The organism is Nonomuraea sp. NPDC050153 (assembly GCF_044460125.1).
In the GTDB taxonomy this organism is placed as follows: Bacteria; Actinomycetota; Actinomycetes; order Streptosporangiales; family Streptosporangiaceae; genus Nonomuraea.
The window spans coordinates 112,737-170,407 of sequence record NZ_JBITJQ010000015.1; the positions used below are offsets into that span (position 1 = coordinate 112,737).

The 57,671-nt window shown below is 70.4% G+C and carries 46 protein-coding genes (1 of these 46 only partly in view); 26 read left to right on the forward strand and 20 right to left on the reverse strand.

The features are described from left to right. Positions 1-288, reverse strand: partial view of a GlxA family transcriptional regulator gene (locus tag ACIBQ1_RS32475; protein ID WP_397283101.1) — the 5' portion only. Its footprint begins 660 nt before the window's first position; the window shows 288 of its 948 coding nt (coding positions 1-288); it begins with the start codon at positions 286-288; the stop codon falls past the left edge of the window. A gap of 71 nt (positions 289-359) precedes the next feature. On the opposite strand from ACIBQ1_RS32475, the gene ACIBQ1_RS32480 reads away from it, so the two are divergent. Next, positions 360-1,625 carry an MFS transporter gene (locus ACIBQ1_RS32480; RefSeq protein WP_397283102.1) on the forward strand — a complete coding sequence of 422 codons (1,266 nt, stop codon included), beginning with the start codon at positions 360-362 and terminating at the stop codon, positions 1,623-1,625. Beyond that, a complete protein-coding gene (locus ACIBQ1_RS32485; protein WP_397283103.1) occupies positions 1,622-2,293 on the forward strand; it encodes a peptidyl-tRNA hydrolase in 672 nt (223 codons plus the stop codon). Before ACIBQ1_RS32480 ends, ACIBQ1_RS32485 begins: the two co-directional genes overlap by 4 nt. A 26-nt stretch (positions 2,294-2,319) precedes the next feature. Here ACIBQ1_RS32485 and ACIBQ1_RS32490 read toward each other — a convergent pair whose 3' ends face one another. Further along, complete coding sequence (locus tag ACIBQ1_RS32490) at positions 2,320-3,288, reverse strand: DUF3616 domain-containing protein (protein WP_397283104.1); 969 nt, start codon at positions 3,286-3,288, stop codon at positions 2,320-2,322. 162 nt (positions 3,289-3,450) lie between these two features. Between ACIBQ1_RS32490 and ACIBQ1_RS32495 the strand changes: the two genes are divergently transcribed. The 6 genes from ACIBQ1_RS32495 to ACIBQ1_RS32520 all read left to right on the forward strand — a co-directional run bounded on the left by ACIBQ1_RS32495 (position 3,451) and on the right by ACIBQ1_RS32520 (position 10,356). Beyond that, on the forward strand, positions 3,451-4,260 hold the full coding sequence (locus ACIBQ1_RS32495) for a hypothetical protein (protein ID WP_397283105.1): 810 nt from the start codon (positions 3,451-3,453) through the stop codon (positions 4,258-4,260). Positions 4,261-4,296: 36 nt separating this feature from the next. Further along, complete coding sequence (gene ftsH, locus ACIBQ1_RS32500; RefSeq protein ID WP_397283106.1) at positions 4,297-6,219, forward strand: ATP-dependent zinc metalloprotease FtsH; 1,923 nt, start codon at positions 4,297-4,299, stop codon at positions 6,217-6,219. An 88-nt stretch (positions 6,220-6,307) separates the two neighbouring features. Continuing rightward, the gene (locus ACIBQ1_RS32505) at positions 6,308-6,991 is read left to right on the forward strand and encodes a DUF937 domain-containing protein (protein WP_397283107.1); all 684 of its coding nucleotides are present in this window, start codon (positions 6,308-6,310) and stop codon (positions 6,989-6,991) included. Between the two features lie 86 nt (positions 6,992-7,077). Then, a complete protein-coding gene (locus ACIBQ1_RS32510; protein WP_397283108.1) occupies positions 7,078-7,659 on the forward strand; it encodes a Maf family protein in 582 nt (193 codons plus the stop codon). 10 nt (positions 7,660-7,669) lie between these two features. Next, the gene (locus tag ACIBQ1_RS32515) at positions 7,670-8,404 is read left to right on the forward strand and encodes an EI24 domain-containing protein (RefSeq protein WP_397283109.1); all 735 of its coding nucleotides are present in this window, start codon (positions 7,670-7,672) and stop codon (positions 8,402-8,404) included. Positions 8,405-9,045: 641 nt separating this feature from the next. Then, entirely contained in the window at positions 9,046-10,356 is a 1,311-nt protein-coding gene (locus ACIBQ1_RS32520) for a DUF4192 domain-containing protein (protein WP_397283110.1), read from the forward strand. Between the two features lie 874 nt (positions 10,357-11,230). Here ACIBQ1_RS32520 and ACIBQ1_RS32525 read toward each other — a convergent pair. Then, entirely contained in the window at positions 11,231-11,578 is a 348-nt protein-coding gene (locus ACIBQ1_RS32525) for a hypothetical protein (RefSeq protein WP_397283111.1), read from the reverse strand. A gap of 180 nt (positions 11,579-11,758) precedes the next feature. Here ACIBQ1_RS32525 and ACIBQ1_RS32530 point away from each other — a divergent pair, with 180 nt between their 5' ends. After that, a complete protein-coding gene (locus ACIBQ1_RS32530; RefSeq protein ID WP_397283112.1) occupies positions 11,759-12,307 on the forward strand; it encodes a DUF1707 and DUF4870 domain-containing protein in 549 nt (182 codons plus the stop codon). A gap of 270 nt (positions 12,308-12,577) precedes the next feature. Here ACIBQ1_RS32530 and ACIBQ1_RS32535 read toward each other — a convergent pair whose 3' ends face one another. From ACIBQ1_RS32535 to ACIBQ1_RS32545, 3 genes are all read right to left on the reverse strand, one after another. Continuing rightward, positions 12,578-13,312: a septal ring lytic transglycosylase RlpA family protein gene (locus ACIBQ1_RS32535; protein WP_397283113.1), complete on the reverse strand. Its 735-nt coding sequence runs from the start codon at positions 13,310-13,312 to the stop codon at positions 12,578-12,580. 457 nt (positions 13,313-13,769) lie between these two features. Next, positions 13,770-15,293 (reverse strand): ATP-dependent DNA ligase, encoded by a 1,524-nt coding sequence (locus tag ACIBQ1_RS32540; protein ID WP_397283114.1) that lies wholly within the window; start codon positions 15,291-15,293, stop codon positions 13,770-13,772. Positions 15,294-15,900: 607 nt separating this feature from the next. Next, positions 15,901-16,275 (reverse strand): FKBP-type peptidyl-prolyl cis-trans isomerase, encoded by a 375-nt coding sequence (locus ACIBQ1_RS32545; RefSeq protein WP_394498864.1) that lies wholly within the window; start codon positions 16,273-16,275, stop codon positions 15,901-15,903. A gap of 72 nt (positions 16,276-16,347) precedes the next feature. Between ACIBQ1_RS32545 and ACIBQ1_RS32550 the strand changes: the two genes are divergently transcribed. Next, the gene (locus ACIBQ1_RS32550; protein WP_397283115.1) at positions 16,348-17,103 is read left to right on the forward strand and encodes an SDR family NAD(P)-dependent oxidoreductase; all 756 of its coding nucleotides are present in this window, start codon (positions 16,348-16,350) and stop codon (positions 17,101-17,103) included. Between the two features lie 40 nt (positions 17,104-17,143). Here ACIBQ1_RS32550 and ACIBQ1_RS32555 read toward each other — a convergent pair whose 3' ends face one another. After that, positions 17,144-18,583 carry a GuaB1 family IMP dehydrogenase-related protein gene (locus ACIBQ1_RS32555; RefSeq protein ID WP_397283116.1) on the reverse strand — a complete coding sequence of 480 codons (1,440 nt, stop codon included), beginning with the start codon at positions 18,581-18,583 and terminating at the stop codon, positions 17,144-17,146. 97 nt (positions 18,584-18,680) lie between these two features. Here ACIBQ1_RS32555 and ACIBQ1_RS32560 point away from each other — a divergent pair, with 97 nt between their 5' ends. After that, positions 18,681-19,133, forward strand: a complete 453-nt coding sequence (locus tag ACIBQ1_RS32560) for a GyrI-like domain-containing protein (RefSeq protein ID WP_397283117.1) — start codon at positions 18,681-18,683, stop codon at positions 19,131-19,133. Here the strand turns inward: ACIBQ1_RS32560 and ACIBQ1_RS32565 are convergent. After that, a complete protein-coding gene (locus ACIBQ1_RS32565; protein WP_397283118.1) occupies positions 19,130-19,648 on the reverse strand; it encodes a TetR/AcrR family transcriptional regulator in 519 nt (172 codons plus the stop codon). The genes ACIBQ1_RS32560 and ACIBQ1_RS32565 overlap by 4 nt on opposite strands. A 78-nt stretch (positions 19,649-19,726) precedes the next feature. Between ACIBQ1_RS32565 and ACIBQ1_RS32570 the strand changes: the two genes are divergently transcribed. After that, the gene (locus tag ACIBQ1_RS32570; RefSeq protein WP_397283119.1) at positions 19,727-20,956 is read left to right on the forward strand and encodes an FAD-dependent monooxygenase; all 1,230 of its coding nucleotides are present in this window, start codon (positions 19,727-19,729) and stop codon (positions 20,954-20,956) included. On the opposite strand, the gene ACIBQ1_RS32575 is transcribed toward ACIBQ1_RS32570, so the two are convergent. Next, positions 20,911-22,032, reverse strand: coding sequence for a CaiB/BaiF CoA transferase family protein (locus tag ACIBQ1_RS32575; RefSeq protein ID WP_397283120.1), 1,122 nt, complete (start codon positions 22,030-22,032; stop codon positions 20,911-20,913). The two genes, ACIBQ1_RS32570 and ACIBQ1_RS32575, sit on opposite strands and share 46 nt — an antisense overlap. Before the next feature lie 119 nt (positions 22,033-22,151). Between ACIBQ1_RS32575 and ACIBQ1_RS32580 the strand changes: the two genes are divergently transcribed. From ACIBQ1_RS32580 to ACIBQ1_RS32600, 5 genes are all read left to right on the forward strand, one after another. Beyond that, positions 22,152-23,693: a serine/threonine-protein kinase gene (locus tag ACIBQ1_RS32580; protein ID WP_397283121.1), complete on the forward strand. Its 1,542-nt coding sequence runs from the start codon at positions 22,152-22,154 to the stop codon at positions 23,691-23,693. Then, positions 23,690-24,673, forward strand: a complete 984-nt coding sequence (locus ACIBQ1_RS32585; protein ID WP_397283122.1) for an NAD(P)-dependent oxidoreductase — start codon at positions 23,690-23,692, stop codon at positions 24,671-24,673. Before ACIBQ1_RS32580 ends, ACIBQ1_RS32585 begins: the two co-directional genes overlap by 4 nt. Positions 24,674-24,803: 130 nt before the next feature. Beyond that, positions 24,804-26,153, forward strand: a complete 1,350-nt coding sequence (locus ACIBQ1_RS32590; protein WP_397283123.1) for an FAD-binding oxidoreductase — start codon at positions 24,804-24,806, stop codon at positions 26,151-26,153. Positions 26,154-26,156: 3 nt separating this feature from the next. Further along, positions 26,157-27,416, forward strand: coding sequence for a class I SAM-dependent methyltransferase (locus ACIBQ1_RS32595; RefSeq protein ID WP_397283124.1), 1,260 nt, complete (start codon positions 26,157-26,159; stop codon positions 27,414-27,416). Between the two features lie 559 nt (positions 27,417-27,975). Next, positions 27,976-29,958 (forward strand): hypothetical protein, encoded by a 1,983-nt coding sequence (locus ACIBQ1_RS32600; RefSeq protein WP_397283125.1) that lies wholly within the window; start codon positions 27,976-27,978, stop codon positions 29,956-29,958. A gap of 363 nt (positions 29,959-30,321) precedes the next feature. On the opposite strand, the gene ACIBQ1_RS32605 is transcribed toward ACIBQ1_RS32600, so the two are convergent. The 5 genes from ACIBQ1_RS32605 to ACIBQ1_RS32625 form a co-directional block, all read right to left on the reverse strand. After that, a complete protein-coding gene (locus ACIBQ1_RS32605; protein WP_397283126.1) occupies positions 30,322-31,272 on the reverse strand; it encodes a phosphotransferase in 951 nt (316 codons plus the stop codon). Positions 31,273-31,298: 26 nt separating this feature from the next. Then, positions 31,299-31,946, reverse strand: coding sequence for an HAD family hydrolase (locus ACIBQ1_RS32610; protein ID WP_397283127.1), 648 nt, complete (start codon positions 31,944-31,946; stop codon positions 31,299-31,301). Beyond that, on the reverse strand, positions 31,943-32,389 hold the full coding sequence (locus ACIBQ1_RS32615; RefSeq protein WP_397283128.1) for a MarR family winged helix-turn-helix transcriptional regulator: 447 nt from the start codon (positions 32,387-32,389) through the stop codon (positions 31,943-31,945). The genes ACIBQ1_RS32610 and ACIBQ1_RS32615 overlap by 4 nt, the downstream gene beginning before the upstream one ends. A gap of 97 nt (positions 32,390-32,486) precedes the next feature. Next, complete coding sequence (locus ACIBQ1_RS32620) at positions 32,487-33,035, reverse strand: AAA family ATPase (protein WP_397283129.1); 549 nt, start codon at positions 33,033-33,035, stop codon at positions 32,487-32,489. A 63-nt stretch (positions 33,036-33,098) separates the two neighbouring features. Continuing rightward, a complete protein-coding gene (locus ACIBQ1_RS32625; RefSeq protein ID WP_397283130.1) occupies positions 33,099-34,634 on the reverse strand; it encodes a long-chain fatty acid--CoA ligase in 1,536 nt (511 codons plus the stop codon). A gap of 141 nt (positions 34,635-34,775) precedes the next feature. On the opposite strand from ACIBQ1_RS32625, the gene ACIBQ1_RS32630 reads away from it, so the two are divergent. The 3 genes from ACIBQ1_RS32630 to ACIBQ1_RS32640 all read left to right on the forward strand — a co-directional run bounded on the left by ACIBQ1_RS32630 (position 34,776) and on the right by ACIBQ1_RS32640 (position 38,607). After that, positions 34,776-36,320, forward strand: a complete 1,545-nt coding sequence (locus ACIBQ1_RS32630; protein WP_397283131.1) for a GMC family oxidoreductase — start codon at positions 34,776-34,778, stop codon at positions 36,318-36,320. 44 nt (positions 36,321-36,364) lie between these two features. After that, the gene (locus ACIBQ1_RS32635) at positions 36,365-37,618 is read left to right on the forward strand and encodes a cytochrome P450 (RefSeq protein WP_397283132.1); all 1,254 of its coding nucleotides are present in this window, start codon (positions 36,365-36,367) and stop codon (positions 37,616-37,618) included. A gap of 107 nt (positions 37,619-37,725) precedes the next feature. Beyond that, on the forward strand, positions 37,726-38,607 hold the full coding sequence (locus ACIBQ1_RS32640; RefSeq protein ID WP_397283133.1) for an alpha/beta fold hydrolase: 882 nt from the start codon (positions 37,726-37,728) through the stop codon (positions 38,605-38,607). Here the strand turns inward: ACIBQ1_RS32640 and ACIBQ1_RS32645 are convergent. Beyond that, positions 38,597-39,637 carry a methyltransferase domain-containing protein gene (locus ACIBQ1_RS32645; protein ID WP_397283134.1) on the reverse strand — a complete coding sequence of 347 codons (1,041 nt, stop codon included), beginning with the start codon at positions 39,635-39,637 and terminating at the stop codon, positions 38,597-38,599. The genes ACIBQ1_RS32640 and ACIBQ1_RS32645 overlap by 11 nt on opposite strands. A gap of 206 nt (positions 39,638-39,843) precedes the next feature. On the opposite strand from ACIBQ1_RS32645, the gene ACIBQ1_RS32650 reads away from it, so the two are divergent. Beyond that, the gene (locus tag ACIBQ1_RS32650; protein ID WP_397283135.1) at positions 39,844-41,085 is read left to right on the forward strand and encodes a cytochrome P450; all 1,242 of its coding nucleotides are present in this window, start codon (positions 39,844-39,846) and stop codon (positions 41,083-41,085) included. Here the strand turns inward: ACIBQ1_RS32650 and ACIBQ1_RS32655 are convergent, their stop codons facing one another. Continuing rightward, positions 41,086-43,056: a hypothetical protein gene (locus ACIBQ1_RS32655; RefSeq protein ID WP_397283136.1), complete on the reverse strand. Its 1,971-nt coding sequence runs from the start codon at positions 43,054-43,056 to the stop codon at positions 41,086-41,088. Positions 43,057-43,618: 562 nt separating this feature from the next. On the opposite strand from ACIBQ1_RS32655, the gene leuS reads away from it, so the two are divergent. Then, positions 43,619-46,069, forward strand: a complete 2,451-nt coding sequence (gene leuS, locus ACIBQ1_RS32660; protein WP_397283137.1) for a leucine--tRNA ligase — start codon at positions 43,619-43,621, stop codon at positions 46,067-46,069. A gap of 6 nt (positions 46,070-46,075) precedes the next feature. On the opposite strand, the gene ACIBQ1_RS32665 is transcribed toward leuS, so the two are convergent. Continuing rightward, positions 46,076-47,044, reverse strand: a complete 969-nt coding sequence (locus ACIBQ1_RS32665) for a TIGR03557 family F420-dependent LLM class oxidoreductase (protein ID WP_397283138.1) — start codon at positions 47,042-47,044, stop codon at positions 46,076-46,078. A 29-nt stretch (positions 47,045-47,073) separates the two neighbouring features. Beyond that, positions 47,074-47,496, reverse strand: coding sequence for a hypothetical protein (locus ACIBQ1_RS32670; RefSeq protein WP_397283139.1), 423 nt, complete (start codon positions 47,494-47,496; stop codon positions 47,074-47,076). A 121-nt stretch (positions 47,497-47,617) separates the two neighbouring features. Here ACIBQ1_RS32670 and ACIBQ1_RS32675 point away from each other — a divergent pair, with 121 nt between their 5' ends. Further along, the gene (locus tag ACIBQ1_RS32675; RefSeq protein ID WP_397283140.1) at positions 47,618-50,776 is read left to right on the forward strand and encodes a PDZ domain-containing protein; all 3,159 of its coding nucleotides are present in this window, start codon (positions 47,618-47,620) and stop codon (positions 50,774-50,776) included. Positions 50,777-51,130: 354 nt separating this feature from the next. Here ACIBQ1_RS32675 and ACIBQ1_RS32680 read toward each other — a convergent pair whose 3' ends face one another. Next, entirely contained in the window at positions 51,131-52,240 is a 1,110-nt protein-coding gene (locus tag ACIBQ1_RS32680; protein ID WP_397283141.1) for a MalY/PatB family protein, read from the reverse strand. Positions 52,241-52,305: 65 nt separating this feature from the next. Here ACIBQ1_RS32680 and ACIBQ1_RS32685 point away from each other — a divergent pair, with 65 nt between their 5' ends. From ACIBQ1_RS32685 to ACIBQ1_RS32695, 3 genes are all read left to right on the forward strand, one after another. Next, entirely contained in the window at positions 52,306-53,151 is an 846-nt protein-coding gene (locus ACIBQ1_RS32685; protein ID WP_397283142.1) for an aminoglycoside adenylyltransferase domain-containing protein, read from the forward strand. A 145-nt stretch (positions 53,152-53,296) separates the two neighbouring features. After that, the gene (locus tag ACIBQ1_RS32690) at positions 53,297-54,637 is read left to right on the forward strand and encodes a glycoside hydrolase family 43 protein (protein WP_397283143.1); all 1,341 of its coding nucleotides are present in this window, start codon (positions 53,297-53,299) and stop codon (positions 54,635-54,637) included. Between the two features lie 23 nt (positions 54,638-54,660). Then, a complete protein-coding gene (locus ACIBQ1_RS32695) occupies positions 54,661-56,100 on the forward strand; it encodes a family 43 glycosylhydrolase (RefSeq protein ID WP_397283144.1) in 1,440 nt (479 codons plus the stop codon). Between the two features lie 519 nt (positions 56,101-56,619). Here ACIBQ1_RS32695 and lexA read toward each other — a convergent pair. After that, entirely contained in the window at positions 56,620-57,327 is a 708-nt protein-coding gene (gene lexA, locus ACIBQ1_RS32700; protein WP_397283145.1) for a transcriptional repressor LexA, read from the reverse strand. Between the last annotated feature and the right edge of the window lie 344 nt (positions 57,328-57,671).

The window sequence follows — 57,671 nt, forward strand, 5'->3', positions numbered from 1 at the left end:
GAGCGCCTTGGCCAGCGTCTCCGAGATCGTGCCGTCCAGCAGCGCCCGGCCCGCGTGGATGCCGGGCACCACGACCGTGTCGGCGGTGTCGAGCACGTCGAGGTCGTGGTCGGGCTGCACGCTGTAGCCCGCCGAGCAGCGGACCGGCATGCGGCCCTCCGAGCAGGTCACCACCTCGTACAACTTCTCGCCGTCCGCCGTCTCCGCCGTCCCGAACACCTGGCCGGGCACGCCGAGGTCGATGGTGGCGAAATGGTTGAGCACGACGACCGCCACGCGATGTGTCATGGCCGGATTCTTTCACATATTGACCATCCGGCCACTCGTGACCTTGTAATGGGATAAAGCAGGATTGGCGCATGACGTTGAGCACCACCGCCCCCACGCGCCGCCGTGTGCACCGGGCCTGGTTCGTGGCGGCCGTCGCCTTCGTGGCGATCCTGGGCGCTGCCGGGTTCCGGGCCACTCCCGGCGTGCTGATCACCCCTCTGCACGAGGAGTTCGGCTGGTCGGCCGGCACGATCTCCCTGGCCGTCTCCGTCAACCTGGTGCTCTACGGCCTGACCGCCCCCTTCGCCGCCGCCCTGATGGACCGCTTCGGCATGCGCCGCGTGGTCTCCCTCGCGCTGCTGCTGATCGCCGCGGGCAGCGGGTCGACCGTGCTGATGACCGCGAGCTGGCAGCTCCTGCTGTTCTGGGGCGTGCTCGTGGGGCTCGGGACGGGCTCGATGGCGCTGGTGTTCGCCGCGACCGTGGTGGACCGCTGGTTCGTCCGGCACCGCGGGCTGGTCACGGGCGTGCTCACCGCGGCGGGCGCCACCGGGCAGCTGATCTTCCTGCCCGTGCTCGCCCAGCTCGCCGAGGGACCGGGGTGGCGCTTCGCCTCCCTGACCGTGGCCGGGGCGGCGCTGGCGGTGGCGCCGTTCGTGTGGTGGCTGCTGCGCGACCACCCCGCCGACGTGGGAACGACTGCCCTCGGCGCGGAGCCGGGCGCGGTCCGCGCCGCGCCGAGCAAGGTGAACGCGGCGGTCAGGGCGGTCACCGTGCTCGCCTCGGCGGCCAGGACTAGGCCGTTCTGGCTGCTCGCCGGCGGTTTCGCCATCTGCGGCGCCAGCACGAACGGCCTGGTCGGCACCCACTTCATCCCCGCCGCGCACGACCACGGCATGGCCGAGCCCGTGGCGGCCGGCCTGCTGGCGGTCATCGGGATCTTCGACATCGCGGGCACGGTCGCGTCCGGCTGGCTCAGCGACCGGATCGACCCCAAGGTGCTGCTCGGCGTCTACTACGCGCTGCGCGGGCTCTCCCTGATGGTGCTGCCGAGCCTGTTCGCGGCCACGACCGAGCCCAGCATGCTGATCTTCATCGTGTTCTACGGGCTCGACTGGGTGGCGACCGTGCCGCCCACGGTGGCGCTGTGCCGGCGGATCTACGGGGCCGACGGCGCCGTGGTGTTCGGGTGGGTGTTCGGCTCGCACCAGGTGGGCGCCGCGTTCGCCGCGGTCGGCGCCGGGCTCACCCGCGACCACCTGGGGACTTACGACCTCGCCTGGTACGGCGCCGGCGCTCTGTGCCTCCTGGCGGCGGGCATGTCCCTGGCGATCAGGCATTCTAGAGAGCGATGAATTCTGAGCTGTATGTCCTGCCGCTGGTCGTCAGGATCGAGCGGGCCACTCCCCCCGAACGCACCGACGCCCTGGAAGCGGCCGCGACGGCCGTGCTGAGCCTGCTGGACGACCCCGGCGAGTGGGCCGCCGAGCTGCACTCCTGGCAGTCCACCGGCAAGATCCGCAAAGTGGTCCGCCGGGCCAGGGGCGCCGAGTGGCGGCGGGCGGTCGTGCTGCCGGGCCGCACCGTCGAGCACCGCACGGCCGAGGTGCGCGTACATCCGCCGGTGCCGCTCGACGGCTGGCCGCGTGACCTCGCGCGGCTGCAGGTGGGCGGCACCGAGCTGAGCGACACCGCCGATCCGCCGCCCGCCGAGCCACCGGTCCTGTGGGCCAACCCGGGGCTGGCCATGTCCGCGGGCAAGGCCATGGCGCAGGCCGGGCACGCCGCCCAGCTCGCCTGGTGGGCCAGCGACGCGGCCGAGCGGGAGGCCTGGCGCGCCCGCGGCCTCGCGGTGTCCGTGCGTACTGCGGCCTCCCAGGGTGACTTTGACGCCATGGCCGCGACCGGGCTGCCCGTGGTGCGCGACGCCGGGTTCACGGAGATCGAGCCGGGCTCATGCACGTTCGTGGCCGACGCGCCCTGGTTGTGCCGCGAACCGCGTTCAGCGGTTCGCGGTGGGTAGCGGAGCGTGCGCCTGCGGACGCGCCGCTAGATCGTGAAGACGTCCGCCAGCACGCCGCCCGCCGAGGTGATCCGCGCGGGCGACGGGCTGTCGTAGACGACCATGAGCCTGCCGTCGCCCAGCAACGCCAGCCCTTCGGGGTGGTCGCACCGCACGCCGTAGGGCAGCTCGATCACCGTCTCCAGCTCGTCCTGCGGGACGACCCCGCGCCTGGCGCCGGGCCGCCAGCGCACGACCCGTACGGGACCGTCGAGATCCATGGTCGGGCCGGCCAGGATCAGCAGCGAGTCGCCGTCCGGGCAGAGGTCCCGCACGCCCAGCCCGCCCAGGTCCAGGAAGTGCTTCCTGTACGGCTCCCGCAGCCGCAGCCGTGACCTGCCCGCGTCCTCCAGTCGCAGCTCCAGCAGCACCGCCCAGCCCCGCAGCACGGGGCCGCGCAGCCCGATGTAGATCTGCTCGGGCAGGACGGCGATGCCCTCGATGTCGAGCCCGTTGTCCTTGCCCGGCAGCTCCAGGAACGGCGCCAGATGCCGGTCGTCGCGCAGGTGCGCGGTCAGGTTGTCCTTGCCGGCGAGGATCGTTCCGGGTCCGGGGGTCTCGTCGTGGAGCGGCAGCCGGGTCAGGATGAACCGGTTCTCCTCCCGGACCACCGTGGCCAGCCGCTCGGCGGCCTTCTCCGGGTCCTTCGACTTGATCTTCTTGCGCTTGAGGCTGTGCGAGCCGACCAGCCAGAGGTAGCCGTTCGCGCGGGCCAGGCCCTCGATGTCGGCCTCGTCCTCGGGGCCCGCGGGCAGCTCGACGTAGTCGGCCAGCGTGAACGTGCGCTGGCCGCCGAAATGGTCGCCCATCCACGTCAGGTGTTCGAAGGTCGCGGTCTCGTCGCCGGCCACCCAGAGGCCCGCGGAGCCCTGGCGGATCGCTGAGAGGTTCGTGTGCGTTTGGGACGCTTGCGAGGCGTGGTCGAATCGCAGCTCAACCTGTTCCACGTTGCCCATGATTGCACTTCGGTAGCTTCCAAGGCGCAATGGCCGGATATGTCGTACGCTCCGCTCGTGCTCGATGGGGAAGAAGAGATCAAGGGTTCCCAAGTGAGGACCGCGGCGAGGCCCGGAGTCCCTCCTTCTCCGCCCAAACGCTCCCGTATCGGAGATATCCGGATGCGGGTGGTGTACCGGGGGCTCGCCGTGATCGGCGCAGTCGTGGTCGCGGCCGTGGCGCTGGTCGCGGTGCTCCCGTCAGGGCCGGACGAGGTCGCGGCGGGGCCGGTAACCGCGCCGCCGGCCGCACCGTCCTCGTCCGGCCCCGCACCTTCCTCGGAGGCGTCCCCTCCTTCCGCTGAGCCCCCTTCCACGGCGCCTTCTGCCGCGGCGCCCTCGTCCGCGGCTCCCACGGCTCCCACGGCGACTGCCTCGCCCGGCTCGTCGCTCGCGCCCGGCTACACGGCCATGCAGGCCCTGTACGCCGACCCGCGCGTCCCCAAGCTGACGGGCCGGATCAAGCGGATGTCCCTGGCCGCCCCGTCCAGGAAGGTCGTCAAGGACGCCCGCACCGGGCTGGCCGTGCCGAACCTGTCCCGGCCGTGGAAGTCGCACGGCGCGGCGCCGTTCACCACCAAGCAGGTGCTCCCCGGCACGCGCGCCGGCCGGCGCGGGATGTTCGTCACGTGCCCGCTCCCGATCATGCGGCAGAAGTCCCCGCGTGACACGGCACTGCTCGCGGCCCGCTGGACGCTCAACCACCACCCCGAGGGCGCCAGGATCACCTGGCTCGCCTCACAACCCGTCAAGCGCGGCTGGATGCTCGTATACAGCGTGAAATACGGAAAGCATCAGTCCCGGGCGGCCGTCGTCGTGATGGACGGGGGAATGAGTAAGCCGGGGCTGGCGTTCGTCACAGTGCCTGACTCGCAGCGCAAGCAGTGGCGAGACATCGGCCGCGTGGTCGCCGGGGTGCGTGTTCTAGGCTAAAAGGATCATGTATGCGGCGATGTGGGGAGTGACGCCGTGGAACGCTCGGGACAGCCGCAGGCGCCGAAGAACGGCAAGGGCAAGCCGCCCTGGCGTTCGGAGGGCCTGCCGGGCACACCCGGAGGCCGGCCCAAGATCAACTGGTGGCGATTCGTCGTCACCTTGCTCGTGGTGTACGCGGGCTTCTTCGTGGTGTCGTCGTTCGTCGACAGCGGATCCGTCGAGACGATCTCGTACACCGAGTTCACCAAGCAGGTGAACACCAAGAACGTCAAGGACATCTACGCCCAGGGCCTGTCGGTCGAGGGCGACCTGCGCGCGGCGGCGAAGAACCCCGAGAGCAACGAGTCCTACACGAAGTTCGCGACCGAGATCCCGGCCTTCGCCAACACCGACCAGCTCGACCAGCAGCTGGCCACCGGCCAGGTCGAGATCACCTCCAAGCCGATCACCCGTGGCTTCTTCTCCAACCTGCTGCTCTCGCTGCTGCCCGTGCTGCTGCTGGCCGGACTGTGGATCTGGGTCATGCGCCGCGGCGCCAGCATGATGGGCGGGGGCCTGGGCGGGCTCGGCAGGTCCAAGGCCGCCAAGCCGGTCGAGGCCGGGCAGGTGCGGGTCACGTTCGACGACGTCGCGGGCATCGACGAGGTCGAGAACGAGCTCGTCGAGATCGTCGACTACCTCAAGGACCCCGGGAAATACCGCAGGCTCGGCGCGAAGCTGCCCAAGGGCGTGCTGCTCGCCGGCCCTCCCGGCACCGGCAAGACGCTGCTGGCCAGGGCGGTCGCGGGCGAGGCCAAGGTGCCGTTCTTCTCGGCCAGCGCCTCCGAGTTCATCGAGATGATCGTGGGCGTGGGCGCCTCGCGGGTGCGTGACCTGTTCGAGGAGGCGCGGAAGGTGGCGCCGTCGATCGTGTTCATCGACGAGATCGACGCCATCGGCCGGGCCCGCGGCGGGGCCGGCGGCCTTGGCGGCCACGACGAGCGCGAGCAGACGCTGAACCAGATCCTCACCGAGATGGACGGCTTCTCGGGCGCCGAGGGCGTGATCGTCATCGGGGCCACGAACCGTCCCGAGGTCCTCGACCCGGCGCTCCTGCGTCCCGGGCGCTTCGACCGTACCGTCCAGGTGGGGCTGCCGGACGCGGCGGGCCGCACCGCCATCCTGGCGGTGCACTCGCGGGGCGTGCCGTTGGACGGCGAGGTCAGCCTCGACCAGCTCGCCAAGACCACCCCCGGCATGACCGGCGCCGACCTCGCGAACCTGGTCAACGAGGCCGCCCTGCTCGCCGCCAAGCGCGGCAGGGAGAAGGTCACGATGTCCGACTTCGCCGACGCGCTGGAGAAGCTGCAGCTCGGCGCGGCCCGCAGCATCGTGATGCCGGAGGAGGAGCGCACCAGGACCGCCTTCCACGAGGCCGGTCACGCGCTGCTCGGCATGCTCCAGCCGGGCGCCGACCCGGTCAGGAAGATCTCGATCATCCCGCGCGGGCGGGCGCTCGGGGTCACGCTGTCCACCCCCGACACCGACCGGTACGCCTACGACGAGCAGTATCTGCGCGGGCGCATCACCGGCGCGCTCGGCGGCATGGCGGCCGAGCAGGTCGTGTACGGGGTCATCACCACGGGCGCCGAGAACGACCTGGAACAGGTCACCATGATCGCCCGGGGCATGGTCGGGCGCTGGGGAATGTCGGAGAAGGTCGGCCCGCTGACCATCCTGCCCAACGACGGCCAGCAGCCGCAGGCCTCGCCCGCGACGCTCGCCACCGTCGACGAGGAGGCGCGGCGGATCGTGGACGAGTGCTACGAACGCGCGATCCAGATCCTCGGCGAGAACCGCGACAAGCTCGACGCCATCGTGGAGGCCCTCCTCGAACACGAGACGCTCGACGAGGCCGGCGCGTACGCGGCGGCGGGCCTGGCCTCATCGGCCGCGCCGAGCCCCGTGAGCGCTTAGGCAGGTTTTTCCGAGAATTAGCGCAAATCGGGCATTGCTCCGGTCCCGGTCGGGGCAGCTCTCCCGGAACAACGATCGGGGGACTGTCGTGACGCTGACTGACGAGCTTCTCGCCGAGCTCGGAGACTCAGGGCTGGAACAGATCGCCGGGATGCTCGGCACGGACACGACCACGGCCTGCGACGTGGTCCAGGCCGTGGCGGGCGTCATCGTCGGGGGCATGGCCCGCAACGCCCGGCACCCCGACGGCGCCGACGCCCTGCGGGCGGCCCTGGATGACCACGCGGACACCGACCCGTTCACCGGCGACGTGGCCTCGCTGACCCGCGACGGGCACAGCATCCTGGGCCACGTCCTGGGCGGCCAGGGAACGGAGCAGGCCGCGGACGGGCTGTCGCGGTTCGCCGGGGTCGACTCCCGATTCATCATGAGGCTGCTGCCCCTGATCGCACCCATGATCATGTCCCTGCTCGCCGACCGGGCCGCGAGCCGCGACATGAACGCCGGAGCCATGGCCGACGACCTGGACCGGGAGCACGCGGCCCGTCCGGGCGAGCTGGGCGAGCTGCTCGATGGCCTGCTGGACGCCGTCCTCGGCGGCGGAGTGCCGGCGCAGGGCGGGCCGTACGAGTCCCGGTCATCCTTCGACACCGGCGCGATGGGCCGCCGCGGCGCCCCGGACGGCCACGAGGAGAGGGACCCACGCATCGGCGGGCACGAGGAAGGGAACCCTCGCGAGGTCGCCCCCGGGACCTCGAACCCCGACTGGTGAAAGACGCCGGTGAAAGACGCCGGTGAAAGACGCCGGTGAAAGACGCTGGTGAAGGACTCGGCGCAGCTGCCCGGTAGGCTTATGCGGTGATCGTTCTGGCCTCAGCCTCCCCCGCTCGCCTCGCCCTCCTCCGCAGCGCCGGCCTCGACCCCAAGGTGATCGTCAGCGGCGTCGACGAGGAGTCGTTCTCCGCGCACACTCCGGCGGCCCTCAGCCTGGTGCTCGCCAAGGCCAAGGCGGAGGCGGTCGCGAGCGGGCTCGACGAGGGGCTGGTCATCGGCTGCGACTCGATCCTGGAGCTGGACGGCCGCCCGTACGGCAAGCCCGCCACGGCGGAGGAGGCCACCGAGCGGTGGCGGCTCATGCGCGGTCGCACGGCGCGCCTGGTGACGGGCCACTGCGTGATCGACGTGGCCGCAGGCAAGCAGGCGGCGGAGGTCGCCACCACCGTGGTCCGCTTCGGCCAGCCGTCCGACGAGGAGATCGCCGCGTACGTCGCCACGGGGGAGCCGCTCAGCGTGGCGGGGGCGTTCAGCATCGACGGGCGCGGCGGGTGGTTCGTCGAGGGCATCGAAGGCGACCACGGCAACGTGATCGGCATCTCGTTGCCGCTGCTTCGTGACCTGTTCGCGGAGCTGGGGTACGCGGTGACGTCGTTCTGGCGCTAGCCTGCCGGGCATGCGATCACTGCGCGACTTCACGTCCGGCGTCGGCTTCTTCTTCCAGGGGTTGGGGTGGGTCGCCAGGCACGGTCGGTGGTGGTTGTTCGGGCTGATCCCGGCGCTGATCGCATTCGCTGTGTACGTCGTGGCGCTGGTCTTCCTCGGCTCGAACGCCGGTGAGCTGGCCGCGTTCCTGACGCCGTTCGCGGACTCGTGGGGCTGGCGGGACCTGTTCCGGACGCTGGTGGGGATCCTCCTGTTCCTCGGTGGGCTGGCGCTGGCCGTACTGACCTTCACCGCGCTCACCCTGGCGATCGGGGAGCCGTTCTACGAGCGCCTGTCGGCGGAGGTGGACCCGCTCCCCGGGGCCGAGGAACAACCGTGGTGGCGCACCCTGCCGCGCTCGATCAGGGACAGCCTGATCACGCTGCTCTACGTGCTCCTCTTCACGATTCCGCTGTTCTTCCTGGGCTTCGTACCGGTGATCGGCCAGACGGTGATCCCGGTGCTCGGGGCACTCGTCTCAGGCTTCTTCCTGACGGTGGAGCTCACCACCCTGGCGCTGGAGCGGCGGGGGATAGCCCGAAAGCAACGCTTCGCGCTGCTGCGCGCGAACATGGGGAGTGCACTGGGGTTCGGGGTGGTGGGATTCCTGCTGTTCCTGGTGCCGTTCGTCGCGGTCATCGCCATGCCCGCCGCCGTAGCCGGCGCCGCCCTCCTGGCCCGCACCCGCCTAACCCCCACCCCATAACCCCTCACCCTCAACCGGCCTACACCCTCAACCGGCCTACACCCTCAACCGGCCTACACCCTCAACCGGCCTACACCCTCAACCGGCCTACACCCTCAACCGGCCACCGGCACGCTCGACCGGCCTGCGCCTTCGGCCCGCGTGCACCCTCAACCGGCCTGCGTCCTCGGCCCACCTGCACCCCTAACCGACCCTCACCCTCGGCCCCACCCCCTCATCCTCGGCTCAGGCCACTCCCTCCCCCTCACCCCATCCACCCCCGGCCCCACCCACTTCGGCGGACATTCGTCCCGGGCCCGGTCACCTCGGCCCGGTCACCTCGGCCCGGTCACCTCGGCCCGGTCACCCCAGCTCAGCCACCTTGAACTCCGGCACCTTCGTGGGCGAGGCATCGCCTGGGCCGGGCACTTCGGGATCGGACCTCAGGAAGACCCTCCCGCTACGGACTCGCGGGCTGGCCCAATCACCCATCGAGCACTGACGCCAGCCATCACCCAGTCATCAGCACCACCGCCACCCAAAGAGCCCCAGCCGATACCCGTCGGCAGTTATCCACAACCCCGGCCTTGGACGCCCCCGCCATCCCCAGAACCGCATTCGGGCTCAATTCCACAGCCGTCGCCCAGGCACCCTTGGGCCCCATGACGACCGACCACTCCACCCCCGCGCCCACCCCTACCTCCAACCCCACTCCCGCTTCCACCGCCGCGCACCCCCGCTCCACCACCGCCGTTCCCTCGCCCCAGCCACCTTTGCCCGCGTCAATCTCCTCCCCTTCGCTCTCCTCCTCATCCAGCTTCACGTCGCCGGACCCGGACCCGGACCCCGACTCGGACCCCGATCCGGGCCCGGACCCGGACCCCGACCTGGGCCTGGAGCCGGGCCTGGACCCGGAGCCCTGTCTCACCCTCACCAGTCCCACCGACATCCTGGCCGCCGTGCCATACCTCGTCGGCTTCCACCCGAAGGCCAGCCTCATCGTGATCGGCCTCGACCGTCGCCAGGCCAAGGTGGTGGCCAGATGGGGCCTCCCCTTCCCTCTGGGCACCCTCGCCTCCTTGGAGCCCGTCTTCGACCGAGAAGGCGTGACAGAGATCGTCATCGTCGGCTACGGCCCGGGGGAGCTGGTGACACCGGCAGTCGACGAGGCCAGACTCCTCGCCGCCAAGGCCGAGCTCCACATAGGCGAAGCGCTACGAACACACGAGGGCCGTTACTGGTCCTACATCTGCGACCTCGCGACGTGCTGCCCCGCCGAAGGCACTCCGTACGACCTGACCACCAGCCAGATCGCCGCCGAGGCGACCGTACGCGGTCTGGTGGCCCTCCCCGATCGCGAATCCCTGGAACGTACCATCGCCCCCATCACAGGGCCGGTACGCATGGCCATGCGCAGGGCCACCGCGGACGCGATCACAGAATTCCGGGCCGACCTGACGGCCACCACAAACCTCGACACCTTCGCGACGCAGTTCATCGCCGAAAGCGTGGGCAGGGTCCGATCAGCTCTCCAAACCCACGAGGAAGGCGGCCGCCTGGACGACGCGGAGGCGGCGAAACTTGGCCTGGCACTGTCGCTCACCAGAGTCCGCGACGAGGCCTGGACCCTCATGCAACATTCCCACGTACTCCTCTGGAAAGACCTGACCCGCAGACTGGAGCGCCGCTTCGTCCCACCGGCCGCATCCCTCCTGGCGATGGCCTCCTGGCGCGAGGGAAACAACGTCCAGGCCACCATCGCCCTGGAACGCGCCCTGACCATCGACCCCAGCTACTCGATGGCCAACCTCCTCATGCACGCCCTCCAAAACCTCCTGTCTCCCACGATCCTCCGAGACCGCCTCCCCACCCCAGCCGAACTCGACGCAGCCATGGGCCCACCCCACCCCTCCTGGCTCCTCCCCCTGGTGAACCTCCTGGATGAAGACGACCCCCATTCCCAGCCCGAATAGCGCCCACCCGCCCACCACCACCCACAAGAGCCCTGCCAACTGCACCAAGCGAGACCACCTCGCAGCGACGCAGCGCGAGCGGCGTGATCCGTACAGGGCCGGATCGAAGATGCTCCTCAGGTTGCGTGCTCTTGGACGGCGAGCGAACCGCTCCACTCCGTGATGCGGCGGAGCAAGGTCCCGGCGGTGAAAGCCGATCGGCGCTGAGGACGCTCGCGTGGAAGGCCCGCGGCATGCCGTCAACGTCGTAGGCGTCGAGGACTGACCGTTCCTGCAGTGTCGGACACCAACTCCGCGAACCGCCGCGCGTCACCGAGGCGAACCGCTTTCGAACCAGCTGGGACAAGCAGCAGCGGCAGCCCGCGAAGGCCGCCGCGGAGAGGAGATGGGGGACCTGCCCCGGCCGGGCATCGGCCAGGTACTGCCTATGGGCTTGGTCGAGCACGGTCCGGTTGACGACGTCCTGGCCGTCGTTGACTTCAATCGAGGGACTGGACAGCATGAGGTCGGTTTGTGGAGAAATGGTCATCGCCCCAGCGGGCAGGGCCCCAGCGGGCAGGCCCCAGCGGGCAGGCCCCAGCGGGCAGGCCCCAGCGGGCAGGCCCCAGCGGGCAGGCCCCAGCGGGCAGGGCATCGCCAGCGTGCTTGAGCATGAGCAGCGCCGACAACATCAGTGTGGCGCTAGCGGTCAGGGGGTCCGCTGACGGGTGACCGACGGCAGTGTGCCGATCGCCGGTCAGGGGTCTGCTGGCGGGGGCCGCTGGCGGGGTGCCGATCGCGGGTCAGAGGTTCGCTGAAGGGGACCGCTGGCACTGAGCCGATGGCCAGTTAGCGGTCCGCTGACGGGTGACCCGCCAGCGGGCGGTTGCTGGGGTCAGCTGCCGGTGCCCTCTTCGCGGCGGCGGCGCTCGTTGTAGGCGCGCATGCGTGGGGGATATCCGGTCAGCTGAACGTCATAAACCGGGAGGGCAAGATCGCGGGCAACCCTGTGGATCACGGCAGGCGAGCCGACCCTGCGCCTGGTCCATTCGCCGTCGTCGGCGACCGCCACAGCGGTCGTGTCGGTGGCGAAAGTCTCTGGCTCGACGTAAAACTCCACGCCACGCCGCGAACGGGCAAAGGCGATAAGCGCTTCGATGTCGGCGTCAGTCGCCTCGCGGTCAAACTTCGCGATCTTGGGGCCGCGCAATCGACGAATGCCGTAGCGGTCTCGCCATCTCATGAATCCTTTTTATACCGTCTGGAGCCTTCGTGCGTCGGGGATGATCTCGGGGACACATCGGGGATTCTCCCGATGGCACCGGGGGTTCGGGAGACGCAGTATGAGAGGTGACTGCCCGATTCTCAAAGGAGAGGCATGGCGATTATGGCTGGGGTACCGCAAACCTCCAGGCCGGGACAGGTGCCGCCAGCTCATCTGCGCGTCACCCACCAGGACCGTGAGCACGTGGTCGAGCACGTCAAGGCTGCCTACGCGGAGGGCCGCTTCGACAAGCTCGAGTTCGACGACCGGTTGGAGCGCGCGATGACGGCGCGCACGCACGGTGATCTGATGCCCATCATGACCGAGCTGTACGGCGCCCAAGCCGTACCCCAACTCGCTCCGCTTCCGCCTCCGGTCCGCCCCGAGCGGGTGCCGGAGAGCAACGAACGTCTCGCCGCCGCCGTCGGCCACCTGCTGATGGTCGTCGGCATCCCGATCGCCGGCCCGCTGATCCTGCTGCTCACCGGTGCCAAGACCTCGCCTTACATCCGCAGGCAGGCGCTGGAGGCACTCAACTTCCAGATCACGGTGGTGGGGGCCACGGTCCTCTTGCCGTTCACGGTCATCGGCGTCGTGCTGCTCCCGGTCATCTGGGTCGCCGCCGTCGTCCTCTCCATCGTCGGTGGCATCACGTCCCTGACGGAGGGTAATTTCCGCTACCCGCTGACGCTACGTCTGGTGAAGTGACCCACTGGTGAAGTGACTCCACCAGCGATCGGCCGGGACCCGCACCGGCCGGGCCCGGTTCAGCCCAGCGCAGGGCCGCATCTGGTTCAGGCCCAGCGCAGGGCCGCACCTGGTCCAGCTGCGGCGGAGTGGTGGCCGGGTTTGGGGTTCGACGGGGGCGGTAGGGCTGTATCTGGTCCAGGCCCAGCGCAGGGCCGCACCTGGTCCAGCTGCGGCGGAGTGGCCGCCGGGTTCGGGGTTCAACGGGGCGGGGTTGCCAGGTTGGGGGCGTCAGCGGGATAGGACTTCGTACTTGACGCGCATGACGCCGGCGCTGGTGTTGCCGATGGCGGCGAAGGCGGCTTCGGAGAGGTCGAGGCAGCGGCCGCCCACGTACGGGCCGCGGTCGTTGATGCGGACCGTGACCGATTCGCCGTTGTCGGGGTTGGTGACGCGGACCTTGCTGCCCAGGGGGAGGGTCTTGTGGGCGGCGGTCATGGCCGAGGGGTCGAAGCGTTCGCCGCTGGCCGTCATCTGGGGTTCGCCGTAGTACGAGGCGCCGCAGGTTCCGGAGGAGAGTACGCGGGTCTTCGGCTTGTGGGCCGGAGACTTGGTGGTCTTCGAAGGCGTGGGCGACGCGGGTTCGGCGGTCGCGGAGCCGGCGGCCGGGCGCTCGGTGGCCGCGGGCTGGGTGGTCGGCTTCGAGGAGGCTGCCGTGGGGGAGCCGGTGGTGTTCGGCTGGGCGGTCGCCGAATGCTTGGTGGGCTTCGGCCGGGCCGCCGCGGGCTTGGGGAGCGGCGAGGGCGACTGGGGGGTCGCCTGGCGGGCGGCTTCGTTCAGGGGCTTGGCCTGGAGCGGGGTGGGGGAGCCCGAGGGGTGGTTGGGGGAGTCGGCGGTGTCCATGGCGGCCCAGGCGGCGGTGGAGGCGGCGGCCACGACGGCGGCGCCGGCCGCAATGGTGATCCAGCGCTTGCCTGCGGTGAGCTTGCGGTCCTGGGGGGTTGGCTTGCGGGAGTGCTGGCCCAAGGTAAACCACAGTCCTAGCTAGGGGATAGGGCAGGGAAAGGCCGGGCCGGAGGGGGCGGCGGGCGTACGGCGGCCGATCCGCTAGGCGGGAAGGGGGCTCCCGCGCAGTGAGGACGAACATATGCGACAAAGCACGAGTAAAGACAACTTAATGCGACAACCAGTGACATATCTCACTTAAGCCACAAGATTGCCAAGAACGCCCAGCGTACGCCGTGGATCTTTGGCGTTCCGGGAATCATGAAAAAGCGGTCTTGATCGGCAAATGGCGTGTCTTGCGTGGTCAGCAGGGCCAAACGCGGGGACGATCAATCCGTCGGTCGTATGTGGTGTTCTTCTTCAGAGCACCGCCTGCGGGGGCACGGGCCGGCGAAGCAGGAAGCCGAGGAAGTGCCCCCGCCTGAACGGCGTGGCACAGGCCAGAATCTCCGGCCTTCACTTCGAGCCGGGGAGCGCGTCAAAGCATGAGCGAGCGCACGGTGTCGACCGTGTCGGCGTCTTCGACGCGCTTGTCCGGGCGGTAGCGCAGCACGCGGGCGAAACGCAGGGCCATGCCGCCGGGATAGCGAGGGGAACGCTGGACCCCGTCGAAGGCGATCTCCACCACCAGCTCCGGCCGCAACGTGACCGTCCAGTCGTCGGTGGGCCCCTCGGCCAGCTCGAGGAAGCGCTCGGTCTGCCAGGCCAGCAGCTCGTCCGTCAGGCCCTTGAACGTCTTGCCGAGCATCACGAACCCACCCGAAGGGTCACGCGCGCCGAGATGGAGGTTGGAGAGCTTGCCCTCGCGCCGCCCATGGCCCCACTCGGCGGCCAGGACGACCAGGTCGAGCGTGTGACGTGGCTTGACCTTGATCCATCCGGCGCCCCGGCGACCGGCCGCGTAGGGGGAGGCCAGGGACTTGACCACCAGGCCCTCGTGGCCCGCCTTGACCACGTCCGTGAAGAACTTCTCCGCCTCTCCGACGTCCCCCGTCACCAGCCGCGGCGTCAGCAGCCCCTGGGGAACCGCGCGGGCGAGGGCCTCCTGGCGTTGTGAATAGGGCAGGTCGAGCAGGTCGGCGCCGTCCACCCGCAGGGCGTCGAAGAAGAACACGCTCAGCGGTGTCTGCTCGCGCAGCTGGGCGACGTTGGTCTTGCTGGTCGCGCGGCTCGCCGTCACCTGGAACGGGTGCGGCCGCCCGTCCGGACGCAGCGCGATCACCTCGCCGTCCAGCACGAGATCGTCGTACGGCATGTCGAGCACGGCCTCGACCAGCTCGGGAACCTGCGGCGTGATGTCGTCGAGCGTACGCGTGAAGACCCTGACCTCCGAGCCCGAGCGGTGGGCCTGCACCCGCATGCCGTCGAGCTTCCACTCCAGCGACGCTGGGGTGCCGGCCTTCTCCAACGCGGCGGCCACGTTGGGCGCGCTGCCCGCCAGCATGGGCGAGACCGCCTGCCCCACCTGCAGCCGGAACGCGCGCAGCGCCTCGACCCCGCCGCTCAGCGCGGCCGCCCCGACCGCGGGAAGCCAGCCGCGCAGCGTGAGCGCGCGCCGCACGTCGGCCGACGGCGCACCCGACGCCTTGGCCACCGCCTCGATCATGACGCCGTCGAGCGCGCCCTGTCGCAGCTCACCGAACAGCAGCCGGCGCATGAACTGCTGCTCCTGGCTCGTCAGCCCCGCGAACAGGTCGGCCACCAGCGCCTTGCGCGCGGCCTGCGAGCCCGGGCCGGAAACCGCCTTGATCCTGGTCAGCAGCTCGTCGACCGCGGTCAGCGTGGCCGTGGCGGCCAGCTTGGGCTGGGGGATGTCCTCCAACGTGCGCCAGCCCACGCCCACCTGCCGCTGGGGCAACTCGCCCGAGAGGTATGAGATCGCGATCTCCGCCTCCTCCGGGCCGACCCGGCCCAGCAGCTCCGCCAGATGGCCCACTTTGCCGAGCCGAGCGGACGTGCGCGCCACCGCCTCGGAAACCCGGACCACGTCGATCAGAAGCACACGCCTATGTTGCCTTACGGCGCCGACATTTCCCCACCCGATATCGGCCAAGTGTCTGCCTTGTTCCCGGCACGGCTCTGAGTCCGGTTGTTCCCTTTTGGGATTTGTCGCCGCTGGGCGCCGCTCATTTCGGGAGGGCCTCTCTCGTTTCAGGAGGCCCCTCTCGTTTCGGGAGGGCGGCGTGATGCCGCGCAACCGCCCCGATCGCGCAGCGAGCGGGCCGGGCGGCGAGCGGGTTGGGCGGGGGCGGCCGTTGTGCCGGGGCGGGCTGTCGCACGAGGCCGGAGTGGGGCGCCACGTCGGGGTGGGCGCTCCTCGGGCGTGAGGGCGTCGCGGTGGCGTGGGCGCTCGTCAGGGCCGGGGCATCGTGTCGGGGAGAATGCTCGTCCGGGCCGGGGCGTCGTGCCGGGGAGGATGCTCATCCGGGCGGGGCGTCGCGTTGGGGTGGGCGCTCGTTCGGGCAGGGCGTCGTAGCGTCCGGGGTTTGGCAGGCGTCGCGTTGGGGTTGAGGGTCCAGAGGGCGGGGCGTCGAGCCCTGGTGGGGAAAGCAGCGGTCCCCAGGGGCGGGCCGCCCGGTGTGGGTGGCCCGCCCCGGGTGGAGAGGGTGTTAGCTGACGCCGAGCAGGTCGACGACGAAGATGAGCGTCTCGTTCGGCTTGATGCGCGCGCCGGCCCCCCGGCTGCCGTAACCGAGATGCGGCGGGATGACCAGCTTGCGCCGGCCGCCGACCTTCATGCCCGCGACCCCCTGGTCCCAGCCCGCGATGACGCGCCCCCCGCCGAGCGGGAACTCGAACGCGTCGCCGCGGTTCCACGACGCGTCGAACTCCTCGCCGGTCGAGAAGGCCACGCCCACGTAGTGGACGCGTACGTTGTGGCCGGGCTTGGCCTCCGGGCCGTCGCCCACGGTCAGGTCGACGATCTCCAGGTCGGCGGGCGGGTTGCCCTCGGGAAAGTCGATCTCGGGCTTTTCGAGTGCCACGAAGTGCTCCTGTTGATGATTGCTGACAATGAGACCCGACGACTCTATGCGGTCGGGATATCGTCATCGTTCATGACCGCCCTTTCTCCGGATGCGATCTTGCTCACCGGGCGCGTCGCCGTGGTCACCGGGGCGGCCAGGGGCATCGGGCTGGCGATCGCCGAGACGTTCGCCGCGTTCGGCGCTCACGTCGCCGTGTGCGACCGCGACAAGCCGCAGGCTGAGCTGGCGATGACGCTCGACGTACGCGATCACGTGGCGGTGGAGATCTTCGCCCAGGCCATCCGCGATCGGTGGGGCCGGGTGGACGTGCTGGTCAACAACGCGGGCGGCACCTTCCACGCGTCGTTCGCCGACACCTCGCCGCGCGGCGAGCAGATCCTCGTCGAGGAGAACTTCTCGCAGGTCACCGGCATGATCAGGCGGCTGCTGCCGCTGATGCCGCCGGGCGCGTCGATCATCAACATGACCTCGAGCGAGGCTCACCAGGCGGCTCCGGGGTTCGCGGTATACGCGGCGATGAAGGCCGCCGTGGAGAGCCTGACGAAGACGCTCGCCCTGGAGCTGGCCCCCCGGGGCATCCGGGTGAACGCGATCGCGCCCGACGCGCTGCGGACCGAGGGCGAGTCGGGCGTGCGCGAGCGCATGCTGGCCCGACCCCTGCCCTACGACCCGGTACGCGTCCCGCCGCTCGGCCGGCTGGGCGGCCCGGAGGAGGCCGCGGGCGCGGCCGTGTTCCTGGCCAGCGACCTGGCCAGGTTCGTCACGGGGACGACGCTGCACGTGGACGGCGGCATCCACGCCGGCGGCGGCTGGCGTCGTACATGAGCCTCACAGGACCATAGGCGTCACAAGACCCAAACGCACGTCACCAGCTCTGGTGCAGCGGCATCCCCTCGGCGTACCCGGACGAGCTCTGGATCCCGATCACCGCCTGCTCGTGGAACTCCTCCAGGTTCGACGCCCCCGCGTACGTGCACGCCGACCGCAGCCCCGCCACGATGCCGTCGATCTGGTCCTCCACGCTGGGCCGCTTGGGGTCCAGGTACATGCGGGAGGTCGAGATGCCCTCCTCGAACAGCGCCTTCCTGGCCCGCTCGAACGCCGAGTCGTCGGCCGTCCGCAGCCGTACGGCCCGCGCGGAGGCCATCCCGAAGTTCTCCTTGTACTTGCGCCCGTTCGCATCGGTGTGGGTGTCGCCGGGCGACTCGTACGTCCCCGCGAACCATGAGCCGATCATCACGTTCGACGCCCCAGCGGCCAGCGCCAGCGCCACGTCGCGCGGATGGCGTACCCCGCCGTCCGCCCACACGTGCCGCCCCAGCCGCCGGGCCTCCGCCGAGCACTCCAGCACGGCGGAGAACTGCGGCCGCCCCACCCCGGTCATCATCCGGGTCGTGCACATGGCCCCGGGCCCGACCCCGACCTTGAGGATGTCGGCCCCGGCGTCCACCAGGTCGCGCACGCCCTCCGCCGTCACCACATTGCCCGCCGCGACGGGCACGCCGGGGTCGAGGGCCTTGACGGCGCGCAGGGCCGAGAGCATCTTCTCCTGGTGGCCGTGCGCGGTGTCCACGACCAGGCAGTCGATCCCGGCGTCGAGCAGTTCCTTGGCCTTGGCGGCCACGTCGCCGTTCACGCCGACGGCGGCCGCGATGCGCAGCCGTCCCTGCGCGTCGACCGCGGGCTGGTAGAGGGTGGCGCGCAGCGCGCCCAGACGGGTGAGGATGCCGACCAGCCGCCCGTCGGGGTCCACGATGGGGGCCAGCCGGTGCCGGCCGCCGTGCAGCCGTTCGAAGGCCGTCCGCGCGTCCAGCCCGGCGGGCAGCGTCAGCAGCTCGCTCGACATGACCTGCGAGAGCTGGGTGTACATGTCGATGCCCTGGCAGTCGGCGTCGGTCAGGACCCCGACCGGCCGGTTTTCCCAGTCGACCACGATGATCGCGCCGTGCGCCCGCTTGGGCAGCAGCCGCAGCGCTTCGCCGACGGTGTCGTGGGGGGTGAGCGTGAGCGGGGTGTCGTGGACGAGGTCGCGCTTCTTGACCCAGTCGACGACGTCGGTCACGACGTCCAGCGGAATGTCCTGCGGGATCACGGCGATGCCGCCCCGCCGTGCCACGGTCTCGGCCATGCGACGGCCGGCGACCGCGGTCATGTTCGCCACGACGACGGGAATGGTGGTGCCCGTGCCGTCGTTCGTTGAAAGGTCGACTGCGAGCCGTGAGCCGACCGCGGATCGCGACGGGACCATGAACACGTCGCTATAGGTCAGGTCGTAATGAGGCTCGAGGTCGTTGAGAAACTTCACGTTCATTCATCTTATGCGGTGACTGTCCAACGAGGGGTTTCCCCGTTGGGCGGGGGCTTATGATCGGCCGGGACACTTTTGGGGGAGGGAGGGCCCTGTGGAAGTCACCGAACGGGGCGAATTGATCGTGGTGGGATTCGCGGTACGCACCACGAATGCCGACGAGATGGATCCGTCGCGGGCGAAGCTGCCCGTGCTGTGGCAGCGGGCCGGCGCTCCCGGGGCCTTCGCGCACATTCCGGGGCGGGTCGACGAGAACCTGTACGCGGTGCTGACCGACTACGAGAGCGACCACCACGGCGCCTACACGCAGATCGTCGGCACCGGCGTGCGCATCGTGCCCCGGCTGCCGGAGGGCATGGTGGCCGTGCGCGTGCCGGCCGGCCAGTCGCTGCGGCTGGGGGTCCGCGGCCCGATGCCGCAGGCCCTCGTCGACGCGTGGCAGCAGGTCTGGAAGCACACCGAGTCGGGGGGTACGCCGTCCCGCGCGTTCACCACTGACCTCGAGGTCCACCACCCGGACGGCGTGGACCTCTATCTGGCCGTCTAGAGACCGAGCGCGGCGGCCGCCGCCTCGACGGCCGCCGGCTTGACCTCCTCGATCGGCAGGTTCGCGTACTCCACCGAGCAGTCGGACATGCCGCCCAGCGCCACCGTCGCCCGGATGTGCTGCGCCTGTGTGAGCTCCGGGCCCAGCAGCAGCGCGATGATCTGCCGCCGCCAGGCGAACATGCGGGTGCCCAGGTCGAGGAAGCCCAGCACGGACAGCTCCCGCACCATCATCGTGGTCACGTCGCGGTGCCGCCAGATCAGCTCGAAGTAGTCGTCGAGCAACTGCCGGGGGTCGCCGGGCCGCCGCGTCGCGACGAACCGTTCGATGTCCTCCACCATCGGCTGGACGATGCTGCGTACGAGGTCGTCGCGCGAGGCGAAGTGGTAGTAGAGCGCGGGCTTGGTGATGCCCAGCCGGTCTGAGATCTGCCGCAGGCTGGTGTTCTGAACGCCCTGCGAGACGAACAGCTCGCGGGCGACCTCCTGAATGCGTGTCCTGGTGTCACTGGGCATGGCTGAAGAATATCCCTTACCTATCGTTAAGTAAGGTGCTAGCCTTGTCCTTACCATCCGTTAAGTAAGGAGGCGGCCATGCGAGTCCTCATCTCCGGAGCGAGCGTCGCGGGCCCGGCCCTGGCGTACTGGCTCACCAGGTACGGCTTCACCGTCACCGTCGTCGAACGGGCCCCGGCGCTCAGGAAGACCGGCGGCCACGCGGTCGACCTGTTCAGGCCGGCGATGGACATCGTCGAGAAGATGGGCGTGCTGGAGCAGGTCACGGCGAAGAAGACCGGCATCGAGCGGCTCACGATGTACCGGGAGGGTGCGCCGCGGCCCATCGAGCTGGAGCTGCGCCGCGTGCTGAGCGCGGTCTCCGACCGGCACGTCGAGATCATGCGCGACGACCTGAGCGAGATCTTCTACGACGCCACCCGGCACGACGTCGAGTACGTGTTCGGCGACTCCATCGCCTCGATCTCCGACGACTGCGAGGTCACCTTCGACAGCGGCAGAACAGACAGGTTCGACCTGGTCGTCGGCGCCGACGGCCTGCACTCGAACGTCCGCCGCCTGGTCTTCGGCCCCGAGTCGGACTTCACCACGTGGATCGGCGCGTACCTGGCCGTCGTCTCGGTGCCCGACCACGTCGGGCTCGACGGCCACACGAAGGTCATCGCGGGGGTGGGCCGGATGGCCGGGGTCGGCGCCGTGCACGCGGACGACGCGCGGGCGGTGTTCCTGTTCAGGACGCCGCGGCAGCTCGACTACCACCACCGCGACGTCCCCCGGCAGAAGCAGCTGCTGCGCGAGCACTTCGAGGGGATGGGGTGGGAGGTGCCGCGGCTGATGGAGGAGCTGGACCGCACGCCCGCCTTCTACTTCGACTCGATCACGCAGCTCCGCCTGGACACCTGGTCACGCGGCCGGGTGACGCTCGTGGGCGACGCCGGCTACTGCCCCGGCCCCGCTGTCGGCGGGAGCACGAGCCTGGCGGTCGTCGGGGCGTACGTCCTGGCGGGCGAGCTCGCGATCTACGGCGGGGACCACACGCGGGCCTTCCCCGCCTACGAGGCCGAGATAGGTGACTACGTGCGCCGCAGCCGCGCGTTCGCCGTCAACGCGGCCAAGAGAATCGTCCCCGGCAGCCGGTTCGACCTCTGGGCGCTGGCCGCGATCGTGCGGCTGATCAACCATCTGCCGGTCGCGCTCACCACGGCGGCCGCCAAGATCAGCAGCAGAGGCGTGCGGCTGCACGACTCGATCGCGCTGAAGGACTACGCGAGCACCCCCTGGCCGCGGAGCTTGTCCGCCTCCTCCTGAGACAGCCCCCACTCCGACAGGTCGGTGAGGCGGGTCGCGGGGGAGAGGTCCGGCCGGGGCGCGCCGAGCAGGCGCGGCGCGGGCACCGGCTGGGTGACGCCGCCGATTTCGACGAAGGAGCCCCGGGCGGCGTTGTGCGGGTGGCGGGGGGCCTCGGCCATGGACAGCACCGGCGAGACGCACGCGTCCGAGCCCTCGAACAGCGTCTCCCACTCGGCCCGCGTGCGTTTCCTGAACTCCTCGGCCAGGCGGGCCTTCAACGCGGGCCACTGCGCCCGGTCGTTCCTGTCGGGCAGGTCGGTCAGCCCCATCAGGCTCACCATCGCCTCCCAGAACTGCGGCTCCAGCGAGCCCACGGCCAGGAACCCGCCGTCGGCCGTCTCGTACGTGTCGTACTGCGGGGCGCCGGTGTCGAGCAGGTTGGTGCCGCGCGGCCCCCAGAAGCCGCTCTGCGCGGCCTGGTAGAACATCGAGAACAGGATCGCCGCCCCGTCCACCATGGCCGCGTCGACCACCCGCCCCTTGCCGGTGCGTTCCCGCTCGAACAGGGCGAGCAGCACCCCGTACGCCAGCATCAGCCCGCCGCCGGCGAAGTCGCCGAGGATGTTGATCGGCGGGGTCGGCCGCTCGCCCTCGCGGCCCAGCATTGACAGGATGCCGGAGATCGCGATGTAGTCGATGTCGTGGCCGGCCGTGGGCGCCAGCGGCCCGTCCTGGCCCCAGCCGGTCATCCGGCCGTAGACCAGCCGTTCGTTGACCGCGTGGAGGTCGTCGGGGCCGATGCCGAGCCGTTCGGCCACCCCGGGGCGGAACACCTCGATCACGACGTCGGCGTGCCGAGCCAACTCCTTGAACGCGGCCACGCCCTCCGGGGACTTCAGGTCCAGCCCGATCGTATGCTTGCCGCGATCCATCACATCGCCGCGCGGCCGGTCGGAGACCGCCTTGACCCGGTCCACGCGCAGCACCTCGGCGCCGTGGTCGGCCAGCATCATCCCGGCGAACGGCCCAGGTGCGAGCCCTGCCAGCTCCAGTACGCGTACCCCGGCGAGCGGGCCGCTGCGAACGTCAGGCATCTCCCCAGTAGAACAACATTCGGTGATCTATCGCAAGCCGCCTTCGCGACCTTCCGGCGAAGAGGTGGGAGGTATGGGAAACTTGCCCACTGTGTTCGGGTGGTCAACAGGGGTAGGACATGGTTTCGGATAGCAACCGGCTCATCGCGGGACGCTACCAGTTAGTACGCGAACTGGGCCGCGGGGGCATGGGCGTCGTCTGGGAAGGGCAGGACACCCTGCTCAACCGGCAGGTCGCCATAAAGGAGGTGCTGCTGCCCGCCGGGCTGTCGCCGGGCGAGCAGGAGCGCCAGCTTTTAAGGACCGCCCGCGAGGCCCGCACCGCGGCCAAGCTGAGCCACCCGTCCGTCGTCGCGATCTACGACGTCGTCGAGGAGGGCGGTCGTCCGTGGATCGTGATGGAGCTGCTGCGTCACCCCACGGTGGAGGAGGTCGTGCTCACCTCCGGCGCGCTCCCGGTGCGGGAGGCGGCCGAGCTGGGCCGGCAGGTGCTGTCGGCGCTGCGCAGTGCCCACGAGGTGGGCATCCTGCACCGCGACGTCAAGCCGAGCAACATCCTGATGGCCGAGGACGGCCGGGCGGTGCTCATGGACTTCGGCATCGCCACCGCCGAGGGAGACCCGTCGCTCACCAAGACCGGCATGGTCACGGGCTCGCCGAGCTTCCTCGCTCCCGAGCGGGTCCGCGCCGAGCACGCGGGACCGCCCTCCGACCTGTGGTCGCTCGGCGCCACCCTGTACGCGTGCATGGTGGGCCGCTCGCCGTTCGAGCGGGGCGACCCCATGTCGACGCTCAACGCGCTGCTCAGCGAGGAGCCCGACTACCGCCGGATCCCGCCGATCATGCACCCGATCCTGCGCGGGCTGCTGCAGAAGGAGCCGGAGCAGCGGGTCGACGCCGCGGAGGCCGAGCGGCTGCTCCAGGCCATCCTCACGGCCAGGCCCGCGAGCGCCGACCGGGACGTTCCGGAGCGGAAACCGGGCGGCGGCCGGGGCCGCGCCCTGCTCGCGGCGGCCGCGGCGGCGGTCGTGCTGATCGCGGGCGGCACGGTGGCGTACTTCAGGCTCGCGCCCCCGGCGGAGGGCGCCCCGCGGCACACCGCCCAGCCCGCCGCCGCGACCAGCCCGCTCACGCCGACGGCCACGAACACGGCGGAGCCGAGCACGACTCCCACCCCGACGTCCAGCGTGACCAGGGCCGTCCCGATCGTGCGCGCGTGGAAGTCGCGTGACGGCGGTTGGTCGATCATGCGGCCCACCGGCTGGCGCGGCGCGCTCAAGGAGGCCTACACCGAGTGGACGCGCCGGGACCGGACCGCGCATCTCGGGGTCGAGGCCGTCTACTCCTCCGTCGACCCGAACCAGATCCTGCGCGACGAGCAGGAGACCCTCGCCCAGAACGCCCAGAACGTCGTCACCCGCGGCCGCAGGATGGTCGTGCACCAGGGCACGAAGGCCGCGGAGTGGGAGTTCTCCTGGACCGCGGGCACCGGGGGCGACGCCCCGTGGGTCACGCCGGGCACCCGGTACCACGAGGTACGTCGGGTCGTCGCGATCGGCGACACCGCGTACGTCCTGTCCTGGACGGTCGCCGAGGCCCAGTGGATGCGTAACAGGGGACTGATGCGACAGGTGATCAGCAGCTTTACTGTGGGGGCATGACCCCCTGGAACCTGCTCGCCCTGCCCCCGCTCCCCGAAGAGCTCTTGCGCCACCTGCTCGCCCCGCTGGGCGGGCAGGTGGACGTACGCGTGCCGGCCGCCCGTGACCGGGACGCGCTGCTGGCCGCGCTGGCAGAGGCGGAGATCGTGCTCGGCGACTGGACGGGCACGCTCGCGATGGACGCCGAGGCGGTCAAGGCCGCTCCCCTGCTGGCGTTCGTGCAGCAGCCGTCCGTGGGCGTGGACGGACACGACCTCGACGCCCTGGCGGCGGCCGGGGTGCCGCTGGCCAACACGCCGGGCGTCAGCGCGGTGGCGGTCTCCGAGTGGTGCCTGGCCGCCACGCTCTCGCTGTCGCGCAAGCTGGGCGCCGCCGACGCCGCCGTACGCGCGGGTGAGTGGCCCCAGCAGGGCCTGCAGCCCTACGAGCTGCGCGGGCGCCGCGTCGGCATCGTCGGCTACGGGCCGATCGGCGCCACGTGCGCGGAGATGTTCCAAGCTCTCGGCTGCCACGTCTCCTACTGGACCCGCACGCCCCGCCAGGACCCCGGCTTCGCGGACCTGCCGGAGCTGATCGCCTCCAGCGACGTGCTCGTCGTGGTCATCGCGCTGTCCGACGAGACCCGCGGCCTCGTCGACCCCGGCCGCATGAAGCAGGGGGCCCTGCTCGTGAACGCGGCGCGGGGCGGTGTCGTGGACCAGCAGGCGCTCGTCACGGCCCTGCGCGAGGGCCACCTGGGCGGCGCGGCGCTCGACGTCTTCGACGTGGAGCCGCTGCCGGCCGACGACCCGCTGAGGGACCTGCCGAACGTCCTGCTGTCGCCGCACGTCGCGGGCGTCACCCCGGAGGCCACGGGTCGCCTGCTCACGGCCACCCTGGACAACCTCGCCGCCGCCGTCGAGGGGCGCGAGGTGGACAACGTGGTCAATGGCGTAACTCCCACGATCCGCAGGAAGTTTACGCAATCGCCTACCACTTAGGCATTTCACCTGTCACTATGAACAGTTTTCGTGTCTTTAACGACCCCGGTCTGTTCGAGGTCGCTCACGGGAGATACCTTCTTACGGACGATCTCTACCAGCTCAAGGGGGTGCATCCGTGGAGACGAAGATGTCGACACACCAACGGGCAGTAGAGCAGATCCGGCAGTCGTACGCCGAGATCCCGGGCGGCGCCGCCCCGCGCCTGGCCAAGTCCACGTCCAACCTCTTCAGGTTCCGCGACGGCGGCAGGACGGCCAAGCTCTCGGCGAGAGATCTCGACGAGGTCATCAGCGTCGACCCCGAGACCATGACGGCCGAGGTCCAGGGCATGACGACGTACGAGCACCTGGTGGACGCGACGTTGCCGTACGGGCTCATGCCGTACGTGGTGCCGCAGCTCAAGACGATCACGCTGGGCGGGGCCGTGACCGGGCTCGGCATCGAGTCCACGAGCTTCCGGGACGGCCTGCCGCACGAGTCGGTGGAGGAGCTCGAGATCCTCACCGGTGACGGGCGCGTCGTCGTGGCGCGCGACGACAACGAGCATCGGGAGCTCTTCCGCTCGTTCCCCAACTCCTACGGAACGCTCGGCTACGCGCTGCGCATCCGGATCAAGCTCCGCAAGGTCCAGCCGTACGTGCATCTCACGCACGTCAAGTTCACGGACGCGGCCAAGTGCATGCTGGCCCTGCAGGAGATCTGCGACAGCATGGTGCACGACGGGGAGAACGTCGACTTCGTGGACGGCGTCTTCTTCACCCCGGGGGAGATGTACATCACGGTCGGCCGGTTCGCCGAGCGTGCGCCTTACGTCTCGGACTACACCGGGATGCGCATCTACTACCAGTCGATCAGGCAGCGCAACCGCGACTGGCTGACCATCCGCGACTACCTGTGGCGCTGGGACACCGACTGGTTCTGGTGCTCGCGGGCGTTCGGCGTGCAGCAGCCCGTCGTCCGCTCCCTCATGCCGCGCCGCTGGATGCGCTCCGACGTCTACCGCCGCCTCGTGGCGCTGGACCGGAAGTACGGCGTCACCGCCCGCATCGACAGGTGGCGTGACCAGCCCGTGCAGGAGTCCGTGATCCAGGACGTCGAGGCTCCGGTCGAGCGGGGGGCGGAGTTCCTGGAGTTCTTCCACGACAAGGTGGGCATGACACCGGTGTGGATGTGTCCGCTGCGGGCGAGCTCGCGCTGGCCGCTCTACCCTCTGGAGCCGGGCAGGCTCTACGTGAACTTCGGATTCTGGGGCATGGTGCCGTTGCCGCGGGGGCAGTTCGACGGCTACTACAACAGGCTGATCGAGCGCGAAGTGCATGAGCTCGACGGCCACAAGTCGCTCTACTCGACCTCGTTCTACGCTCGCGAGCAGTTCTGGCAGCTGTACAACGGCGACGCCTACTGGCCCGTCAAGCGGGAATACGACCCGAACGGTCGTCTGCTTGACCTCTACGAAAAATGTGTAGCGGGAAGGTGAGCTGTGGCGCTGGCAACCATCTTTGAAAAGATCGTCGGCTCGGAAGCGAACGTCGCGTTCCAGGCGTACGACGGCAGCAAGGCGGGACCGGACGGGTCCGACCTGAGCATCGAGGTCAAATCCCCCATCGCGGTCGCCTACCTGGCGCAGGCACCCGGCGAGCTGGGCCTGGCCAGGGCGTACATCTCCGGCCACATCGACGTGCACGGCGACATGTACACGTTGCTCGACCGCATGTGGAACATCACCACCAACGACCTGACCACTCAGGAGAAGGTCGCCGCCGTGCGCGCCCTGGGCGTCAAGCCGCTGCTCATGCGGGTGCCGCCGCCCCCGCAGGAGATGCGCCAGAGCACCCTGGCCAAACTCGGCTCCCGCCACGCCAAGCAGCGCGACGCCGAGGCCATCCACCACCACTACGACGTCTCCAACCGCTTCTACGAGTGGGTCCTGGGGCCGTCCATGGCATACACGTGCGCCGTCTACCCCTCGGAGGACGCGACGCTCGAAGAGGCCCAGTACACCAAGTTCGACCTGGTGGCCCGCAAGCTCGGCCTCAAGCCGGGCATGCGCCTGCTGGACGTCGGCTGCGGCTGGGGCGGGATGGTCATGCACGCCGCCAAGCACTACGGCGTCAAGGCCCTCGGCGTGACGCTGAGCCGCCAGCAGGCCGAGTGGGCCCAGAAGGCCATCGCGGACGCGGGCCTGCAGGACCTGGCGGAGGTCCGCTACATGGACTACCGCGACGTCCAGGAGTCGGACTTCGACGCGGTCAGCTCGATCGGCCTCACCGAGCACATCGGCAAGACCAACGTCCCGTCGTACTTCGAGTTCCTGTACGGCAAGCTCAGGTCGGGCGGCCGGATCCTCAACCACTGCATCACGCGGCCGACCGGCAAGGAGAAGACGTTCAACAAGGGCGGCTTCATCAACCGGTACGTCTTCCCCGACGGTGAGCTGGAGTCGGTCGGCTGGCTGGTCAGGCAGATGGAGGACATCGGCTTCGAGATCCGCCACGAGGAGAACCTGCGCGAGCACTACGCCAAGACGCTGCGCCACTGGTGCGACAACCTCGACTCCAACTGGACGGACGCGGTCGAGGAGGTCGGCATGGGCACGGCCCGGGTGTGGGCCCTGTACATGGCGGGCTGCATCGTGGGCTTCGAGCGCAACAAGGTCCAGCTCCACCAGGTGCTGGGCGTCAAGCTCGACACGGAGGGCCGCTCCGAACTCCCCCTCCGGCCTTCCCTCGACTGGCCCTGAAACACGGTCTTCACCTTGGGGGGCGCCGCGCGCCGTACGAGCGCTCAGCCGGCGCCTCCCAAGGAGGCTCCGCCGAGGACGGCCGTCGCCACCTTGACGGGCCGGGAAACGGCGCGGCGGGAAACGGAGCGCACCGGCCTCAAGGTCGCGCAGGAGTCGGTCATCCCCACCGGTGCAGACCGTCGCCTATCGCCGATAGCTCCCCGAGGCCACGGGTGTGTCTTTTTCCCCCGTGGTGGAGGATCTTCTTCCCGAGTAGGAAGATCCTCCACCGCAAGGCATGGCGCGGGGGGAAGCTCTCCGCGCGGGCGCGGTCCCGACGGACGCCCTCTCCATGCTGGAGTCCTTCTCGGACCCTAAGGCGGCGCGACCGAAAGGCGAAAGCGCCTCGCGGCTCGAATGATTGACATGGGGATGTCATTCCTCCTCCGGAGGGGAGGATCTTTCCTCTGAGTGGGAAGATCCTCCACCGCCGGATGTCACGATCGCGCGGTTGCGAAGCCGGTGGTGACCTTGGACCATCTCCTTACCGACGCGTGCGACGTTCCGGGAGCGCCCTGTGATCACCGAGGATCTTTTCGAACCGGAACTCGCCCTCTGGGAGGCGTTTCCCGCAGCGCGCCATGTAGACCTTCCCGGTTCTCCCGTCCGGGCCGCGGTCATCGCGCGGCTGCTGCTCGGCGCCCGGGAGCCCCTTCCCGGGCAGACGCCCGGGCTGCGCCTGTCCGGAGCTCGGATCACCGGCCGGCTGGATCTGTCGTACGCCGAGGTACAACACCCTCTGATCCTGACCGGATGCGAGTTCGAGGAGGCGCCGGTGTTCACCGGGGCTCGCACCGGCCTGGTCGATCTCGCGGCCTCCCGGTTGCCCGGGTTACAGGCCGGCGACGCCGTGATCGGCGGGGGCCTGGGCCTGGAAGGGTGTCTGGTGGATGGCCCGGTTCGGCTCGGCGGAGCGCACGTGTCCGGCACGGTGGATCTCAGCGGTGCGGAGATCCGCGCTGATCTGGCCATCCACGCCGACGGCCTGATCGTCGAGCGGGATCTCCTGTGCGCGAACGCCGTCATCGACGGGGAGCTACGCATCGCGGGCGCCAGGATCGGCGGGACGATGACGCTCGACGGCGCGCGGGTCGGGCGGTCAGGCGGCTACGGCCTCATCGCCGAGGGGGCCGTCATCGACGGCGGGTTGTCGTGTGGTCGCGGCTTCCGCTCGTACGGCGAGCTGAGCGTGCAGGATGCCCGGGTGGGACGCCGATGCGGGTTCGGCGGAGCTCGGCTGTCCAACCCCGACGGCATCGCCCTGAACGCGGAAAGGCTGACCGTCGAGGGTGGGCTGCTCATCAATGGGGGTTTCACCGCCGAGGGTGAAGTGCTCTTGCGGGGAGTCCGCGTGGCCGGGGCGCTCTCGTTCGCTCATGCGACCCTCGTCAACCCGGGAGGACGTGCGCTGAACGCGCCGCTGATGGAGATCGGCGGCGGGCTGCGAGCCACGCCGGGCTTCGTGGCGACCGGAGAGGTCTTCCTCGACTCGACGCAGGTCCGCGGATCGGTCAACCTCGACGGCGGGACACTGTCCAACCCGGCTGCGGCGGCGCTGTCACTGCGGCGGCTGGGGGTCACCGGCAGGCTCAGTTGCAGCGAGGGCTTCACCGCCGATGGGGAGATCGTGCTCATCGACGCCAAGGTGGAAGGCAGCCTGGAGTTTCACGGTGCTGCTCTCAGCAATCCCGGAGGGCGGGTGCTGGCCCTGTGGGAGGTGACCGTGGGCGGTGGCATCGACTGCTGCGAAGGCTTCACGGCCCGGGGAGCCCTCTCGATCAGGAATTCGCGGATCGCCGCCACGCTGTGCTTCGAGGAGACCACCATCGACGGCGACCTGCACGTACGTGGCGTCGAAGCGGCTTCGCTGAAGATCGGGCCGGAGACCGTGCTTCTCGGCGGCGTCGACCTTCGCCACACCCGGGTCGGCGTGCTCGATGACGTTCCCGGCCGGTGGCCGGCTCAACTCCTGATGAATGGCTTCACCTACGACAGCCTTGAGACTCCCCTGCCGGTCCAGGAGCGGCTCGACTGGCTGGCCAAGGAGGACTACCAGCCCCAGCCGTACGAGCAGTTGGCCATGGTCTACCGCAGGCATGGTCTCGACGAGGCCGCCCGGGACGTGCTGCTGGCCAAACAGCGTCGCCGCCGCACGGGGCAACGGCTTGGGGCGCGGCTCTGGGGCTACCTGCAGGACTGGACGGTCGGGTACGGCTACCGCCCGTCGCGTGCCGCGCTCTGGCTCGCAGCCCTTCTCCTCATCGGCACGGTCGTCTTCGCCGTCGACCACCCGCCGGCCTTCAAACCGGGCGAGGCGCCCCCCTTCAACGCCTTCCTCTACACCCTGGACCTGCTCCTCCCGATCATCAGCTTCGGCCAGGAGAGCGCCTTCGGCCCGCGCGGTTCACAACAGTGGCTCGCGGCCTTGATGATCGCCGCGGGGTGGATCCTTGCCACGACCATCCTGGCGGGCCTCACCCGGGCACTCTCCCGCCAATAGCCCCGGAGGTCACGCGAGCGCGTGGAACGGCGGCGCACCGTCCCCTGTGGTGGGGAGCGGTGCGCGTCTACTGTGACAGTTGCCGGTCCTTGGCGTGTTTCCCGCGGCTGGTGTGGGTTTCGTCTTCAGTGGAGTCCTCTTGGGGCTCTGGTAGCTCGTCCTTGGGACTATGGGGCTTGGCGTGCCTGCCCACGCGATCTCCTTTGGCGAACGTGATTGCTAAGGGTGACCATATGACTACAGTATGCATGTAAGCAAGAGTAAGATTCACGAATCGAGAGGGCAGGGCCGAGCACGAGGTCCCGGCCGGACGCGAGCAGTCGCGGGATGCCTTCGCGTCGTGCGTGCCGGATCGGCCGGACGTCAGACCAGGTTGTCGAACGGGGACGCCAGGGTTTCGAGGGTGCCCGTGAGGGCTTCCCAGCTCTCTTCGGCGTCCGGCGTGTGCCCGTGCGGCGAGCGGAACCACTCCACGAACTCGGCCACGTCGTCCAGAGCCCACCGCAGCCGGTAGAGCTCCAGCGCCGCCGGGTCGGGCGTGCGGCCCGTGGCGTCGGCGTAGCGGGCCAGGTCGTCGGCGTCCCGGGCGACCAGCCACAGGTCGCGTTCGGGCACGGCCAGCCCCACCGTGTCCCAGTCGACCAGCAGCCACCGCTCGCCCGAACGCAGCAGGTTGCCCGGGTGCGGCTCGCCGTGCGTCACCACGGGCTCGCCGGGGGCGGCGGCCATCCGGTCGAACTCCGCGAGCCTGCGGCGCAGCACTCCGGCGTGGTCGGCGATCAGCTCCCTGGCGGGCTCCGAGTACGGGCCGCCCAGCCAGGGCAGGCGCCCGTCCTGGAACGCCTGCTCCAGCCCGGCCCGGCCCGAGAGCTCCAGGGGACGCGGGGGAGTGGACAGGGGCGGCGGCGTGGCGTGGAGGGTGGCGAGCAGTTCGATGATCGCGGCGCGGTCCTCGGCCGGCTGCTCCTCGCCGAACTCGCCGGCGCGGCCGTTCGTGAAGGGGAAGACGCTCATCGCCCACCGGTGGCGGTCGAGCCGCAGGAGCGTCGCGCCGTCGGTCGTGCGCAGCGGCGCCACCACGAAGTCGAGCCCCGCCTCCGACCGCAGCGCCGCGGCCGTGTCCATGGCCGGCCGAAGCCCGTCGAAGCCGCGCCGGCGTACGTCCGCGACCGTGATGAACCAGCGCCCGTCCGCGACCCAGTGGTAGTCGCCGAAGCCGACCGGCGCGTAGTCCAGCGTGCGTGCCTCGATGCCCCACGCGCCGAGCGCGGGCGGCAGCAGCCCTTCGTCGAACGAATCCGGCCTGTCCTGCATCCGGCCACGCTATCGATCAGGACGGTTCACTTCAGCCGGATTAACAGCTCGATGGCGGACAGCACGTCGGTCACCGTGTGATCGGCCGCGACCCCGCCGGAGACTCCACGGTCGATCCAGATCGTCCGCAATCCCGCCCGGCGGCCGCCCGCGACGTCCTTTTCCGGGTCGTCGCCGATGACCCAGCCGCCCGGCCCCAGCGACGCGCCGCACCTGCGGGCCGCGATCTCGAACAGCCGGACGTCGGGCTTCCGCACGCCCTCCGCGTCGGAGATCGCCCAGCCGTCCACGCGGGCCGCGAGCCCCGTACGCTCGATCTTGCCGGTCTGGTTGTCGGCCATCCCGTTCGTCGCGATGCCCACCGCCCAACCGGCCGCCCGCAGCCGATCGAGCCCGTCGAGCACCTCGGCCGGGCACGAGACCAGGTGCGGCAGCCGGGCCCGGTAGGCCGCCCACAGCGCGTCGACCGGCTCGCCCAGCCCGAAGCGCTCGCGGGCCAGCCCGAAGAACACGTTCATGGGCAGGGACCCGTCCGCGTCCGTCGCCACCATCCACGCCACCGCCTCCTCGCAGAGCCCCCGCTCGGCGGCGAACTCCGCGGCCCACAGCTTGAAGGCGGCCAGCCGGTCGATGAGCGTGTTGTCCAGGTCGAACAGGGCCAGGGGGCGCGTCACGCGTTCCTCGCCGCGACGAGCTCGTCGGTGGCCGAGCGGTACGCCGCCGCCGCCCGCTCGAAATAGTCGAACAACGTGGCCCGCTCCGCCTCCGGATACCCCTGGATCAACTCGGCCAGCCGCGCCCGGGTGCCCGCCAGGACCTCGTCGAGCCGTTCCGGCCGGCCTGTCGGCTCGACCATCACCTTGCGCCGGTCCGCGGGGTCGGGCGCGCGGCGTGCGTACCCGCCCTGCTCCAGGCGGTCGATGAGGCGCGTCGTGGCGCCGGTGGTCAGCCCCGTCTGGGCGGCCAGCTCGCCGGAGGTGAGCGGCCCGGTGAGGTCGAGCAGGTTGAGCGCGTAGTAGTCGGTGGCGTTGAGCCCGGCGGCCTCGGCGGCGGCCAGGCTGTTGAGCACGATCGCGCTCAGGTAGCGCCGGAAGACGGTGCTCGGGTCGGTTGACAAGCCCAACTCCTCTTCTTTGACTTAATATCTACATAAGAGCAGAGACTTATCTAGTGCAAATAATACCAGAGGGAGCGGAAATGATCACAAGTGTCGTTCAGGTACGTCCCGGCCAGCCGGCCGCGCGGATGAGGAACGCGGCCCGCTCCTCGACCGGCGCCCGGGGCAGCGTGACCACCGAGTAGCCGTAGTCCGCGTAGGCCCGCACGACCGCCTCGTACGTCCGCTCGGCCTCCCCGAGGCTCTGCCTGCGCTCGCTGTCGTGCTCGTAGATCTCCGGCCACGGCGGCGCGGCGAACACCCGCCGGTGGTAGCGGTAGGTCCGAGCCGCGTTGTGCAGGTGTCCCGGCACCGTACGCCCCAGCATGCGCAGATAGCCGATCGTGTCCACCAGCCCCCGATCGAAGACCACGGGCCCCGCGCCCGAGGCGGCGTGATAGGACCGCAGGTCCCACGACAGCATCAGCTCGGCGAACAGCCCCGGGTCCAGCCACGGCAGCGCCGGCCCCGAGATCGCCACCTGGTCACGGATGATCGCCCGCCCGGCCTCCGGCTGCGCCCGGAACCCCAGTGAGGAGAGGTGCCCGGCCAGGGTGCTCTTCCCCGCGCCCGGCCCTCCGGTGATGACGACGTAACTGTCCGCCACGTGACCTCCGAAAGAGAAAGGCGCGGGCAAGGTGCCCGCGCCTGAGGGAAGGGAGCCGACCGGTTACCGGAGCTCGCGCTTGAGGATCTTGCCCGTGGCCGTCATCGGCAGGGAGTCACGGAACTCGACGATCCGGGGGTACTTGTAGGCCGCCATGTTGTCCTTGGCCCAGGCGATCAGCTCGTCCTCGGTGATCGTCACGCCCGGCGTGGGGATGACGTACGCCTTGATCTCCTCGCCGTGGGACTCGTGCGCGACCCCCACCACGGCGGCCAGTGACACGGCCTCGTGGGTCATCAGGACCTCTTCGAGCTCCCGCGGATAGACGTTGAAGCCGCCACGGATGATCATGTCCTTGGCCCGGTCGACGATGGAATAGTACCCGTCCGCGTCACGGGTCGCGATGTCGCCCGTGCGGAACCAGCCGTCCTGCATCACCTCGGCCGTCGCCTCCGGGCGGCCGTAGTAGCCCTTCATGATGTTGTGGCCGCGGACGGCGATCTCGCCGGGGCCCTCGCCCTCGACGGTCTTCCAGTCGCCGTCGACCAGCTTCATCTCCACGCCCCAGATCGGCGTGCCGATGGTGCCGGGCTTGGTGGGGCGGCCGAGCTGGTTGAAGCTGGCCACCGGCGAGGTCTCCGACAGGCCGTACCCCTCCAGGATGCCGACGCCGACGGTCCGCTCGAAGTCCTTGAGCACCTCGACCGGCGAGGACGCGCCGCCCGCGACGGCGACGCGCAGGGCGCGGGGCACCTCCGCGCCCTCCGCGTGGATCTTGGTGAGCATGCCCCAGTACATCGTCGGCACCCCGGCGAAGAACGTGACGCCCTCCTTGGCCATGAGCGCGAGCGCCTCGCCCGGGTCGAAGCGCGGCAGCAGCACGACGGTGGCGCCGCGCAGGAAGCCGGTGTTCATGACGACCGTCTGGCCGAAGGAGTGGAACAGCGGCAGGACCGCCAGGTAGGTGTCGCCCTCGTCGGAGCGGGGGAACATCTTGTCGCTGACCATGGCGTTCATGAGCATGTTCTGGTGGCTCAGCTCGGCGCCCTTGGGCTGGCCCGTGGTGCCCGAGGTGTAGAGGATCACCGCGGTGTCGTCGGGCGCCGTCTGCACGGTCGCGAACTCGCCCGCCATGCCGCCCAGCGCCGCCCAGATCGACTCGCCGTACTCGGACTCGGTCGCGAGCGGGGTCGCGGGCAGCACGAAGAAGTGCTCGCAGTCCTCCGCGGCCTCGAAGCCCGCCTTGCCGCGCTCGCCCAGCGGCAGCTCGGGCGTGCCCTCGAAGCAGAAGAAGGCCTTGGCGTCGCTGTCGCCGAGGTGGTAGGTGATCTCCCGCGACTGCAGCAGCACGTTGAGCGGCACCACCGTGGCGCCGGTCTTCAGGATGCCGTAATAGACGAACGGGAAGTACGGCAGGTTGGGGCACGCCAGCGCGACCTTGTCTCCCTTGCCGACGCCGCGTGCGACCAGGAGGTTCGCGACCTGGTTGGCGATGGTGTCGATCATGGAGTACGGCAGTCGCATGTCGCCGAAGACGATGGCGGTGCCGTCGGGGGTGTTCCTGGCGCTGTCCTCCAGGACGATCGACAGGTTGAGCATGGCGCCTTCCTCCTCTGAGCCGGGGCTTGGGCGCCATCCTCGCAGGAGGTCATACCGACTAGTAGGTAACCGAGGTCACAACTCCGTATGGACGTGCCGCCCGGCCTGGAGTAAGCAAGTAACAAGTTACTTGGAGGAGCCATGGAGTACGACTACGTGATCGTCGGGGCGGGATCCGCCGGGTGTGTGCTGGCCAACAGGCTCTCGGCCGATCCGGGCGTGTCGGTCGCGCTGGTCGAGGCGGGCGGTCAGGACGACAAGCTGGAGATCCGCATGCCCGCCGGCTTCGCCAAGCTGTTCAAGACCGACTACGACTGGAACTACACCACGGCCAAGCAGAGCGAGATGTCCGGCCGCGAGCTCTACTGGCCGAGAGGCCGCGTGATCGGCGGCTCGTCCTCGCTCAACGCCCAGATGTGGGTACGCGGCTGCGGGCAGGACTACGACCAGTGGGGCATCCCCGGCTGGTCGTACAGCGAGGTCCTGCCGTACTTCACCAGGGCCGAGCACCGCGTCGGCAGCAACGAGGGCGGCGTCTACGGCACTTCCGGGCCCGTCTACATCTCCGAGCTGCGCAGCCCCAACGTCACCACCGCCGCCTTCCTCAAGGCGTGCGAGGAGCTCGGCCTCACCCGGCTCGGCGAGCTGAACGGCCGCTCCAACGAGGGCTACTGCCCCACCCCCGTCACCCAGAACCGGGGCCGCAGGTGGAGCTCGGCCGACGCCTACCTGCGCCCGGCCAAGGCCCGGCCCAACCTCCATGTGATCACCGGGGCGACGGTGGACCGGGTGGTGTTCGAGGGCAGGCGCGCGATCGGCATCGAGCACAGCGGGGGCGCCCAGATCAAGGCCAAAAGCGAGGTCATCCTGTCCGCGGGCGCGATCGGCTCCCCGTACCTGCTGATGCGCTCCGGCGTGGGCGCGCCCGACGAGCTGCGCGACGCCGGGGTCACGGTCGTGCACGAGCTGCCCGAGGTCGGCAAGAACCTCCAGGACCACCTCTCGTCCGGCGTGTTCGTCGAGTGCAAGCAGCCGGTGACGCTGACCAAGGCCGAGTCGATCAGCAACCTGCTGCGTTACATCGTGCTGCGCTCCGGCATGCTCACCACGAACGTGGGTGAGGCGGTCGCGTTCATCAGGACCTCGGCCGAGGAGCCCGCGCCCGACATCGAGCTGATCTTCGCGCCTGTGCCGTTCGTCGACCACGGCCTCGCCCCGCCGACCGGCCACGGACTCACCGTCGGGGTCGTGCTGCTGCAGCCGGAGAGCCGCGGCAGGGTCGGGCTCAACGGCCGGGACGTGGTCATCGACCCCGGCTACCTGAGCGCGGAGGCCGACGTCAAGCGCCTGGTCGCGGGGCTGAAGACGGCCAAACAGGTCTTCGCCACGGCGGCGATGAAGCCCTGGGCGGGCGGGCCGATGGCGCCGTACTGGGCGCCGGAGAGCGATGAGGAGCTCGCGCGGTGGGTGCGCGAGCGCGGCGAGACGCTCTACCACCCGGTCGGCACCTGCCGCATGGGCACGGACGACGCCTCCGTGGTCGACCCCTCCCTGCGCGTACGGGGCGTCGAAGGGCTCAGGGTCGTCGACGTGTCCGTGATGCCGACGTTGAACCGCGGTCACACGCATGCCCCGGCTATCATGATCGGCGAAAAGGCAGCAGATTTAATCGGTAAGCACCAGTAAGTGCCCCTTGACGTAAGTGGGCACTTGCAGAAGGCTTGTGTGATATGACACTGTCCGCCGACATGGACCTGTCGCAGATCCCGTTCTGGGGGCTGCCGCAGTCCGAGCGCAACGAGGCCTTCCGCAGGCTGAGACAGATGGACCGCCCGGTCTTCATGCGTGAGCAGATCGTGCCGTTCATCGGCGGCGGTCCCGGCTTCTACGCCCTCGTACGCCACGCCGACGTGATCGAGGCCAGCAGGAACGCGGCCGTGTTCAGCAGCGAGCCGTGCTCCAACAGCATCCCCGACATGCCGCGCTGGCTGAGCGTGTACTTCGGCTCGATGATCAACATGGACGACCCGAGGCACGCGCAGTTACGGCGGGTCGTGTCCAGGGCGTTCACGCCGCGCATCCTGGCGAAGATGGAAGAGGACCTGGCCAGGGCCGCCGCCGAGATCGTGGACGAGGCGATCGAGCAGGGGCCGGGCGACTTCGTCGCGCAGGTGGCCGCCAAGCTCCCCGTACGCGTCATCTGCGACATGATGGGGATCCCGGCCGAATTCCATGACTTGGTGCTGCAGCAGACCAACGTCATCCTGGGCAACGCCGACCCCGAGTACACCGGCGTCGGCATCGACCTCAACCGCCGCAACGTCGCCAAGGGCCTGGCCAAGCTGCTGCGCGCCGGCTACTCCCTCAACCGGCTGGCCGCCCGCCTGGGCGACGAGCGGCGCAAGCGCCCCACGGGCGACCTGGTCAGCCTGCTGGTCAACGGCGAGGAACGGCTCAGCCCGCAGCAGCTGGGGTCGTTCTTCATCCTGCTGGTGGTGGCGGGCAGCGAGACCACCCGCAACGCCATCGCGCACGGCCTCAAGCTGTTCACCGACCACCCGGAGCAGCGCGCGATCCTGCTGAACAACTTCGACGGCCACATCGTCACCGCGTGCGATGAGATCATCCGGTATGCCACGCCGGTGATCCAGTTCCGCCGCACGCTGACGCGGGACCACGAGATGAACGGCGTCCAGTACCGGAAGGGCGACAAGGTGCTGCTCTTCTACAACTCCGCCAACCGCGACGAAGCCGTCTTCCCGGACCCCGACGCCTTCGACATCACCCGCGACCCCAACCCGCACGTCGGCTTCGGCGGGCCCGGGCCGCACTACTGCCTGGGCGCGCACCTGGCGCGCAGGGAGATGACCGTGATGTTCCGCGAGCTGTTCACCCGCGTGCCGCACATCCAGGCCGTGGGGGAGCCCGACCACCTGCTGTCCAACTTCATCAACGGCATCAAGCACATGAGCTACACCTTCTGACCGGCGCGCGCGGGCACCCGCCCCCGGCGCATGAGTTCTCCTCTGTGACGCAGGCCCCTTCGAGTAGTGGTACTCCTGAGGCGGGCCGAATGCTAGGTTTCGCAGTCATGGAGATCAGGACTGTCCACGCCAATGGGGTGGAGTTCGCGTATCTGTCGTTGGGGGAGGGGCCGCTGGCGCTGTGCCTGCACGGCTTTCCCGACTCCGCGCACACCTGGCGGCACCTGATGCCCGCGCTGGCCCAGCGCGGCTACCGCGCGGTCGCGCCGTTCATGCGGGGCTACGCGCCCACCGAGGTGCCCGCCGACGGCGCGTACGAGGACGCGGCGCTGGTGGCCGACGTCCGCGCGCTGCACGAGGAGCTCGGGGGTGACCAGGACTCGGTCGTCATCGGGCACGACTGGGGCGCATTCCCCGTTTACCACCTGGCAGGACGCTTCCGGCGGGCCGTCACGCTCGCGGTGCCGCCGCCCGGCTCGCTCGGCGCCGGATTCCTGGAGTACGACCAGCTCAAGCGGTCCTTCTACATCTTCCTCTTCCAGACGGCCCTGGGCGAGGCGGCCGCCGCGAGCCCCGGCTTCTTCGAGAACCTCTGGCACGACTGGTCGCCCGGCTACGACGCCCGCGAGGACCTGGAGTTCGTACGGCGCAGCATCGGCGCGCCCGCCAACCTGAGCGCGGCCCTCGGCTACTACCGGGCCATGCTCGGCACCACGCCGCCCTCCGGCCGCTACCCGGCCCTGGAGGGCGGGATCACCGGCCCCGTCCTGTACCTGCACGGCGCCCAGGACGGATGCCTGGGCCCCGGGCTGGCCAAGAACGCGGCGAGTCACCTGCCCCCGGGGTCGCGGGCCGAGCAGGTGGCGGGCGCCGGGCACTTCCTGCACCTGGAGCGCCCGGCCGAGGTCAACCGGCTCATCCTCGACTGGCTCGGCTCGCCGTCATCGGCCGAGATGACCCAGGTCCGCCCGCGGGGGTTCACCTCCTGACGCGGCCCGCCTCCTTCCTGAGGACCGCGATCACCGGATGCCGCCCCGAGAGGCTGACCCGGACCGCCTCCTCCAGCGCGAACCCGTGCGGGATCCCGTCGTGCACCAGCGCCACGACGAGCCCGTCGCCGGCCAGCACCCGCCGGACCTCCCGCCACAGCGGGCCGAGGTCCCGCGCGAGCAGCCCGCGGGGCGGCACCTGACGCCCCCAGGGCGGGTTCACCAGCACCCGGTCCACGCTCCCGCCGGCGACCGGGATCCGCCCGCCGTCCGCCACGCCCCACCGGAACGCCGCCCCGCCGTCGGCCCCGGCCCGAGCGTTGGCGCTCGCCGCGCGGAGCGCGGCCGGGTCGTGGTCGAAGCCCAGCAGCCGCGCCCCCGGGGCCGACGCCTGGGCCTCGATCAGCGTCGTTCCCGCGCCGCAGCACGGGTCGAGCACCGTCCCCACGCTCCCGAGACGGGCCAGGGCCGCCATGGCGGCGGCCACCGGCGGGTGCAGCGTGCCCCGGATCGAGGCCGTCTTGTACGCCCGCCGATGCAGCGGCCGGTCCGCCGCCCGCAGCGCGATGAGCGCCCGCTCGCCCTCGATCGTGACCCGCCACGCCATCGCGTCCCGCGGCGGCCGCGCCCCGTCCCTCCTGGAGTGGTACGGCAGCCGCAGCCGCCGGGCCAGCTCGGCCCCGACCGCGTCCTCGATCTCGAACCGGGTGTAGTTGCGGCGCCCGACGAACGACGCCGACACCTCCACCCCGTTGCCGGAGTCCACCAGGCTCCGCACGTCCACCGCACGCGCCGCCAGGGCCAGCCTGCGCAGCGCGGAGCGGCCGTGGCCGATCCCGTCCACCACGGCGGCGGCGAGCAGCACGTCGTCCGCGGTCCGCAGGCCCAGCAGGTCGGCCCCCGCCGAGGCCTCGAACCACACCTCGCGATGGCGCACCCCGCGCACCACGCCCAGCCGGGAACGTCGAATCTCCGTGGCCACCAGGGGCTCGATGCCATGCACCGCCCTGGCCACGGCAAAGGTATGCACGTGTCCTTCTCCCACGTCGCGACCCGGGACGGCGCTCGCTCAGCCGTCCCGCATCGCCGGCGGTGGGGTCGTCCGCGACCCGCCAGCGGATCGCTACCGGAGGTGGAAGAAGAACGTCATGCGCGCCACCCTAGGGCCCGCCCGCCGTCAGAGGCCACAGGTTTTCTTCATTGACGTAAGTGGTTGCTTTCACAAAAGATGGGCATATGAGCGTCCTTGACTTCGACCTGTCGGAGCGCGACTTCTGGGCCAGGCCCATGAGCGAGCGCGAGGAGGCGTTCGAGCGGCTGCGCTCGCTGGAGACCCCCGCCTTCTTCCAGGAGATGGAGGTGGACTTCGCGCCCCCGGGCCCCGGCTACCACGCGCTGGTCAAGCACGCCGACATTCTCGAAGCCAGCCGCAACCCCGAGGTCTTCTGCTCGGGCGACGGCGGCGCGACGAACATCCCCGACATGCCCGCCGAGTTCGGCGAGTACTTCGGCTCGATGATCAACATGGACGACCCGCGCCACGCCAGGCTGCGCAGGATCGTGTCGCGAGCGTTCACACCCAAGATGATCAAGCAGTTCGAGTCGGACGTGGAGGCGGCGGCCGTCGCCATCGTGGACGACCTGCTGGAGAAGGGGCCGGGCTGCGACTTCGTCACCGAGGTCGCCGCGCGCCTGCCACTGAAGATCATCTGCGACATGATGGGCATCCCCGAGCGGGACTACCGGTTCGTCTTCGAGCGCTCGAACGTCATCCTCGGCGGCTTCGACCCCGAATACGGCGGAGCCGACCTCGACCAGCTCGCCGAGCGCGTGCTCAACGCCGGCATGGAGCTCCAGCAGCTCGTTCAGGACCTCGCCGCCCACCGCACCGACCACCCCACGGACGACCTGACCTCGTCCCTGGTCAACGCCAACATCGACGGCGAGCGGCTCACGCTGCAGGAGCTGGGCTCGTTCTTCATCCTGCTGGTGGTGGCAGGCAACGAGACCACCAGGAACGCCATCTCGTACGGCCTGCGCCTGCTCACCAACAACCCCGGGCAGCGCGCGCTCTGGCTGGAGGACGTCGACGGGCACGCGCCCGGCGCCGTGGAGGAGATCGTCCGGCTGGCCTCCCCGGTGAACTTCATGCGCCGCAAGGTCACCCGGGACCACGAGATGAACGGGCACCTCTACCGCAAGGGCGAGAAGGCGGTCCTGTTCTACTGGTCGGCGAACAGGGACGAGAGCGTGTTCGCCGACCCGCTCCGCTTCGACATCACCCGGCAGCCCAACCCGCACGTCGGCTTCGGCGGGCCCGGGCCCCACTTCTGCCTGGGCGCGCACCTGGCCAGGCGGGAGATCACGGTGATGTTCCGCGAGCTGCTGCGCCGCGTGCCGCGGATCGAGGGCGGCAGGCCCGACCGGCTGCACTCCATGTTCATCAACGGGATCAAGCACATGGAGTGCGACTTCTGATCAGCCCTGGGCGCCGATCCTCAGCTGGTTCATGACCGTGCGGACGTCGGGCAGGAGCTGCTTGCTCTCGGTCGGGATCGACATGTAGACGATGGCCGGGAGGTTGCCGCCGGTGTTGACGGCCATCGTCACGATCGTGGCCTTCTCCGTGTCCGACGTCAGCGAGTACGCGATCAGCCGTCCCGTGCTGTCGCCCACCTTGATCGGCTGCTGGGCGATCTTGCGCACCTTGTTGCCGGTGGGGAAGAAGCGCTTGCGCGCGTCCAGCACGACCTGCTTGATGACCGGCTCCAGGTTGTCCTTCTCGTAGTACGAGGCCAGCTTCTGAGGCAGCGGGCCCGACATGAGCTGGGCGCTCTTGTCCTGCGTGATCGGGACGAACTGGCGGGTGTCGTAGTTGTACGTCGCCTTGACGGTGGTGCGCGTGTCCAGCCGCCAGGTGCCGCCCAGGCGCGGGAGCGAGATCCCGGCGGCGGCATCGGGCACCCGGCCGAGAACGGGGGCGGCCTTGCCCGAGTACTTCGGTAGCGGGCCGATCGTGGTCGAGGACCTCGTGGCGCTCGGCTTCTGCGCGGTCGTCGGCTGCTCGGCCGCGGTGTTGGAGGCCGCCGGGTCGTCACCGGCCAGCGGGCCGACGAGGAACGCCCACAGCAGCGCCGCGACCAGCGCGATCGCCACGGAGCCGCCGAGCGCGTAGATCCAGATGGGCTTGCCCTGGCTCTCCTCCTCCAGGCCGTCCTGGTCGCCCATGCCCTCGTAGTTGTCGCCGAAGACGGTGTTCCAGAGCTCCTGCTGGCGCTCCGGCGGCGGCGTGCGGGAGCCGCTGATCTGGCCCGCGGTCACGAACGGGCGGTCGGGGTCCGAGGGGTCGCGGCTGAGGTTCGAGCCGGGGCGGGGGGCGCCCGTGTCCTCGCTGGGGGGCGTGGTGCTGGTGTGCGAAGAGTCCATATTGGGGGTGGAGGGTACGGCGCGGTCGTTGAGCAGGTTCTCGGAGTGCTGGGCGTACGTCATCGTCCGCTCTTCGGAGGGGTGCTGCTGCCGGGGCGGCGCGTGCGCTCCCTGCGGGAGGTCGTCCACTTGGTACATCGCCGTCGCCTGCTCCGGAGCGCCGGCCTTGTCCCGCTCCGCGGGGGGCCAGGGGGCGGGGGAGGAGAGGTTCGACCAGGAGCCGGCGGGCGGGGGCGGCTGCTCCCAGGCCGGGACCGGGTCCGGCACCGGGCGGTCCTCGCTCGGCGGGCCGAACCCCGACCCGCCCCGTGACGGCGCATCGGGCCAGGCGGTCTGCCCGGCGCTGCCCTGCTGGGGGCCCTCGGACCACGAGGACGGCCCGCCGGGGAGCGGGGCGTCGGGCCGCGCCGGCCGCCCGTTCTGCGGTGTGGCGTCGGGCCACGACGAGGGGCCGCCCTGCGGCGGGGAGTCAGGCCAGGAGGACGGGCCGTTCGGCGGCAGGGGGGACGGGCCTCCGCCCTGCGGGGTCTCGGGCCAGGCGATCGGCGCGCTCTGCGGGGACGCCTCCGGCCACGAGGAGGGCCCGCCGCCCGGGAACTGGACGTCGGGCCGGGTGGACGATCCGCCCTGCGGCGGGGAGTCGGGCCAGGACGACGGCCCGCTCTGCGAGGGGGAATCCGGCCAGGAGGACGGTCCGGCGTTCGGCGGGGGCGTGTCGGGCCAGGAGGACGGGCCCGCGGAGCCCGCGGGCGGCACGTTCGGCCACGAGGGGCCGGTGGCGCTCTGCTGGGAGGGCTCGGGCCGGGAGGGGCCGGCGGCGTCGCGGGCCGGCGGTGCCGGCCAGGAGGGTCCGGTGGCGCCCTGGGGCGGCAGGTCCGGCCACGACTGCGGGCCCGCGGCCTCGGGACGGCCGGGCTCGGAGCGGGAGCGGCGCGGCGGTTCGGGCCAGGAGTCGTCCGTGCGCGGCGGCTCGGGCCATGCCGGGTCCTGCTGGGCGGACCGCGGGGCCTCGGGCCAGGACATAGGGACCTCCGCTGCGTGGGCGCCGGGCATGTCGCGGCGTGGTGCGTCTGGCCAGGACGGTGGCAGGTGTGGTCCGGAATTCTCCGTTGCCATTGCTGCCGGCCCTCCCGAGGCTCCGTCCGGATAGCCCGTTATATCCGGATTTGACGTACCAGGCATGATCTCATGGGATTTTCCAGGAGATACAGGTGGTTCCGCAGTGAAACGAGCGAAGCCGTGCGGATCCGTCGGCGGGTCCTGCATGGGCAGGCCTACCTCCGGTCGATCGGGCTCAGCTGGGTACACCACGGTGACAAGGGTATTCTTAGGGGACGAATGAGGTCACAACGGATACATCACCATCAGGTCTCGCTGGACCTGAAGGTTCCATTGTGCCTGCGGACCTCGATCGAGTATCTGCATTCAGCCGAAGACGTGCGCTAGGCTTGACACATGCGTTCCGCGACCCTGCTTCTTAGCGGGCCGCGACGGCCCTGAAGATTCGCGCCGTCGCGGCTACCCCTCGTTGTGTGCACGGGGGGTTTTCTTATGGGGTCCGAATCAAGCCAGAAGGACAGTAGCCGTGAGTGAGTACGATCCGCAGGCGCTGCAGGCCAAGTGGCAGCAGCGATGGGAGGAGCAGGAACCCTACCGGGCGAGCGAAGACCCCGGTGACCCGCGCGAGCGCCGCTACATGCTCGACATGTTCCCCTATCCGTCCGGCGACCTGCACATGGGCCACGCCGAGGCCTTCGGGCTGGGCGACGTGGTCGCGCGTTACTGGTACCAGAAGGGTTACAACGTCCTGCACCCGATCGGGTGGGACTCCTTCGGCCTGCCGGCGGAGAACGCCGCGATCAAGCGGAACGCCCACCCGGCCGAGTGGACCTACGCCAACATCGAGACGCAGGTCACCTCGTTCAAGCGCTACGCGCTGTCCTTCGACTGGTCGCGCCGCCTGCACACCAGCGACCCCGACTACTACCGGTGGAACCAGTGGCTGTTCAACCGGTTCTACGAGCGCGGGCTGGCCTACCGCAAGGGCGGCCTGGTCAACTGGTGCCCCAACGACCAGACCGTGCTGGCCAACGAGCAGGTCGTGGCCGGCAAGTGCGAGCGCTGCGGCGCTGACGTCGTGCGCCGCGAGCTGACGCAGTGGTACTTCAAGATCACTGACTACGCGCAGCGCCTGCTGGACGACATGGAGCAGCTGCAGGAGGGCTGGTCCGAGCGGCTGCTGACCATGCAGCGCAACTGGATCGGCCGCTCCGAGGGCGCCGACGTGCTGTTCGAGATCGAGGGCCGCGACGAGCCGGTCCAGGTCTACACCACGCGGCCCGACACGCTGTTCGGCGCCACGTTCTTCGTGGTCGCCGTGGACGCCAAGCTGGCCGATGAGATCGTCACCGACGAGCACCGCGCCGAGTTCGAGGCCTACCGCGCCGAGGTCGCCAAGCTGAGCGACATCGAGCGGCTGTCCACCGACAAGGAGAAGAGCGGCGTCTTCCTGGGCCGCCACGCGATCAACCCGGTCAACGGCGAGCGCATCCCGGTCTGGGCGGCCGACTACGTGCTGTCCGACTACGGCCACGGCGCCATCATGGCCGTGCCCGCCCACGACCAGCGCGACCTGGACTTCGCGCTGAAGTTCGAGCTGCCGGTGAAGGTCGTCGTGCACACCGGCCTGGCCGACCCGGGCGAGACCGGCGAGGCCACGCCGGGCGAGGGCACGCTGGTCAACTCCGGGCCGCTGGACGGCCTGACCAAGGCCGAGGCCATCGCCAAGATCATCGAGATCCTGGAGCGCGACGGCAGGGGCACGGGCGCGATCAACTACCGGCTGCGCGACTGGCTGCTGTCCCGCCAGCGGTTCTGGGGCACGCCGATCCCGATCATCCACTGCGGCGACTGCGGCGAGGTGCCGGTCCCCGACGAGCAGCTGCCGGTCGCGCTGCCCGACATGCGCGGCGAGGCGCTGGCGCCCAAGGGCGTCTCCCCGCTGGCCAGCGCCACCGAGTGGGTCAACGTCGAGTGCCCCAAGTGCGGCGGCGCGGCCAAGCGCGACACCGACACGATGGACACGTTCGTCGACTCGTCGTGGTACTACCTGCGGTACTGCTCGCCCGGCTACACCGACGGCCCGTTCGACGTCGAGCAGGTGCGCAAGTGGGGCCCGATCGACCAGTACGTCGGCGGCATCGAGCACGCGGTGCTGCACTTGCTCTACTCGCGGTTCTTCACCAAGGTCCTGCACGACATGGGCATGGTCGACTTCACCGAGCCGTTCAGGCGCATGCTGAACCAGGGGCAGGTGATCAACGGCGGCAAGGCCATGTCGAAGTCCCTGGGCAACGGCGTGGACCTGGGCAAGCAGATCGACGACTTCGGCGTCGACGCCGTGCGCCTGACCATGGTCTTCGCCGGGCCGCCCGAGGACGACATCGACTGGGCCGACGTCTCGCCGGCCGCGTCGCTGAAGTTCCTGGCCCGCGCGCTGCGCGTGATGTCCGAGGTGGACAGCGCGCCCGGTGTGGCGTTCGAGGGCGGCGACGTGGACCTGCGCAAGGTCACCCACCGCACGATCGACGAGGTCACCAAGCTGGTCGAGTCCTACCGCTTCAACGTGGCGGTGGCGCGCATGATGGAGCTGACCTCGGCCACCCGCAAGGCCATCGACTCCGGCCCCGGCGCGGGCGACCCGGCGGTGCGCGAGGCCGCGGAGACGCTGGCGGTCATGCTGTCGCTGGTGGCCCCGTACACCTCCGAGGAGGGCTGGGAGCGGCTGGGCCGCACCGGCGCCGTCTCCTTCGCCGGGTGGCCGGTGGCCGAGCCCGAGCTGCTGGTGCAGGAGTCGGTCACCTGCGTGGTGCAGGTGGCGGGCAAGGTGCGCGACCGGCTGGAGGTCTCGCCGGACATCACCGAGGACGAGCTGCGGCAGCTGGCGCTGGCCTCGGAGAGGGTCGCCCCCTACCTGACGAACTCGCCCCGCAAGGTGATCGTCCGGGCGCCCAAGCTGGTCAACATCGTCCCGTAATCGTGCTCAGAGGTCGCGCAGGGCCGGCAGCAGCTCCTTCTCCGCCCAGTCGAAGAAGGGCTGCTGCTGGTCGTGCCCGATCTGGACGAGCGCGACGTGCGTGTATCCGGCGTCGGCGAACCGCCTGACGCCTCGCGCGACCGCGGCCACGTCGTTCCCGCACGGCACGGTACGCGCCACGTCCTCGGGCCGTACGGTGCCGGTCGCCGCGGCCAAGTTCACCGGGCCGGGCAGCTCGGCAATGACCTTCCAGCCGCCGGCCGCGGCCCAGCGCCACAGCCGGTGCGCCCGCTGCCTGGCGGCCTCGGGATCGGTGTCGTATGCGATCGGCAGCTGCCCGTACACGGGCCTGCCCTGCCCGCCGGCGGCGTTGAACAGCCTGATCACGTCCGGCATCGGGTCGTTGACCACCAGCATGTCGGCGTACTCGGCCGCGATCTCCGCGGACCGGCCGCCCGAGGCGGCGATGGCGAGCGGGACCGGCCGGTCCGGCAGGTCGTAGAGCTTGGCCGAGTCGACGTCGTAGAACTCGCCTTGGTAGGTGACGTAGTCGCCGCCGAACAGCAGCTTGATGATCTGGATCGCCTCGGCGAACATCCGGTGCCTGGTGTCGACGGGCGGCCAGCCCTCGCCGATGACGTGCTCGTTCAGGTTCTCGCCCGACCCGAGGCCCAGCGTGAACCTGCCCTCGCTCAGCACGCCCATGGTGGCCGCCTTCTGGGCCACCACGGCGGGGTGGTAGCGCATGATGGGGCAGGTCACGTACGTCATGAGCGGCAGGCGCCGGGTGACCTGGGCCGCTGCGCCGAGCACCGACCAGCAGTACGGCGAGTGCCCCATTTCCTCGACCCACGGGAAGTAGTGATCGGAGATGACGGCGTAGTCGAAGCCGATCCGCTCGGCCACCGCGGCGTAGTCGACCAGTTCCCGCGCGGGGGTCTGTTCGGACATCAAGGTGTAGCCGATTTGTACCATATCGTCCCGGATACCCGGGTTTATCAGCCTTAGTCGGCGGCCTGGAGCTCCTCGATCACCAGTCCCATGCCGATGCCGAGCAGCCAGCTGTCCTTGACCAGCGGGATCCCCTGCTCGGACGGGCGCAGGCCGCCCTCCTGTCGCATCCCCGGCGTCTTGAGATACAGGCCCACCAGACCCGCTGCGAACCCCGTCAGCGCGGCCCCCGCCAGCAGCGACGGCACGAACGGCAGAAGCAGCGCGGTCCCGAGCGCGATCTCGCATCTGGAGAGCAGCCTGGTGAAGGCCACCGGATCCATGTCGCGCAGGAACGGGTAGGTGTTCGCGGCCATGCCGTGCAAACCCGCCGCGGTCTGCTCGTCGGCGTCGACCTTGCCGAGCCCGGAGTTGAGGATGACGGCTCCGGCCGCCAGGCGGGGCGGGAGCTGGTGTGGACGGGCGAAGAACCTCATAATTCCCCCTCTTCCCGGGCATTTCCGGCACATCCCGCACTTGACAGTTCGCGGGACGTGGTGGGGTCGTTCGGGGGAGAATTCTTGGGTTGACCTTGGCATCTGGCATTAGTGTGCACGTGTGACAATTGGCGCATACCTCAGATACCCGCATGTCCACGGTGACGTGGTCACCTTCGTCGCCGACGACGATGTCTGGCTGGCTCCCCTGTCCGGAGGCAGGGCGTGGCGGTTCACCGCCGATCGCGCATCGGTGTCGCACCCGAGATTCTCGCCCGACGGCACGCGCATCGCGTGGACGAGCGACAAGGAGGGCGCGCCGGAGGTGTTCGCGGCCGGGATCGACGGTCCCGAGGGCGAGCGGCTGACCTACTGGGGTAACGGCACGACCGGCGTGCGCGGCTGGACCGCCGAGGGCGACGTGCTGGCGGCCACCTCGGCCGGGCAGAGCGAGCGGGGCCGGAACTGGGCGTACGCGGTGCCGCTCGACGGGGGTCCCGCCACGCGACTGCCGTACGGGTGGGTCAGCGACGTGGCCGTCAGCGGCGCGCGGGTCGCCACCGTGTCGCCGATGTGGCGCGAGCCGTCGCAGTGGAAGCGGTACCGGGGCGGCACGGCCGGCAAGATCTGGGTCGACGCGCAGGGCGACGGGGAGTTCGTCCACCTGTTCGCCGACAGCACAGCGCAGTACTGGGCGGTCAACTGGGTGGGGGACCGGCTCGTCTTCCTGGCCGACATCGACGGCGTCGGTAACCTCTACTCGGCCCTGCCCGACGGCTCCGACCTGCGCCGGCACACCGGCCATGAGGAGTTCTACGCCCGCCACGCCACCGGCGACGGGGAGCGGATCGTCTACAGCCACGCCGGGGACCTGTGGCTGTTGGAGAGCCTGGACGCGGAGCCGTACCGGCTGGAGGTGACGCTGGGCGGGCCGCGGCCGGGGCGGGCCAAGCGCCCCGCGCCGCTGCGGGTCGGCGGGTTCTCGCCGGACGCGGGCGGGCGGGCCAGCGCCGTGGAGATCCGCGGCACCGCGCACTGGGTGACCCACCGCGACGGGCCCGCGGGCGCGCTGCGGGCACAGGCGGGCGTCCGGGTACGGCTGCCGCGCGTGCTCGGCGCGGACGGCCGGGCCGTCTGGGTGTCGGACGCCGGCGGCGAGGACGGGCTGGAGATCGGCGCGCCGGGCGGCGAGATCAGGACGCTGGCCGCCGGGGAGCTCGGGCGGGTGCTCGAACTTGAGGCCGCGCCGGACGGCAAGCACGTGGCGGTCGCCACGCACGATGGGCGGCTGCTGGTCGTCGACGTCGAGTCAGGAAATATCCGGCAGCTCGACCGGACCACGCAGGGGGACGTCAGCGGGCTCACGTTCTCGCCCGACTCGGGGTGGCTGGCCTGGGTGCACCCGCAGGACGAGCCGCTGTCGCAGATCAAGATGGGGCGGGTCGACGGGACGTCGGTGATCGACGTGACGCCGGTGCGGTTCTCCGACTTCGACCCGGTCTTCAGCAAGGACGGGAAGCACCTGGCGTTCCTGTCGGTGCGGACCTTCGACCCGGTGTACGACGCGCATGTCTTCGACATGGGCTTCCAGGGCGGATGCAAGCCGTACATCGTGCCTCTACGGGCCACCACGCCGTCGCCGTTCGACCCCTCCCTGCAGGGGCGCGGGTTCAACGGCGAGGACGACAAGCCCGCCAAGGACGACAAGAAGGACGACAAGAAGGACGACGACGCGCCGCGTACCGAGGTCGATCCGGAAGGGCTCTCCTCGCGCGTGGTGCCGGTGCCGGTGCCCGCGGGCCGCTACGGCAACCTGCGTACCGCCAAGGACGCGCTGCTCTGGCTGCGCCACCCCGTCGCCGGGCAGCTCGGTGACGGCACCGAGCCGGTCAACGAGATCGTGCTGGAGCGTTACGACCTCAAGAAGCGCGCCAAGGCCGAGCTGGGCAGGGAGGTGCGCTCGTTCGAGGTCAGCGGCGACGGCGGCCGGCTCGTCATCAACGGCAAGAACGGCCTGCAGACCCGCGCCGCCACCGAGGGCGACGAGGTGGTCACCATCGACCTCGACCGGATCACCGTGGAGATCGACCCGATCGCCGAATGGCGGCAGGGCTTCCGCGAGGCCGGCCGCCTCATGCGCGACCACTTCTGGCGCGAGGACATGAACGGCGTCGACTGGCAGGGCGTGCTCGACCGCTACGAGCCCCTGGTGGCGCGCATCGGCGCCCACTCCGAGCTGATCGACCTGCTCTGGGAGACGCAGGGCGAGCTGGGCACCTCCCACGCGTACGCGAGCGCCCTCGGCAACGGCGTCGACCCGCGCCGCCGCCAGGGGCTCCTGGGCGCGGACCTCGCCAGGGACGACGACGGCGTGTGGCGGGTCGTGCGCATCCTGCCCGGCGAGTCCTCCGACCACGACGCGCGCTCCCCGCTGCTCGCGCCCGGGGTGGCCGTCCGTACCGGCGACGCGATCGTCGCGGTGGGCGGGCGTCCCGTGGATCCGGTACGCGGCCCGCTGGCCCTCCTTGCGGGCACCGCCGGCCAGCCCACCGAGCTGACCGTACGGCCCGCCGCCGGCGGGGACACGCGCCGCGTCGTGGTCAGCCCGATCGCGGACGACGTCCGGCTGCGCTACCACGACTGGGTGGAGAGCCGCCGCGCCCACGTCCGGGAGGCCTCCGGCGGCAGGCTCGGATACCTGCACGTGCCCGACATGGTGGCCACGGGATGGGCGCAGTTCCACCGCGACCTGCGTACCGAGATGGCCTTCGACGGGCTGGTCGTGGACGTGCGCGAGAACGGCGGCGGGCACCTGTCGGAGCTCGTGCTGGAGAAGCTCTCCCGCAAGGTCACGGGGTGGACGCAGGCCCGCGGCTACGAACCGATGCGCTACCCGCAGGACTCGCCCCGGGGGCCGATCGTGACGATCACCGACGAGTTCGCCGGCTCGGACGGGGACATCGTCAGCGCCGGGATCAAGATCCGCGGCATCGGCCCGCTGGTGGGGACGCGGACGTGGGGCGGGGTGATCGGCATCGACTCCCGCTACACGCTGGTCGACGGGACCCGGGTCACGCAGCCCCGGTACTCGTTCTGGCTCGAAGGGCACGGCTGGGGTGTGGAGAACTACGGGGTGGAACCGGACGTCAAGGTGGTGATCACGCCGCAGGACCGGGTGGCGGGGCGGGACCCGCAGCTCGAGAAGGCGATCGAGCTGGCGCTGGCCGCCCTCGAAGAACACCCTCCCGCCACCCCGCCGTCCCTCCCGCCGCTGTCCTGACCCCTTTTCCTACGCACCGCCCTCAACTGCCGCCCCGACCGCCTCGCCGTCGGGGCCCACCCCCCAACCACCGCTCCACCCCACCGACACGCCGCTGGCGGCTCGCACCGCCACCCCACCGGCACGCACATCGCCGCCCTGCTGGTGGCTCGCGCCGCCGCCACGCCCGCCCACCCCGCTGCCGCGCCCGCCACGTCGCGCTCGCCGCGCAACCACCTCGCGCGGCGCCGGTCTTCGCCGCGCCCCGGCCTCCGTGCAGGGCTGTGCCACTGTCTCCGGGAGCCAGGCGGGCACTGGCCGCCCGGCGGCGTGGCGGGAGTGTCGTGGTCCCGCCACGCCCGGAAGAACCCAGGGTCAGGGCACGTCGGTCAGGCGGTCGAGGATCTCGGCCAGGATCGCCTCCGTGGTCGCGAAGTTCAGGCGGACGTAGTGCTCGCCGCCCGGCCCGAAGACCGCCCCGTCGACCAGGCGCACCCTGGCCTCCCGCTCGTACACCTCCGCCATCCCCGGCCGCCCCACGTTCAGCCACGCCAGATACGTGGCCTCCGGGACCCGGTAGCCCACGGACGCAGGCAGGCGGGAGGCGATCATGCGGCGGTTGCGGTCGAGCAGGGCGCGGGTCGACTCCAGCCAGGCGTCCCCGTGCCGCCACGCCGCCACCGTGGCCTCGACGCCGAAGAGGTTCGCCGAGCCGAACACGAAGGGCGGCTGCGCCTCCAGGGCCTTGCGGACGCCCGCGTGTCCCAGGTGGGCCACCGAGCAGCGGATGCCGCCCAGGTTGAACGCCTTCGTGGCGGACGTGAGCGTGACGGTGCGTTCGGGGAGGATCGTGGCGAACGGGATGTGCCGGTGCGGCTCGAAGGTGAGGTCCGCGTGGATCTCGTCCGCGATGACCAGCAGGTCGTGGCGTTCGGCGTGCTCGGCCAGCTCCGTCAGCTCCTCGCGGGTGAACGAGCGGCCGGTCGGGTTGTGCGGGTTGACGAGCAGGAGCACCCGGCAGCCCGACAGATCGGGCACCTCGAAGCGCCACGAGTCCCCGTCGGGCTGGAGCTGGATCGGATGCAGGGGCCGTTCCATGATCTTCAGCGTGTCCAGGAACGGATGGTAGGCCGGGGTGTGCAACGCGACCCCGTCGCCCGGCCGGGTCCAGACGTGGAGGAGGACCTGGAGCGCCTGGTTGAGGTCGTTGAAGGAGCGCACGAGCGAGGGGTCGGCCTGCCAGCCGTACCGGTTCGTCATGCGTTCGGCGAAGGCCTCGGCCAGCGGTCCGGCTGAGGGCTGTTCGAGCCAGGTCGGGTAGCCCAGGTCTCCGGCGGACCGCCGCCGCAGCGCCTCGATCACCTCGGGCGCGGTGGCCAGATCCATGTCGGCCACCCATGCGGGGATGACGCCCGGTGCGACTTCTGACCACTTGATGCCATCGTGGGATGTCCTGAGGTCTTCAGGGGTATATGCCTCATTCACGCAGCAATTCTAGGATTATCGATTGTGATGAGGCGGCGAGGCCGGGTATGGCAGGCTGGGCGGCGATGATGTCTAACCCCAAGGTCGATGCCATTGTCGAGACCTACCTGTCGGTGGCCGACGCGGAGGCCCCCGGGCTGGTGGAGGGTCTCTATCTGGAGGGCTCGGCGGCACTGGGCGACTACCGGCCCGGCGCGAGTGACGTGGACTTCGTCGCGGTGACGGCCGCAGAGGCGCCGTTCGAGGTGGTGGAGCGCATTCACGACCGGTTGGGCGCGTACCCGTTCGAAGGTTGCTACCTCACCTGGGACGACCTCGGCCGGGACCCCGCGGAGCTGGGGACGCGGCCCCGGGCGCAGGCGGGGAAGATCAACCCCCGAGGCGGCCTCAACCCGGTCACCTGGCACACGCTCGCCCAGAACGGCCTGACCTGCCGCGGCCCCAAGCCCGACGAGCTGGATATCTGGCACGATCCAGACGCCCTGGCGGCCTGGACCGACGGGAACCTCGACAAGTACTGGCGCCGCCTGGTGGCCAGGGCCTCCCACCTGGCCTCGCCCTGGGGGCTGGCCTGCCTCGGCGGCTACAACGCGGTCTGGGTGGTCACGGGCGTCGCCCGGCTGCACTACACGCTGGCGACCGGCGAGATCACCTCCAAGTCCGGGGCCGGGCAGTACGCGTTGACGGCGTTCCCCGAGCGCTGGCACCGGGTGGTGAACGAGGCGCTGCGCCTGCGCGAGGAGGACGACACCGCGCTGCCGACGCTTTCGAGTGCGGTCAGCGGGCTGAGCGAGCACTTCGGCACACCCCGGAAGTCTTTGTACGGCTCGCCGTTCGAACGCCGGCGCGACGTGCTCGCCTTCGCCGACCAGGCGATCACCGCCGCGCACGAGCTGTACGCCGCCCGATAGGGCATGGCACCGCACGCCGGCTGCAACTCGGGTCGCCGGCCATTGACGCCGTTGCGCCCTCGGGATACGAATACGCGCGAATGCCCTCACCGTGCCGCCCCCGGGCGCGGTGAGATGTTAACGCTAACGTTGCGGAGGCCGCTGGATGCGTACACCTCGAAGCGTTCGCCGGGCACTCGTGGCGCTGCTCGTCGCCGTCGCGGCCGTCGCGCTCGCGCCGCCCGCCCACGCGGTCGGACCCGCGCCGCACTACCTGATGACCGCGTTCACCAACAGCAGTGAGTCGAACATGTACGTCTACGACTCGGCGAACGCCACCGCCTACAACCTCATCAGGGCCAACGCCTATACGCCGCCGTCCGGCCTGATCCGCGACCCGAGCGTCATGCGGCACGCCGACGGTTACTACTACCTCGTCCACACCACGAACTGGACCGGCGACACCATCGGGTTCGCCCGCAGCGCCGACGCGGTGACCTGGACGTTCCTGCGTAACGTCACCGTCGGCCTGAACGGCGCGACCGGCAGCACCTGGGCGCCGGAGTGGTTCAAGGACTCCGACGGCAGCGTGCACGTGATCTTCTCGGCGTCGACGACCGGCACGGCGGGGCAGTTCAGGCCGTACCGGATCACTGCCACCAACAGCGCGCTGTCATCGTGGAGCGCTGCGGTGCCGCTGGGCATCCCCGCGAACTACATCGACAGCTTCGTCGTCAAGGCCGGTTCCACGTACCACAATTTCCTGAAAAACGAGACGACCAAGTACATCGAGCACGCCACCGCCACCTCGCTCACCGGCCCGTGGACGTTCACCGGCACCGGGAACTGGGCGGGCTGGGGCTCCGGCCTGGAGGGTCCGGCGCTGACGCGGCTGCCTGACGGCAGGTGGCGGATCTACTTCGACAACTACACGGGCGGGCGCTACTACTACGCCGACAGCTCGAACCTGGCGTCGTTCGGGGCCAAGGTGGAACTGCCCGGCCTGTCCGGGACGGCCAGGCACTTCACCGTGCTGCGCGAGGACTCCGGCGACGCGACCGCCGTGCCCACCGGCAACCGGTCGCTGCGCTCGGCCAACTTCCCCGACCGGTACGTACGCCACCGCGACCAGCTCGCCTACGTCGACCCGCTCTCCGCCTCCAGCTCGCTGACCGACCGCCAGTCCGCGACGTTCACCGTCACCGCCGGGCTCGCGCACTCCGGCTGCTACTCCTTCCAGTCGGTCAACCAGCCCGGCTACTACCTGCGGCACTACAACCTGCGGCTGACCCTGCAGCGCGACGACGGCTCGGCGATCTTCAGGAGCGACGCCACCTTCTGCGGGCGGGCGGGGCTGGCGGGCGGCGGGACCACGTCGTTCGAGTCGTACAACCTGCCGGGCCGCTACCTGCGCCACTACAACTACGAGATGCGGCTGGACCTGAGGGAACCGACGTCGGTGTTCGCCTCGGACGCCTCGTTCACGGTCACGTCACCGCTGGCCTGAGCCTGAGTCGGGAGGACGAGCCCATGCCCGCGAGATCGGCCGCCGTCGCCGTGGCTACGCTGCTCATCGTGATCGCCAACCTGCTGTCGCCGGGCTCCGCGCACGCCTCGCCCGCCGTGCAGTACACCAACCCGCTCGCCGCCCAGCGCGCCGACCCGCACATCTTCCGCCACACCGACGGCTACTACTACTTCACCGCCACCGTCCCCGAGTACGACCGCATCGTGCTGCGCCGCGCCACCACCATCCAGGGTCTGGCGGGCGCACCGGAAACGGTCATCTGGCGCAAGCACGCCACCGGCGAGATGGGCGCGCACATCTGGGCACCGGAGATCCACTTCATCAACGGCAAGTGGTACGTGTACTTCGCGGCCGGGCGGGCCGACGACGTCTGGCGGATCCGCATGTACGTGCTGGAGAGCTCCGCCGCCAACCCGCTGACCGGCTCCTGGACCGAACGCGGCCGCATCACCACACCCTGGGACACCTTCTCCCTGGACGCCACGACGTTCGTCGCGAACGGCGTGCGTTTCCTGCTGTGGGCGCAACAGGAGCCGGGCATCGCCACCAACTCCAACCTCTACATCGCGCGCATGGGCGCCAGCCCGTGGACGATCATCGGCGCCACGACCCGGCTGACCGTGCCGACGCTGGCCTGGGAGACGCGCGGCTACAAGGTCGCCGAGGGGCCTTCGGTGCTGCAGCGCAACGGCCGGCTCTTCCTCACCTACTCCGCCAGCGCCACGGACGCCAACTACTGCCTCGGCCTGCTGACCGCCTCCGCCACGGCCGACCCGCTGCAGGCGTCGTCGTGGACGAAGAGCCAGGGCCCGGTCTTCGCGAGCAGCGCCACGACCGGCCAGTACGGACCCGGCCACAACTCCTTCACGACCTCCGAGGACGGGCAGAGCGACATCCTCGTCTACCACGACCGGAACTATCGCGACATCTCGGGCGACCCGCTGAACGACCCGAACCGGCGTACCCGGGTGCAGAAGGTGTACTGGCGGGCGGACGGGACCCCGGACTTCGGCATCCCGGTGCCCGACGGCGCGACGCCGGCGCGGCTGATGTCGTACGACACGCCGGGGCAGGCGCTGCGGCACCGGGACTACCGGGTGCGATTGGAGGCCAACGTCGCACCGCTGGCCGACTCCCAGTTCCGGCTGGTCACGGGGCTGTCGGGCGCCGGTACGGTCTCTCTGGAGTCGACGAACTTCCCCGGCCACCACCTGCGGCACCGAAACTTCGAAGCGTGGCTGGAACGGCGGGATGGGACGGCCCTTTTCGACGCGGACGCCAGTTTCGTGCGGCGGGCTGGGCTGGCGGGTGCCGGCACGGTCTCGTTGGAGTCGGTGAACTTCCCCGGCTATTTCGTGCGACATCGGGCCGGGTCGGCGTGGGTGGAGCAGAACGACGGGTCGAGCGCCTTCAAGGGCAGCGCGAGCTTCGTGCTGGAGTAAGCCTGGAGCGTGATCCTTCATCGCCGGGCACAGCGGTCAGCCGGTGAGCCCTGAGCTTCCGCATCGGTCGGAGGTGCCGAGCTTCCGCGTCAGCTGGTGAGAGCTGAGCTTCCGCGGTCGGTCGGAAGGTGCCGAGCTTCCGCGTGAGCCGGTGAGCGCCCAGCTTCCGCGTCGGTCGGTGAGTGCCGAGCTTCCGCGTCAGGCGGTCATGGAGGCGGTGACTCGCGGGTCCGGACGACGTCCGGTGCGTTGTGACAACGCCCGGCGGCCGACGCGTGCGACACGCCCGGCGGCCGTCAGGTGCCGCGATCGACTGAACATGGGACTACGCGGCGAGCCCCGAACAGCCTCGGCCCGGATGGCCGTGCCCTGCCCTGCCCGGTCGTCGGATGGCGACGCGGCCGGGCCCGGAGGCGTGATGGAGCCGTACGTGCCCCTTGAGGAGGTGTTATCGGCGCGCGCCGGAACGCGGCGCGAGCGGTATGACGCGCGCCCGAGACCCACTCGGGCCCTGGCCCGCTAGAGGCGGCGCAGGACCGCTACGACCTTGCCCAGGACGCTGGCCTCGTCGCCGGGGATGGGCTCGTAGTTGGGGTTGTGGGGGACGAGCCAGACATGGCCGTCCTTACGCTTGAAGGTCTTGACGGTGGCCTCGCCCTCGATCATGGCGGCCACGATGTCGCCGCTCTCCGCCACCGGCTGCTGGCGGACGACCACCCAGTCGCCGTCGGCGATGGCGGCCTCGATCATCGAGTCGCCGGTGACCTGCAGGAGGAACAGCGTGCCCTCGCCGACGAGCTGCTTGGGCAGCGCGAAGACGTCCTCCACGCTCTCCTCGGCCAGGATCGGACCACCGGCGGCGATGCGGCCGACAAGCGGGACATAAGCGGCCGTGGGACGGCTGATCGTTGGCTCTTCGTCGGTCGCGTCAGGGTCCACCCACAGCACGGGCTCGCCCGGGAGGCGCACTTCGAGCGCGCGCGGCCGGTGCGGGTCGCGACGCAGGTAACCCTTGCGCTGCAGGGCCGTCAACTGGTGCGACACGCTCGACGTGCTGGTCAGCTGCACCGCCTCGCCGATCTCGCGCATGGAGGGGGGATAGCCACGCTGTTGCACCGAGTCGCGGATGACTTCAAGGATCTTGCGCTGCCTGGGCGTCAGGCCCAGAGAGTCGCGTCGGCGCACCGCGAGGTCGCTGACCCCGTTGGCGCCATCCTGCTCGCTCATGCTCTTCCTCCTCGACTGGCGGCCCGCCTCACCGGCGCACCTCCCGGTCTGTGGTCCCGATGTCGCACACAGCGACCGTATCGCTGTTGAAGATCATCTTCAAACAATTGTTCGAGTCTTCCTCGAAATTGTCGCCAGCGTGGTGTACAACATCGTACGGGAGTTCGATCGACACCGTGTTCGATTTGCTGATCTTTATTTGGTCTTTTCCTCGGGCCGCACGGCGGGAGGTCAACCATGCGAACACCCACAAATACCGACACGACCAGCCAAGACGCCAACCGACTCACACTCATCGCCGACGCCACGCAGGGTAATGATCGACGGGGAGACAATACGCGGAC

Coding starts and splice junctions, on each gene's coding strand:
- ACIBQ1_RS32480 (WP_397283102.1), top strand. CDS start 360: ATGACGTTGAGCACCACCGCCCCCACGCGCCGCCGTGTGCACCGGGCC.
- ACIBQ1_RS32485 (WP_397283103.1), top strand. CDS start 1,622: ATGAATTCTGAGCTGTATGTCCTGCCGCTGGTCGTCAGGATCGAGCGG.
- ACIBQ1_RS32490 (WP_397283104.1), bottom strand. CDS start 3,288: ATGGGCAACGTGGAACAGGTTGAGCTGCGATTCGACCACGCCTCGCAA.
- ACIBQ1_RS32495 (WP_397283105.1), top strand. CDS start 3,451: ATGCGGGTGGTGTACCGGGGGCTCGCCGTGATCGGCGCAGTCGTGGTC.
- ACIBQ1_RS32515 (WP_397283109.1), top strand. CDS start 7,670: ATGCGATCACTGCGCGACTTCACGTCCGGCGTCGGCTTCTTCTTCCAG.
- ACIBQ1_RS32520 (WP_397283110.1), top strand. CDS start 9,046: ATGACGACCGACCACTCCACCCCCGCGCCCACCCCTACCTCCAACCCC.
- ACIBQ1_RS32525 (WP_397283111.1), bottom strand. CDS start 11,578: ATGAGATGGCGAGACCGCTACGGCATTCGTCGATTGCGCGGCCCCAAG.
- ACIBQ1_RS32550 (WP_397283115.1), top strand. CDS start 16,348: ATGACCGCCCTTTCTCCGGATGCGATCTTGCTCACCGGGCGCGTCGCC.
- ACIBQ1_RS32565 (WP_397283118.1), bottom strand. CDS start 19,648: ATGCCCAGTGACACCAGGACACGCATTCAGGAGGTCGCCCGCGAGCTG.
- ACIBQ1_RS32570 (WP_397283119.1), top strand. CDS start 19,727: ATGCGAGTCCTCATCTCCGGAGCGAGCGTCGCGGGCCCGGCCCTGGCG.
- ACIBQ1_RS32575 (WP_397283120.1), bottom strand. CDS start 22,032: ATGCCTGACGTTCGCAGCGGCCCGCTCGCCGGGGTACGCGTACTGGAG.
- ACIBQ1_RS32580 (WP_397283121.1), top strand. CDS start 22,152: ATGGTTTCGGATAGCAACCGGCTCATCGCGGGACGCTACCAGTTAGTA.
- ACIBQ1_RS32585 (WP_397283122.1), top strand. CDS start 23,690: ATGACCCCCTGGAACCTGCTCGCCCTGCCCCCGCTCCCCGAAGAGCTC.
- ACIBQ1_RS32590 (WP_397283123.1), top strand. CDS start 24,804: ATGTCGACACACCAACGGGCAGTAGAGCAGATCCGGCAGTCGTACGCC.
- ACIBQ1_RS32605 (WP_397283126.1), bottom strand. CDS start 31,272: ATGCAGGACAGGCCGGATTCGTTCGACGAAGGGCTGCTGCCGCCCGCG.
- ACIBQ1_RS32625 (WP_397283130.1), bottom strand. CDS start 34,634: ATGCTCAACCTGTCGATCGTCCTGGAGGACAGCGCCAGGAACACCCCC.
- ACIBQ1_RS32630 (WP_397283131.1), top strand. CDS start 34,776: ATGGAGTACGACTACGTGATCGTCGGGGCGGGATCCGCCGGGTGTGTG.
- ACIBQ1_RS32635 (WP_397283132.1), top strand. CDS start 36,365: ATGACACTGTCCGCCGACATGGACCTGTCGCAGATCCCGTTCTGGGGG.
- ACIBQ1_RS32640 (WP_397283133.1), top strand. CDS start 37,726: ATGGAGATCAGGACTGTCCACGCCAATGGGGTGGAGTTCGCGTATCTG.
- ACIBQ1_RS32650 (WP_397283135.1), top strand. CDS start 39,844: ATGAGCGTCCTTGACTTCGACCTGTCGGAGCGCGACTTCTGGGCCAGG.
- ACIBQ1_RS32655 (WP_397283136.1), bottom strand. CDS start 43,056: ATGTCCTGGCCCGAGGCCCCGCGGTCCGCCCAGCAGGACCCGGCATGG.
- ACIBQ1_RS32665 (WP_397283138.1), bottom strand. CDS start 47,044: ATGGTACAAATCGGCTACACCTTGATGTCCGAACAGACCCCCGCGCGG.
- ACIBQ1_RS32670 (WP_397283139.1), bottom strand. CDS start 47,496: ATGAGGTTCTTCGCCCGTCCACACCAGCTCCCGCCCCGCCTGGCGGCC.
- ACIBQ1_RS32685 (WP_397283142.1), top strand. CDS start 52,306: ATGATGTCTAACCCCAAGGTCGATGCCATTGTCGAGACCTACCTGTCG.
- ACIBQ1_RS32690 (WP_397283143.1), top strand. CDS start 53,297: ATGCGTACACCTCGAAGCGTTCGCCGGGCACTCGTGGCGCTGCTCGTC.
- ACIBQ1_RS32695 (WP_397283144.1), top strand. CDS start 54,661: ATGCCCGCGAGATCGGCCGCCGTCGCCGTGGCTACGCTGCTCATCGTG.
- lexA (WP_397283145.1), bottom strand. CDS start 57,327: ATGAGCGAGCAGGATGGCGCCAACGGGGTCAGCGACCTCGCGGTGCGC.